The organism is Coleofasciculus sp. G2-EDA-02, from assembly GCF_040226375.1.
GTDB lineage: Bacteria > Cyanobacteriota > Cyanobacteriia > Cyanobacteriales > Coleofasciculaceae > Coleofasciculus.
Genome location: NZ_JAVKEW010000049.1, coordinates 1 through 57,671 on the forward strand (window position 1 = coordinate 1; position 57,671 = coordinate 57,671).

The following is a 57,671-nucleotide window of genomic DNA, read 5'->3' on the forward strand; positions in this document are numbered from 1 at the left end:
ATCGATTGGCGATACTCACGACTTTCGCCTGTGCTAGACTACTTTTATAGATTAACACATTATTTATTACAATACAAGACTAAGAGAAAATAAAAAGTCGTCCTAAAAGGACGAGGCTTGTATCCCTAGTTCTCGGTCAAACATCTGCGGACGGGGGTATCTTGGGCAGATTGGCATACTACCCAAGGAGAAGAATGGTATAGTTGGCTGCTACCTCGACTGGCACGGGAGGTAGAAGTTCTGCCCTGTTTTCACTACACGCCTCCGTCTCTGGGAATCGTTGCCAAAACCTCGGCTCCGCCTCGAAACCCCAAGGATTACGCCGATTTTATTGATGTGATGATTACCCGCTTCGGGAAGTATTTTGAGTGGGTGGAGTTGTGGAATGAGCCGAACAATATTAATGATTGGGACTGGCGGCTCGATCCGGAATGGGGAATCTTCTGCGACATGATGCAGATGGCGGCGTATTGGGCGCAGCATCGGGGAAAAAAAACGGTGCTGGCGGGGATGGCTCCTATTGACCCAAACTGGCTGCGCTTGATGTGCGATCGCGGTGTATTATCGTCTTTTGATGCCATTGGTCTTCACTGCTTTCCTGGCACTTGGGAATTCGACTCTCAAGAATGGTCAGTGAATGTTCAGAACTGCCTGCACGTTCTGAATCAATACGATTTAGAGCCGCAATTGTGGATTACGGAAACAGGATTTTCTACCTGGAGACATGACGAATACGAGCAACTGCGGGCATTTCTTCAAGCGCTCGCCGCCCCTGTGGATCGCCTGTACTGGTACTCTCTTTATGACCTGCACTCGGATCTCCCCTCCCAAGAAGGGTTTCATGTGGATGAGCGACACTACCACATGGGACTGGTGCGCCAAGATCATACACCAAAACTGCTTTACCGTTTGTGGGCGACAGGTGGATTGGAGTCTGTGCAAGATATGGGGCAGCTTAAAGCCAGGGAAACCCAGCAACATCCCGAATTCCCCATCCGACAGTCTTCGGTTTTAATCACGGGCGGGGCTGGGTTTATTGGCACAAATCTGGCACATCGGTTACTCAGTGCGGGTCAACCTGTTGTCCTACTCGATAATCTATCACGACCCGGTGTGGAGAATAATTTGCGCTGGTTGTACCAACAGCACGGGGACAAGGTAAACATTGAAATCGGCGATGTACGCGATCGCTGGTTGTTACGGCGGGTGCTGCAAAATGCCCGGATGGTGTTCCATTTAGCCGGACAAGTGGCAGTAACAACGAGTCTAAAAAACCCCCTCCAAGACTTTCAGGTCAATGCCCTAGGCACACTGAACCTGCTCGAAGAGATGCGATCGCTCCCCAGCCCCCCCCCGATCGTCTTTACCTCCACAAACAAAGTCTACGGGGGCTTAGAGGACATTCACCTACGCCGAAATTGTACCCGCTATGAACCCACAGATAGCTTAATCCGCTTAAATGGCATTAATGAAAAGCGTCCCCTGAGCTTCTACAGTCCCTACGGTTGCTCGAAAGGAACCGCCGACCAATACATTATTGACTATGCTCGCACCTTCGGACTACCTGCTGTTGTCTTTCGCATGAGCTGTATTTATGGACCCCATCAGTGCGGCTGCGAAGATCAAGGATGGGTGGCTCACTTTTTGATTCGCGCTCTCAAAAACCAGTCTGTGACGTTGTATGGGGATGGGCTTCAGGTACGCGACGTGCTATTTGTGGAAGACTTAATTGATGCCTTTTTGCTAGCGCAAGCCAATATCGATACCCTGACCGGTCAAGCCTTTAATATCGGTGGGGGTTCAGAAAATACCACCAGCTTACTGGAATTTATTGAACTCATTGGCAAGGTTCATGGTCAAAAGCCCAGGGTGCTGTTTGACCAGTGGCGTTCAGGAGACCAACGCTATTATGTCTCTGATGTCAGGATGTTTCAAGCGGCAACCGGTTGGAAGCCCCAAGTCAGTATTCGCCAAGGCGTCGAAAAATTATATCACTGGCTGCTACAACGAGAGCCATTAGCTGCTGTGCGTTAAACGGAGAAACTGCGACTTATGAAATATGCACTGGTTAACCCCAACTGGACATTTACCGCCAGCACGTACTTCGGCTGTCGGGAACCTCACCTGCCATTAGAATACGGCTATGCCAAAGTTCTACTGGAGCAAGAGGGTCATCAGGTTATTATTGTAGACGGGCAGTTAGATAATCTTTCCCGTCAAGCTATCCAGCAACAGGTGGCAGAGTTTCAGCCCGACTTTACTGTAATCACAACAGCGCCGAGTTATCTGTTCTGGCGTTGTGCGCCACCGGAACTGCGCGTTCCTCAAGAAACTGCCTTAAACTTAAAAGACTGCGGCGGTATCCTGGTTGCTGTTGGACCTCACGCCTCCACAACTCCCACAGCCACCTTGAAAAAGTTAGGGGTGGATGGTGTTGTTTTGGGAGAATGCGAGGATATTCTGCCTCAATTAAGTCAAGACTGGCAGACGGTATCCTCGATTTGCTACTGGGATGGTGATAAACCCCGCATCCAAGGCAGTCTCAATGCCACCGATATGAATAGATTGCCAGCCTTACACTGGTCTAAGGATACCATCCAGAAGCATCATCACCATCACCACCGTTTTGACGCCCCCCCCATTGGTTTTGGTGCGGAAATGGAAACCTCACGCGGCTGTCCTTTTCACTGTTCATTCTGCGCTAAAGACAATTTCCGCGATCGCTATCGTAAGCGCCCTCTAGAGATAATTTTAGAAGAATTGGATGGTTTAATTGCTCAAGGTGTGGAATACGTCTACTTTATTGATGAGATTTTCTTACCCAATCGCACTTTACTTAAAGCATTAGTTGAGCGAAATGTCAAGTTTGGTGTACAGACCAGAATTGACCTGTGGACACCACCTCTGTTGGAATTATTGGGGCGTGCGGGTTGCGTTTCCTTAGAAGCGGGTGTTGAGAGTATTTCGCCCGCCGGACGAGAACTGCTTGATAAACAGTGTAAGTTGTCTACCGATGAACTGACCGAGTTATTGATTTTTGCTAAGAAACATATTCCATTCGTTCAAGGGAATTTGTTAGATAGCAAAGTTGATGATTTAGAAGCTATAGCCGCTTGGCGTCAGCATTTACAGCAAGCAGGGGTTTGGGCAAATAAACCGGTGCCGCTGTTTCCCTATCCAGGTTCCCCTGACTATACTAAAAAATGGGGTATCCCCGATGAAAAAGCCTGGGAAAGGGCGAATGAATATTACCTGAATGTTTATGCCGAGTTTAGCGATATTCAGGAACAACAGCCGCTGCCTTTATCTGAGTTGGAATTTGAGCCGCTGAGTTCTAAGAAATGAGGTTCGTAGTAGGCACTTTAGTGCCATAAGCGCTAAAGCGCTTACTACAAACAATGAAGGTTACTATATCGACGCTTTAGCTGTCATAATTCATGATTCATGGTAATCAAAAATTAACAATACCAAAACGCATTTTGATGACGGCTGACACTATCGGTGGTGTCTGGACTTATGCGTTAGAATTGGCGGCGGCTTTAAGAAAATATGAGATAGAAATCGCCCTCTGTACCATGGGCGCACCGCTAACCCCACAGCAACGCACCGCCGTAGATGCTATTTCTAATGTGACAGTATTCCAGAGTGATTTTAAGCTGGAGTGGATGGATAATCCGTGGGATGATGTGCAACAAGCCGGGGAATGGTTGCTGCAATTGGTGGAACAAATGAAGCCGGATGTGGTGCATCTGAATGGCTATGCCCATGGTGCATTACCTTGGAGGATACCTGTTTTAGTTGTGGGACATTCCTGTGTTTTGTCGTGGTGGGAAGCGGTAAAAGGAGAAGCGGCACCTGCTAGCTGGGAGAAATACCGTAAGCAAGTCCGGCAAGGTTTACAATCAGCAGATAAAGTGATTGCGCCATCTGCGGCAATGCTGGCGGCGCTTGAGCAGCATTATGGTACATTGGCGGATGGAAAAGTTGTGCCGAATGGTTGTAATCCCGATCAGTTTTATGTAGCCCAAAAACAAGACTTTATTCTCACGGCGGGGCGTTTGTGGGATGAGGCGAAGAATGTAGGAGTATTAGAGGATATTGCGCCTGATTTATCTTGGTGTGTTTGTATTGCTGGGGAACAGCAGCATCCAGAATCCCCCCAACCCCCCTTTGAAAGGGGGGCTATGAATGAAAGGGGGGCTATGAATGAAAGGGGGGCTATGGAGAAGAGGGATAGATTCCAAAAATTCCGCTTAAAAAGGGGGGCTCTGCAAGAATCCCCCCAACCCCCCTTTGAAAGGGGGGCTATGGGTCAAAAGACTGTATGTTGGTTAGGGCGTCTGTCTGCTGAGGAAATGGCGTTTTGGTATGCTCGTGCTTCAATTTATGTATTACCTGCACGATATGAACCCTTTGGGTTATCGGTGCTCGAAGCAGCGCTGTCAAGATGTGCGCTGGTATTGGGAGATATTCCCAGTTTGCGGGAAATTTGGCAGAATGTGGCTGTATTTGTACCACCGGATAATCGAGACGCCCTGAAAGATGCGATTGAGGGTTTAATTACAGATTCAGCCAAACGCCGTCAACTTGCCAGTTTAGCACGCGATCGCGCCCTGACATTCACGCCTGAGCGCATGGCAAATAGCTATTTAAACACCTATCAAGCCTTTCTTGATTGACTAAAAATGACGCAAAACCCCTTACACATTGTTATGTTCTATCATTCCCTGTTATCTGACTGGAATCACGGGAATGCTCACTTTTTACGCGGAATTGTGAGCGAGTTGCGATCGCGCGGTCATCAGGTTAGTGTTTATGAACCCCATGATGCTTGGAGTCTACAAAATCTCTTAGCCGAACATGGGGATGCACCCATTGCCCAATTCAAAACCATTTATCCGGGTTTAGAGAGTATCCGTTATCACCAGGAAGCCCTTGACTTGGATAAGGTACTGGATGGTGCAGATTTAGTCATTGTCCACGAATGGAATAACCAAGAGTGCGTGGCTAGGATTGGTGAACATCGAGATAAGGTGGGTGGCTATCGGCTGTTATTTCACGATACTCATCATCGGTCGGTGAGCGATCGCACGAGTATGGCAGCCTATAATCTTTCTAATTATGATGGAGTCCTAGCATTTGGCAGTATTATCCGCGACATTTATTTAACCGAGGGCTGGACAAAACAGGCTTGGACATGGCACGAAGCCGCCGATACTCGTATTTTCCACCCAATTACAGGGGTTGAATCAGTCGGCGATTTAGTCTGGATTGGGAATTGGGGAGATGAAGAACGAACGGCTGAGTTATACGAGTTTCTGATTGAACCCATCAAGGCGTTAGGGATAAAAGCAAAGGTACATGGAGTACGCTATCCTAAAGACGCGATCGCATCCCTCAAAGCCGCAGGAATTGATTATGGGGGATGGTTGCCCAACTACGAAGTTCCGCAAGTCTTTGCTCGTTTTCGCGTTACCATACACGTTCCCCGACGCTTCTATACCCAAATCCTCCCTGGTATTCCCACCATTCGCGTCTTTGAAGCCCTCGCCTGTGGGATTCCCCTGATTTCAGCACCTTGGGATGATGTAGAGGGTTTATTTACACCCGGACAAGATTTTCTCATCGCTCACACGGGTGAGGAAATGCAGCAACACTTAAAAGACGTACTTCACAACCCAGACATAGCACAAAACCTTGCCCAAAACGGACGCCGTACCATCCTAGAGCGACATACATGCGCTCATCGCGTGGATGAACTCCTGTACATTTACACCACACTGCATTCCATATAGCCTCGTTAGCCTCGTTCCTAGGCAGAGCCTAGGAATGCTCCTCTTGAGGCTCTGCCTCCCGTAGTAAAGGTTCAATCATAAGATGACAAAAAAGATTAACATCGCCTTTTTCGGCTCCAGCTTAGTATCCGCTTACTGGAACGGTGCAGCCACCTACTATCGCGGTATTATCCGAGCCTTACACAAGCGCGGACATCAGATTACCTTCTACGAACCAGACGCTTATGAGCGCCAAAAGCACCGCGATATACCTGACCCAGATTGGGCGAAAGTTATAGTATACTCAGCAAACGGTAATCAGGGGGTAAACAGCGCCCTTGAAGATGCCAGCAGCGCCGACTTAATAGTCAAAGCCAGTGGGATTGGCGTCTTTGACGAACAGTTAGAAGCGGCTGTTTTAGACATCAAAAAACCGGACGCCCTCGTCGCATTCTGGGATGTGGATGCACCAGCCACCCTTGACCGGGTGCAAAACAACTCTGCTGACCCTTTCCGCCCTCTAATTCCCAACTATGACCTCATCCTCACCTACGGTGGCGGCGAACCCGTTGTCAACGCTTATAAAGCCTTGGGAGCGCGTGAATGTATCCCCATTTACAATGCCCTTGATGCCACCACTCACTACCCCGTTTCTCCTGACTCTCGATTTACTGGTGACCTAGGTTTCTTAGGGAACCGAATGCCAGACCGAGAGACTCGTGTTGAGGAATTTTTCTTTCGTGCAGCCGCTCAACTACCCGACTATAAATTCATCTTAGGCGGTAATGGTTGGGGGAGTAAAGAAATGCCAGTCAATGTTAATTATCTGGGACATATTTATACTCGTGACCATAATGCCTTTAACTGTACAGCCAAAGCCGTTTTAAATATCAGTCGTGAAAGCATGGCACGATATGGATTTTCTCCAGCAACGCGGGTGTTTGAAGCAGCGGGGGCGGGGGCTTGTATTATTACCGATTTCTGGAAAGGGATAGAGCTATTTCTGGAACCGGAGCGGGAAATTCTTGTTGCTGAAAATGGTGATGAAGTTGCTGAAATTTTGCGCCAACTGACACCAGAGAAAGCTATAAAAATTGGTGATGCGGCTCGTCAGCGGGTTTTGGCTGAACACACTTACGCACATCGGGCTGAACAACTAGAAGCCATCCTATTTTCCGGCTTTGATTCCCGAAAAACTAATTCTTGATAAGCTTTAGCTACAAAACAAATCATTCAAGGGCAAACCCAGGTACTGAAAATTTGCATTTTTGGATCGCTGAAACTCCTTGTATACGGTAGGGTGGGCAATGCCCACCAGCCTTAAGTCAGCAACATTGATCTTAAGTACAAGAGAGTAGATGTAGGTTAGGATATAGTCTGGCTTTCTCTGCCCTATGCCTTATAATTAAATATGTTGTCATAGTTAAATTGCACGATAAAAATAAATGATAACTAACTTTAAAGTTGACGAAAACCTTCTTAAAGAAGCTCTTGCTTTGTGCGATCATTCAACAGCAGATTTGGTGATTGAAGCAGCTTTACGTGAATATATTCAACGCCGCAAACAACTGAAACTTTTGGAGTTATTTGGAACTATAGATTATGAAGAAAATTATGATTATAAGCAACAAAGACAAATAAGATGAACGTTATTGTTGACACCTCCGTTTGGTCACTTGCATTGCGGCGCAACACACCAGACGATAGGACTTCTATCATTAATGTGCTGCGAGAGTTGATTGCAGATGGACGAGTCGTTTTACTGGGAGCAATTCGTCAAGAAGTGCTTTCTGGAATTCGCTACACGGAACAGTTTGTTAAATTACGAGACTATCTTCGTGCTTTTCCAGACTTGGAGATAACCACGAAAGACTATGAACTAGCCGCAGAATTTTTCAACACCTGTCGCCGTCATGGTATTCAAGGTTCAAATACTGATTTTCTCATCTGTGCAGTCGCTCATCATCGTGGCTACAGTCTTTTCACTACTGATAAAGATTTTGAAAATTTTCGATCACATATTCCGGTTGTATTGCTATAAGTTTCTAATGCTTTGAAGTTTTTCTAGGTTCAGATGACTTATCGGTTGGGTTGAGGTACATAAGCGAAGCCTACAGGATTTGGTTTCGATTGGTTTAGCACAAAATCTATAGGTAAACTAGCAATTGAATTTTACGAGAAAAGACCAGAGTTGATGAAGTCGCTTTCCCTAGAGTTAGATAACTGATTAGCTCATTAACAACTTCAAATAATTACGTGGCACTTTTCCACAACGGTTAAGAAAGTACCGTAAAATTCTGTTCCCAATAGCACTCATCGCGTTTCAAGATTTGTCTGGTGGTGTATTCTCTTCTGATTGCCAGCCCTGAATAACAGCAAGCGCTAAATTTAAATACATGTTGTTTCCTCTTAATTCTTTCACGGCTTCAGATCCAGCAACCTTTAAGGTGTTAATAATTCGTGCTTCCAGAACTTTATTGTTAACAGTGACATTTTCTGCAATTGTTTCTTTTTCCTCTTCTGATATCTCAATTTTATCAAGTTTATCAACGGCAGTTTGTAGTTTTTCCTTTAATTCACTAACAAGAGATTCAATTTTACTAAATTCATCTCTTGTAATTGTATTATTGTGCGCGACTTTACATCTTAATTGATAAAGCTCTTCCCATTTCTTTTGTAACTGACTATCTTCATACTCAACTAAGTCTGAAAAATATCTTTGCCAATTTGATTTAGGAATAAAATTGTTTAGTTCATCAATACTTAAATCTTCAGGGCGTTTAGCTTTTTTAATTTTATTGTAAAGTTCGTCAATAGGTTGATTATGATAAGGTTTAAACAAAAAATCCGATAAATGAATGAAATCAACTTCATATAAAAAATTATTCAATTCTTTCCTAGCTCTAGCTTTAGTAGTTTCAATCACTGATTTTATCTCTTTGGGTAAAGTTTCCTTTTCCCAATTAACTCCTACATTGGTAATCATAAATTTAGTCAGCAACTTTCGCATAAGATTTTCTATCTCATGGATCAGGGGATAGGCTTGGAGCGAATAGTAAGCCGAAATATCATCCCACAGGCAATTACAATTAAGTTGTATAGGCAAAGCATAAATTAGTGTTCTAATACTTTTGAGGAATTGACTGTAATCATTTAAATGATCTTCAAGTTTATTTGCCCAATTATAATTAAACCTCAAATGTAAAAATCTTTCGTTTTTTAATTCCCTGACTTGAATGTCATAATAAACAATTATTTTATATTTAATTTTATTGTTTTCTACACTAAATTCAGAATTAGCTTTTAACAAATTCCTTAAGGCTTCAACACTTTCACAAAAAGCACCTTGTTTCTTGATATAGATTAAATACTCAACTCTCAAAGTATCCATTGTTTATATAATTTTCTAGAGCTTGTTTTGGTTAAAAAAATAATTCATTCGCTTGACTGTTTACCCACACTTTTAGCCTATATTGCCGCTCAATTTAGAGTAATATAGTTTAAATCTAGTATATAGCCTTTTTAAAATCAAGTGAACCTGTATAGCGGACAAACCAATTAAATAATCAATGAAAATCGTCATCCTAGGATTATCCATTACCTCCTCATGGGGAAACGGACACGCAACAACCTACCGGGGACTGGTGCGCGAACTGGTCACAGGAGGTCACGATGTTCTATTTTTAGAGCGGGATGTACCGTGGTATGCAACTAACCGCGACCTTCCCAATCCGCCTCATGGTCAAACTAAACTTTATGCCAATCTTGACGAACTCAAAGATAGCTTTACCCAGACAGTACAAGATGCTGATTTTGTCATGGTGGGGTCTTATGTACCAGAAGGTGTCGCCGTAGGGGAATGGGTAACCGCAACAGCACGGGGGGTTACAGGATTCTACGATATCGATACGCCTGTTACCCTCGCCAAGTTGGAACGGGGAGATACAGAATATCTCTCACCTGACTTAATTCCTGAATACAACCTATACTTATCCTTCACAGGGGGTTCAACCCTACAGCGTCTGGAACAGGAGTACGGGGCGCATAAGGCAAAAGCACTCTATTGTTCAGTTGACCCAAGCTTGTATTATCCACACGAATGTGATCAAACCTGGAATCTGGGGTATATGGGTACTTACAGTGATGATCGACAACCGCCCTTGGAACGCTTACTCTTAGAACCCGCCCGTCAGTGGGGAGAAGGGCGCTTTGTGGTTGCAGGTCCTCAATATCCCGATACCATTCAGTGGTCGAGTAATGTGGAGCGCATTGAACATATCCCACCGGCTGAACATCAACGCTTTTATAATGCCCAGCAGTTTACGTTGAATATTACCAGAGCGGATATGGTGCGGGCGGGATATTCCCCCAGTGTGCGTCTGTTTGAAGCGGCGGCTTGTGGAACGCCGATTATCAGCGATTATTGGCAAGGATTGGAGACGATTTTTGAGATTGACAAGGAAATCCTGGTGGCTTCCTCTCCAGAAGACGTTCTCGACTATTTGCGGGAAATACCTGACTCAGAACGTCGTGCGATTGGTTCTCGCGCCCGTAAGCGCGTCCTAGCAGAACATACGGCTGCTCATCGCGCCTTAGAATTAGAACAGTATATTATGGCGGCGAGATGACCAAATCTTCAGATTTCTCTGACTGATGGCAGATGACAGAACTCTAGATAGGTTTGATAGGGTTATCAGTTATGAAGATAGCCTAGTATTGGATGATAAAGCCCCCTAAATCGGAAAATTTGCCAGACGCGATCGCACAACTCGCTCCTTGGTTCCACAACCTCCATCTCCCCAATGGCACTCAAACAGCACCCAATCATTTCCTGGGTGATTTTCCTTCGTTTAAATGGCAGCAACTTGCTCCCCACCTACCGGAAAATTTAGACGGCTGGCGGGTTTTGGATATTGGCTGTAATGCTGGATTCTATAGTTTTGAACTTGCCCGTCGTGGTGCAATAGTAACCGGTATTGACCATGATGTCCATTATCTGGCACAAGCTCAATGGGCGCTTAAGCAATTTGACTTAGCGGATCGGGTTGAGTTTAAACCCATGCAAGTTTATGACTTAGCTCACATCGAGGAAACCTTTGATCTGGTTTTGTTTATGGGGGTTTTCTATCACCTACGCTATCCCTTACTTGCCTTAGATATTGTGGCACAGAAGGTTAAACGCTTGTTAGTATTCCAAACCCTCAGCTTACCCGGTGAAGATATTTTCCAGGATACAGGCGATCGCCAAATTAATGATCGCGAGGCTTTAAATCAACTAGGGTGGCCCAAAATGGCGTTTATTGAACATCACTTTGCTGGTGATCCTACGAATTGGTGGATTCCTAATCATGCGGGGATTGAGGCGATGTTACGTTCGAGTGGTTTGCAGGTTATCGGATATCCGGGACACGAGATTTATTTATGCCAACCCGATGCGTCTAATCCGGCTTGTGTCATGTCTTGGAATCAAAAAGAATTACTTGCAGCGACGGGAAAACCATGGCATTTGGCTTAGAGTCAGTTAAGGCAAAGTTCAACGCGATCGCGGCTTGATAAAATGGGTTCTTCCGGACTTCAGAATGCTGGCATTACCTCAGACGAAGTCCCAAATCCTTGCTAAGCAAGGATTTGGGACGTTAGGCGTGACACACCTAACACATAATTTGATGGATTAGAGTTACATCCTCCAAACCGTAGGGGCGCACCGACGTGCGCCCGATTCAATCGGCAAATCTATCCCACAATTTTAGCTGTGCCACGCCACTACCTTGGGAAAGGGCGGGTTTTGAACAAACGTTATCATCTAATAGCGAAACGAAAGTCCCTAAACCCGCCCCTACAAACGAAAAAAGTATCTTTATAAGACAACGTGGAATCAGGATGGATCAGATACAAGCAGAAATTGAGGCAATTCGCACCCAAATCGAGGCACTACGTCGCGAACGGGATTCCCTAACCAATCAGGAGGTTCAACCGGAGAATAATTCACCCAAAGCGATCGCGGCGGCTTATCGCCATCAAGCTAGGGTAGCCGCAGAGGTTTGTGCCGAAGTTCAAGGAATTGATAATGCGATCGCGGCGTTGCAGGCGCAGTTAGAGCAAAAACATCAACAGCTACAGCCTTTCGTCAAACCCAAGCAACCCTTGACGTTAGCTGACGAGGTTGAGATAGCCACTCAACAGGCTTATGATCATGCCAATCGGATTAATGAACTCGCCACAGAACTAGTGGAAGAACTTAGGGCTTTAAAATCCATCGCCCATGATATGAGTCCTAGCTATTGGCAGTTGCATCACAAGCCATTTATTACCGGTTTCAAGAGCGCCTCTGTTCCCTATCTGCGATCAGATCAGGGGGTTTTAATGATTGCCAAAGTCATTATTTAGGGGTTGCTGAATAAGAACTGTTGTAGAGACGTTTCGGCGGAACGTCTCTATTAAATGATGTGTCTTAACCGCTATGGCGGTTGCTATATAATTGAGACAAACAGTATCTGAATCCTATCGCAATACTGCTCGGATAAGCCTTGAGCAGAAGGGCAGGTAGGTTGGGTTTCGTTACCTCAACCCAACGTTTTACTGGATTTGTTGGGTAACGCTTGCGCTCTACCCAACCTACAATTTTTCTTAACCGAGCAGTATCTGAGTCCTATCGGATCGTGTAAATGGTGGCAATAATTCCCCCAAAAAGTTGACAATACTCTGATTTAGAGTGTTTCTAATCCTTTAAAGTTTGAGAATTTTTTTGACATCACTTCTAAGTTCTCCATAGAGCTTCAAAAAATTCTCTGGTATATAACTATAGTATTGACACAAACAATGTAACTTTTGTTGATCATAACTAATTTTAAAGAAATTATCCTCTATATTATTAGCCCACTAATTGCAAACCAACGTGTTTAATAAAAGCATACCAATCTTGACTAAAGCCTTTAAATTCAACATCCTTGAGGGTAAATTTTATGTGAGAATCTTCGATTGGCAACGATACCATATTATAGGCATCAGGTTTATTGGTTAATAGCACCAGTTCAGTCCCGGCGGGAATCGGTTGCAGGGCATTTGGACTTAGATACATAGATTGAACCGGGGCACGCTTAACTACGGTATCCACGTTAAAAACAATTTTGATCAACCCCCCTTGAGGTGGCAATGTTTTTCGGTAAACCATCATTTTGACAACATCTTTTTCTATTTGCTTTGAGAGCATCTGTGCCACCGTTTCTGTTGGTCTCAGGGGTTCTTTGGTGATTTGAACATGGTCAATAAACGCATACCAGTTTAAACTTCTGCCCTGAAAGCCAATATCCTGGAAACTGATCCGAATATGTCGGGTTATATCTGGGGGAGTGTAGGATTGTAGGACTAATAGCGTGCTAGCAGGAATCGGCTGAAGTTTATAGCTGGGCAGTAAACTGGATTGAATGGGTTCTTGTTTAAGAATTGTATCTTGGGTAGACAGCATTCGGACTAAGCTAACCATAGTTTGATAGTTCCTTTAGTTGTTATTGGTTATTGGTCATTTGTAAAATTATGCCCGATCTTAACACTTGATCGGGGCGGGTTTAGTTGCATCTGGGTAAGGCAATAAAGGATAATAGTGAAACCCGCCCCTACACAAATTCTATCCCTTCATTCTTAGGAAATACTGCCACGCTTGCGGGCTTCTTTGTAGGATATTCCCACATTTCTTAACCCAGCGCGAATCATCTGCTGTTCTAATAAGCTAAAAAAGCGGGCGCGATCGCCTCCTCGAACCACAGCCTGATTATGGGCTTCTGCTATAGCAATGGGATAGCCGTAGCCTTTGTAAACTTGTGCCAACATTAAACTTAGAGATTGATTGAATAACATAGTATCCTGTGCTACCCATTCTGGGACTTCGATGCGGGCAATTTCTGTACCAACGTGAACATAGCAGAAATAAATCCGGTGATGATCGTATAGATCCAAAATTCGCACCGAACTGCGAAATAAAGGACTACGTTGTCCGGGTTCAAGTAAACTCGACCAGAGCATCGTATCACGTAAGGGTTCAACAACCTGACAAGGCAATTTATCAGTAACAGAGGCGCAATGGTTGATACAGTTGGGGGTGTCATAAGCACAGGCTTGTAACCGGAGAAAATGCAGGGCTTCGTTGCTGCGAGATGCACTCAAATAGCCCATCAGCGGTACATTCACAGATCGCAACTGATCCCAAGCCGCTAGAATCGGGGGAAGGATGCGATCGCGCGCTTCTGTGGGTAAGGATTCCAGAAACCAGTAAATCAGTGATCCATCCACCATCGCCAGATTAGGAATATCAAAGTGAGAACCGGGCGGGTTGACCCAGCGACACGCCATTTCTGCCAATACCGATACCTCAGACACAGTGCGACGATACCCCATCCATTCTTCGGTACGAATCCCCCATTGGCGGGATATATATAAATCTTCCGGTCGGTAAAAGACTTCGGGTAGGCTATCCAAGAGCGGGTGTAAACTTTGTCCATAGTGCAACATCACCCGACCGACGTTAATTAAATAACAATAGGCGATTTCGTGATGGGAGGGAGACATTTGAGACCCATCGGTGGCAAAAACCGTATGGCTTTCGGGAGGGGAATCCAGATCAAGGCGAGTATCCAGGGGTTCGACGGGAACAGCCGCCGTAAAGGTTATGCGATCGCGCCATTGCTGGTGGGATTGAATCAGCTCATCCTGTCGGCGATTAGTCTCCAGCAGCAGCTTTTGCGCCAGTTCCCAGCGTTGGCGACTTGCCAGCGCCTCCCCTTTCAGGTGCTGGCTAATTCCAGGGATTTGTTTCGCGAGTTTCGTGAGATCGAGCATACAATTATAGTCATCCCGGCAGAATAAGTATCATTATTTTATTTTTATTTAGTATTTTCGGTAATAATAATTCAAACTATTGCTTAAACCAGCCAAATACCGACTCTTTAGTTAATTAGTGTATCCAATTTGACAATTATCAACTTCATTTAGGATAAACTTCACGCGGTAAATATTAAGTTATATAAAAAAAACTTGCATTTATCGCGATAGTCATCCTAGAGTCAACACAATCCAGTTAATATTCATGAGAGTATTGTGGAATCCAGATAGAAAAAGCTAGATAACTGCGACTTAATTTAGCTCAAAGTTGTGTAGCGAATAATCTGAAAGCTGTTTCCCATGAATAAGGAGATTTAAATAAAAAATAAATTGATGCCGTTGGCATAAAGTTTGTTAATCAATAATACTGACGAGGTACACTATGGATGTTGCAACCCTTTCCAAACTTGGTGTAAAACATGCTGAAAATGCCGTAGCCGAATCCCTGCGGATTCAAACCGGATTAGATTGGACAAAGCCGGTTACGTTCTACGGGATTATCAATGAACGTTGTAATGTTAAATGTCGCCAGTGTGAGTATTGGCGACTCCCGAAATATAAGGACGAAATGACGGTAGAGGATTGGAAACGCGCCCTCCTCAGCATAAAAGACTTTGTGGGCGAGTATTCCATCAACTTTAGTGGCGGCGAACCTTATATTAAAAAAGGATTTCTCGACATACTGGCGTTTGCCAATAGCAATGGTATTCACTGCGGTGTGACCACAAATGGCTCATGCATGACCCAGGAAAACGCTGCCAAAACTGTAGCAGCGCGTCCCTTTAATGTAAATATGTCAGTGGATGCACCCAATGCAGAACTCCATGATTACCTGCGGGGTCAACCTGGTTTATTTACTAAGCTTTCTAACGGCATTAAGTATCTACGTCAGGAACAGGAAAAACAAGGCATAAGTTTTCCAATTGTTGTCAAACCGACACTTAATCGCCTCAATTTCCGTTTAATGCCCGAACTGGTAGAATGGGCGCAACAGATTGGCGCTACGGCTGTTAATTTCCAGCCCGTCAATCTTTGGACACCAGAAACCTATAATGAACTGTGGCTCAAAACTGAAGACTATGAAGACTTTGCTCAGGTAATTGAGCGCCTGATTGAAATGAAGCAAAACGGTGCGCCGATTATGACGGGTGATGATGTTCTGCGGCTTTTCTTACCTCACTTCCGTGAAGAAAAGGCTCCTGAATCCGTTCGCCCCTGTCGAGTTGGGCTTCGCAATTTCTGGATTGAAACAGATGGGAATGTGAAACTCTGTAATGATTATCCGGTCATTGGTAATGTTAAACACCAGAGTGCTAAAGAAATCTGGTATGGAGAAAAAGCAAAAGAGATTCGTCAGCAGACATTGGACTGCGGTAAACTTTGTTTGATTACCTGTGTGTCGCAAAAGACACTTAAGGATAAGGTTTTGATGGGAATGAAGCTACTGAAGAATTGACTAAAAATTAAGCGTATCCCTCGCCTGGAGATCACAGCGTGACTAGGCTTCCAGGTCGAGGGACTTCATTTGTGTGTAGCTATTTGTGTTCAGGAGATAAGAGATGAATAAAAAACGCTTAAAAGTTTTGTTAATCATAGAACAATGTAATCCTAATGCGAGTTCTGATCCCTTGACAGGATTTAAATTATTTCAAGAAATAAATAAACATGTAGAAGTAACTTTAGTTACTAGAGATTTTGTTAAAAAAGGTCTAGAACGTCATGGGTATAATAACAATGTTGTTTACATATCAGCAAGTTATCATGCCAAAACGTATTTTAATTTTGTCAATAAAACCATTTTATCAAAACTAAAAAATGAAGCGATAAGAAGAGCTTTAGGCACTGCTCTAAATTATCCTTATCATGCAGATTTTAGTCATCAAGTTTACCAAAAATTTAAAATCCCAATTATTCGAGGAGATTATGATATAGCCCATTCAATTACTCCTATGAATACCAGGTATCCCGTTAAAATAGTAAAAGCCTGTAAGCATACACCTTTTATTCTAGGACCAGTCAATGGGGGTGTTCCATTTCCAGAATGGTTTGAGGAAATAGCCATGAAGAAATATTTGAATTTAAGCTTTTTACAAGATCTAGCTAAATTTATCATTCCTGGCTACCTAGAAACTTATCAGCAAGCAGATAAAATCTTGGTGGCTTCCAGCTATACCTTAAATAAATTACAATCTTTTTTTAAATTCAAAGAAAATAAAATGTGTTTACTTGTAGAAAATGGAGTGTCAAATGATTTTTTCATTAATTCTTCAAACCAAAAAAAACCGGAAAAAGTCAAGTTACTTTTTGTGGGGAGATTGATAGCTTTTAAATGTCCTGATATTCTCATTGACTCAATTAGTAGATTGAACGAAACCATTAAAAATAGAATTCAATTAACTATCGTGGGTGATGGACAAGAACGAAGTAATTTAGAAAAAAGAGTGCAGGTTCTTAAACTAAGTAATATGATTCAATTTGTTGGTAAAATACCTCAAAAAGAAACCCTTAATTATTATCGACAAGCTGATCTTTTTTGCTTTCCCTCTATCAGAGAATCTGGTGGAACAGTAGTATTGGAAGCGATGGCTTGCGGACTACCCTGTATTATTGCAAACACTGGTGGTATAAGTGAATATGTAACAGAGGAAGCGGGATTTAAAATTGAACCAATTTCTAGAGAATATCTAACGCAGGAATTAACAAATAAAATAGAAATCCTTGTCGAAAATGAAGAGTTGCGTAAAAGTATGTCAGCCAAAGCCATTGACAGAGCCAGAGAGTTTGAATGGGGACGCAAAGGACAAAAAATAATTGAAATTTATGAAGAGGTACTTGCCTGAGTATTGTATAAGTGCGATTAATTTACCCTTCTCAAATTGACAATATCAAGGTAATCCTTCAAGTCAAATAGTTATAGTAAAATTCCCGATGTTGGCTTAAATTGTTAAGTTATTTAAAATTGCTAATTTTTTCATTTGGTATAAAGACTATATCTTCATATCCTTTTTGATTTTGTATATCAGCAATGTTTTGAAATTGAATAAAGTTTTTTTTGATATTGTTCCACATCAAATAAATGTAGTTCCATGATTGAAACGTCTCGAATATATCTTCTTGTTTTTGACCCATTTTCTTTAGCTTAAAGGGATTAATTTCACAACAAACAATAGGACGAACCTCCTGAAAAAATCTTGAGCCTCCTTTCAGTACTAAAGGTTCAGAACCTTCAACATCTATCTTGCAAAAACCTATATTTGGAAAACCTTGAGATTCCCAAATATCATCTAAGCACTTAATTTCAATATCTTCAGATTGATCATTAATAGATTCTGGTGCAAGAGCTGCTCTACCCGAATCAGTTGGGACATATATTTTACAATTACTCTGTTTGCTTCCTAAACCTACAGGAAGTATTTCAACATTATTTAAACCTGAAAAATAAATATTTTCTTTCAAGAGCTTAATATTTCTTGAAACGGGTTCAAAAGCATATACTCGACCCTCTTCACCGACTAATTCTGACAGTTTAAGGCTCCAAACTCCTATATTGGCTCCAATATCATAGCAAGCCATTCCGGAAGAACAATATTTACGAATGGCATTAAACACCACAGGTTCATATTGTTCTCTGAAAATAAATATTAAGCCATGAAGCCCGCGTCGTTTACCTGGGATTAAACGCATTTTTTTATGGCTATGAATTGTGATTAATGGCTGGTAATGTAATGCTTTGTAAATTTCCCACAACGCTAAACGAAAAAGAATTAGATGAGGCACTCTATGCATTTCAGGATGTTCTAGTAAAAAATTTATACTATAATTAAGTTTTTTGAAAAATGGTTTTAAATCCATATTGATTTTGATTTTTTTACTAATTATCCTTGATTATATCACTTTTTTTCAATCAACTAATTAAGATATATGAAGTATGGAAGATTTAACCTGTTCTATTGAGACCAAGCGGAGAAATCCTGAGCAAACTCGGACAGAGACAATAACCGAATTCTCGGATGATTGCGGACTTCGTTGCGATGCGCGGCTGTATTATAGCCCCAATCCGCTAAATACAGTATCACCTGAGCCAAGTCTGATTGCTGTTCCACTGATAGTAGGGTATTCAACCGATCTTCTACAAACCAAAGACTTGCCGATTCATCTGTAAATTCTTGTATAAGTTGTCGTAGTGTTTGATGTTTGGGACGTTTAATTTCTTTGCCGATAATTCTATCCTCTGATAATTCGATACCTTGTTGTTGTAATAACTGTTTGGCAAAGCGCCCTTCTTTTGTAGTTACAATAAAAACCTGCGTTGGCGTTTCTAATATTTGCTGTAAGCGCTCAATCACCCCAGGATAAAAGCGGTGCAGTGCTAACCAGCTATCTAAATCAGTAGTAATCCATTCATCGCGGATTTTATCTAACTGTTGACCTAAATCCTGTGGTTGCAAGTTTTCCGAGTCAACATATTGCTGCAAAACAGTTGACCAATCTTGCAAAATTTGGGATTCTGAAACGCCTAAAAGTAAAACTCTCACTAAAACAGGCATTTCCCACCCTGTTTCAATAACAGGGCGCAAGCGGTAAAATTTTTCGGCTAAGTCTGGCGGGGGTGTTGTGTTTTTAGGTTGCCAAATTTTGCAGTAGGTACGCCAAGCCGTTTGGAAATATTCCAGAAGTCCATCACAGATAACGCCATCAAAGTCGAGGGCGAGAATAGTGGGAGTATGAGTTAACATAAAGCTATTTGAATGATGAATAATGATCTAGCTGATTTAAGGGCTGGTGGGCAATGCCCACCCTACGGGATATCAAGGGTGTTGGCGCTTCAAGACGGCAAATTTTCAGTGCCATTGACTTAATTGGCAATAACCTTATTGCGCTTGGGATCGCCAAGTTGGGAACGGGATTGAGAGCTTTTCGGGTTGAGACTGGGTTGATTGCCCCATTTTTGGGTAAGCTTGTCTAACAATTGGTCTTGCTGTTGGCGAAATTCCCAGACATTATTACCACCATTAATAATCGCAAACCAAACCCGATCGCGATCGCGCGTTGGCATCACCCCCGCTAAAGCACTCACCTGGCGTAGGGTTCCGGTTTTCATCGCGGTTCCCTCTGGCAGATTGCGAGCATAGATTGTCCCGTTTTTATCCCGCCCAGCTAGGGGGAATATATCAATAACACCTAAGTTATGAGGTATTAATATTTTTTCTAGTGCTATCAGCATCGCAGTAGCCGCACGGGGAGAGATTTTATTTTCTGTTCCTAACCCTGATCCATTGATCAGTTGGATTTCCCCTTGAGGTACATTAGCTAACTTAGCGGCTTCTTTGGCAACTACCTCAGCCCCACCAACAGCATCGGCTAAAATCTGAGCCATGCCATTGTTACTATAGATATTCATTTCTCTGAGGATTTCCATCAAGGGTAGGGATTGGTGACGTAATAGTATCCTAATGTCATCAGGCGGAGTTTTCACCGTTTTGATTTGACCGCTAATCACCAGCTCAGGCTTCGGGGTTCCGGGAGACATTCTGCCATGGTGAGTAATAATAGAACGAGACCAGGTTTTGGCATTCAATCCTGTCTTTAGCAACTCACCGGAGCGCATCTGATTTTCTTCGTAGTTCATGTGAAAATTGCCAGCAATGACTAAATTGCCATTGACGCGGCGAATACCAAGCTGGTTGAGGCTGTTTCCTAGGGCGATCGCTTCTTCCCAAACAAACAACGGATCACCACTGCCTCTAATTACCAAATCTCCCTCTAATACGCCATCACGGATAGCACCTGTAGCACCCACTTGCGTCTCAAATTTATGATCAGGTTTCCATTGACTTAACGTCACCAATGTGGTAGCAATTTTAGTCAATGAAGCAGCAGGGAGGGGAACTTTACCCTGATGTTCTGCCATAACATTCAGCCCTGATTGTATCCAGATTCCTTGATTGTCTGCTAGTGAACCCTGTTTTTTTAGGTCTTGGAGATATTGATTAATCGTCGCTTCGGCGCTAGGGTCAGGCTTGGGCAGAGTAAACAAGGAGGTTTCTTGCCATGGCAAGGGTTGGACAGTTTCCACCTTATCCAAATCCAACGTAGCAGCCTGCATCCCCACAATCTTGACCAATAGCGCGGCTATCGAAGAAGCAATCAATCCAGCACCAATTCGTTGTAACATTCCGTTTCTCCTCCACGGTGATTTATTGTACGAAGTGGATGGCACCGATGAAAAGGTTTCTTCAGAGATTTTTCTGAGAGATCAGCACTTTTAAGTGCGTTGTAGGGTCTAGAATATGGGGCTTCTCGCCAAATAAGCTAAAACAGGATTACTCAATCAACGTCCTAGAGGTGAGGGCTTCTGTTAAAATCTTTAAGGTTTCTATCTCTTTGAGCAATGGCATCTCGCGAACGGATCGCAATCGACGCGATGGGAGGGGATCACGCTCCCTCAGAAATTGTGGCTGGAGCTATCCGAGCCCAAGAAGAGTTGGGCGTAGAGGTTATATTGGTTGGCGATACTCAGGCTATTGAAGCGTCCCTGAAAGAACACAAAAGTCCCTGCCAGCTAGAAATAGTCCAGGCAGAAGACGTAGTTGCCATGGAAGAGGAACCCTTGGTGGCGATAAAACGCAAACCCAAGGCGTCAATCAACGTGGCGATGGATTTAGTCAAAACCAAGCAGGCACAAGCTGTGGTGTCGGCGGGGCATTCTGGCGCAGCTATGGCAGCAGCATTACTGCGTTTGGGACGGCTCAAGGGCATCGATCGCCCAGCGATTGGCGCCATGTTCCCCACCCTCATAGCTGGAAAGCCAGTAATTATACTAGATGTGGGTGCAAATGTAGATTGTCGTCCCAAATATCTGGAGCAATTTGCGGTGATGGGGACGGTATACAGCCAGTATGTGCTGGGAATACCAGAACCCAAAGTCGGGTTGCTCAATATCGGGGAAGAAGACTGTAAGGGGAATGATTTAGCCATTCGGACTCATCAACTGCTACAGAACAATCCCAGAGTTGCCTTTCTGGGTAATGCTGAAGGGAGAGATGTACTCTCAGGTCAGTTCGATGTGATTGTCTGTGATGGCTTTGTCGGCAACATCTTACTCAAGTTTGCTGAAGCGGTGGGAGAAATCGTATTGCAAATTTTGCGGGAGGAATTGCCCCAAGGCTTACATGGTCAACTGGGGACGGCGATTCTCAAGCCGAATCTGAAGCGGATTAAGCAGCGTATCGATCATGCCGAACATGGTGGTGGGTTGCTATTGGGAGTGGATGGAGTCTGTATTATTAGCCATGGTAGTTCTCAAGCGCCCTCAATTTTTAATGCGATTCGCTTGGCAAAAGAAGCGATTGATAATCAGGTGCTGGAGCGAATCCAGTCTACTCAGATCAAAGCGGCGAAACAATCGGTAACCCGGAAGATGGGCACTGAAGCGTTAGAGGTGACCAATGAGCCATCAGAGGAGGCGACAGGTTAGCTTGATGCGATCGCGATGAGAATGCAAGCAGACGCGATAGTGGGGCGGGATGTGAATTGGCGGTTTCTTTGATGGAGAATCATTTTGAATCAACTAGGCACAGGGATTGCGATTACCGGGAGTGGTTCGGCGACACCCGATGTTATTTTGGATAACCATCAACTCAGCCAGATAGTTGAGACATCAGATGAGTGGATTGCCACGCGCACAGGAATTCGTCAACGGTGTCTAGCTGACGCTCAAGCCAGTTTGAGTGGGTTAGCAGCCCAAGCGGCGAAGCGGGCGATCGCGATGGCGGGAATTGAGCCTGAAGCGTTACAGCTCATTATTCTGGCAACGTCTACACCTGATGATCTATTTGGTACGGCGAGTCAAGTGCAGGCGTTACTCGGCGCATCTAATGCTGTTGCGTTTGACCTTACGGCGGCTTGTTCTGGCTTCGTGTTTGGTTTAGTAACCGCCGCTCAGTTTATCCGGACTGGAGTTTATCAAAATATTTTATTAATTGGTGCGGATATGTTGTCGCGCTGGCTGGATTGGTCCGATCGCGGCACCTGTGTGTTATTTGGTGATGGCGCGGGGGCTGTGGTGTTGCAGGCAAATGAGCGCGATCGCTTGTTAGGATTCCAGATTCGCAGTGATGGCACTCAGAATAAATGCTTACAGTTAGCTTACAAACCACAAACCCAGCAACTTGTCAAGGACATCGAAGTCGGTCAAGGAAATTTCGCAGCCATTACCATGAACGGTAAAGAAGTCTATCGATTTGCCGTACAAAAAGTGCCAGAAGTGATTGAAAAAGCGCTATTTCAGGCGAATCTTACCGCAGAGGATGTAGACTGGCTGCTATTGCACCAAGCCAATCAACGGATTCTGGATGCAGTTGCTCAACGGTTGAAGATTCCCAGCCATAAGGTTTTGAGTAATCTGAGTCAGTATGGGAACACATCCGCCGCGTCGATTCCCTTAATGCTCCATGAAGCCGTGCGATCGCAAAAGATTCAACCCGGTGATATTATTGCCAGCTCCGGTTTTGGTGCAGGATTAACCTGGGGAGCAGCTATTTTTAAATGGGGGCGATGAGGGGATAAGGGAACTGCGTAAAAATAAATGTCCGACTACTTATATCAGGGCACGATATTATCGTACCCCTACTGAATCAATTCGCTCTAAGCAATGGTAGGGGCATGGCATTGCCATGCCCTATTATCAATAAAAAGAACCAATCTACTAACATAACACGTTATAAAATTTTAGGTCGAACCACTGCCTTCTGCTATATCACCAAGGACTTCCGACCAATGTAAATGCACTCCAAAAATAAGGATTACTGAGTTCCTTATCCTCAATTCCGGCTAACGCTTCGGGTAAAGTAATCCTCAAATTGGGTGTGACTAATTCTCCATTTTCAATCTTGACTTCCCCTCGAATTAAAGCTAACTGTGCTTGGCGTAAGGCTTCCGCTTTGATTGGTGCTTTTTTCAATTGTTGATACAATTCAGTCATTAATCCCAGAGTGCCTTCATCACTCACATACCAGAGACTTCCTAGGGCGGATTTTACGCCAGCTTGTACCGCTAATCCGGTAAATCCTAACTCTGCTTCTGCATCCCCTAATGCGGTGCGACAAGCACTTAACACTAATAATTCTACGGGAGGATTATGGAATCCTAACTCGCGTAATTGGTCGAGTTGCAGTTTACTATCACCAAATTGGATATAGGAATTACTGGGTTTTCCGGGTTTAAATTCACCGTGAGTGGCTAAATGAACAATACCAAACGGTTGTTCAGCACGAGCGTCTTTCAGATTCTCTAGGGTAAAATCGTCGTTGAGAAAATATTTGCCTTCCCAGATGTTTTCGGTAATCGTGGGTAATTCTACAGGCACAGCAGGTAAGGGGTTTTGGTCAGTAAATTCAGAGGCTCCCATGGCTAAAACTTGCAGGTTTCTGATATCAACGTAGCGGGTGTCGGTGAGAGATAAGCTGGGCATTAAACCAATACTATAGCGTTCGATAATATAGCCATTTTCATCATGTAAGGCAGCTAGCGGTAAGGAACGTAATCCAGTATCGGTGACAAATGCCAGATTATCAATCTCTTGAGCTTGTAATTCGTTTTCCAGTGGCGCAATTAACCATTGATAGAGTTGTTGTGCAGCGGGAAGATGAGGACGAGGAATTCGGATATCTGTGATAGCGCGGCGGAATTGTTGGGTGACATTGAGAACCTTGGCGCGTGTGACGCCTTCGACTCGTTTGCGAATCGGTTGACCTTCGGCGGTGACTAATATTAATTCTAATTGATCATTGTCTTGAGCGGGTTGATTGGGAGATGAGGTGGGTTCTTGGGCTGAGGATAAACCAAAACGATTAAATTGCCACTGGTTGTCTGATGGTTTGGGTTCAGATTTGGTTTGATTGTCTGGAGTTGAGGAAGGTATCGTATTGGGGACAAAAACGACATAGATGATGGCAGGTTTAATTCCTGTCGTTTGTTCAATTGTCCCCAAGGAAGCTTTTGCTTGGGAAAAGGTGATAATAGGAATATCACTTAATCCCAGATACTCTTGGTATTCATGGGTAAAAAATTCCTCTAATTGTGCTACATCGGTATCAATTTCTAGCGCGGGGGGTTCTTGTTCTGGATTTAAAGTAGGTGTTTCTGATGGTTTGAGGAAATCAACAGAATTTATCAAAGGGGTAGTTTCAGGAGTTAATGGTTCAGATGGATTAATTGGTGGTTCAAATGGATTAGTTGGCGGTTCAGGTGGATTAGTTGGCGGTTCAGGTGGATTGATAGGTGAGTCAACACTAATAATCTGAATATTTCCCTCAGTGTGGGTGAAGAGAAAGGATTGGGAAGGAGTAATTCTAAAATTTCCGCTGCTAATGGTCTCGGCTATTCCATTACTGCTAGCATCACCGATGATAAACGGTATTTCTCCATTACCACCATGTCGGATAATAATATCACCGCTACCATTCCCGCCTGCGGTGGAGATACTTGCCTCTACACCATTTTGATCTGTAAATGTTCCTGTGGCGCGGAAAAATTGACCAGCGGTAATATCAACATGACCGCCTATCCCATTACTACCTCCTTGAGCATTAATGGAGGTGACTTGAATATCCCCGATAGAGTCAAGCAAGAGATTACCACCATTGCCGAGACTACCACTGGTATTAATTTGTCCGGTACTAATTTCGGTATTGGCTTGAATACGGATATTCCCACCATCAACTCCCTGTGTGTTCAGGTTCCCCGTGTTAATTGCTCCTGTCGTACTGGTGAGATTGATATCGCTATTCGTGGTAATATCACTGGTGGTGATGTCACCGCTACTGAGTAGATTGACTGTACCGTTAGCGGCAATTGAGCGGTTTAAAGTAATTCTGCCCCCACTAATACCATTATTTTCTACGCGGATATTTCCCCCAATTGGATTTCCCTCTACTGTAATATCACCACTGGCGTTATTGGTTAAACCTGTCCCAGTATTTAGCAGAAGAGTCGTATCACCTGTGCCAGAATTGAGAGTAACATCAGAGGCTATGACAATCTCAGCTATACCTGGGTCGCGGAGGGCATTCACTACGCCATTTGCTGCCGTTTCATTTGCTATCAGGGTTAAATTCCCGTTATCGGTAGTAATATCAGCATTGACGAAAATACTGCGACCTGCTTGATAGTTTAGTCCGCCTCCATTACCACTGGAATTATTGGTTACAATTGGACTGTTAATTATAATATCATTATTCGCTTGTAGAACTACATCTGTACCAGCGTTTAGGGTTTGCTGTAATGTGTTAGGGGTCAATGTCACAGTAACACTGGGGTAACTATCAAACTGGAACTGGACTGGATTTAACAGAGTTGGATTTATCGGTACAACCGTTACCCGACCACTACCTTCTCCTACAAAACTAACTAAAACTGTGCCATTCACTGAGTCTTCAACCACTTCATCTAAATCAGCATTGGCTGTGCGACCGATAAGGCTATTCTGGGGAGTGATAGTATTACTGCCATCGATTGTTTCCCCGGTGCTGCCATCACCCCAAGTGACTGCCCCTGCACTTCTTACTACCTCGTTATTCCAGTTTTCGCTTTTCACCAAGTAATTACCGTTTGTCAGTGCTACTACGCCACCAACGCCCACTTCGTCTGCAATTTGAGTCCCAACCAAACTATTGTCCGGTGTTACTGTACCTGTGATACCTGTGGTTCCATCACCCCAAGTGACTGCCCCCGCACTTGTCAACCCCCCGTTATTCCAGTTTTCGCTACTCACTACATAATTGCCATTAGTCAGCGCAACTACACCCCCATTGCCCACTTGGTCATCAGCTTGAGTACCAACCAAACTATTATTGGGTGTCACTGCCCCAGTAATACCGACGCTATCATCACCCCAAGTGACTGCCCCAGCCTGACTTGCACCCGTGTCCGGGTTGTTCCAAAAGCTGCTGCTTACCACATAATTGCCGTTGGTTAGGACGACTACATTCCCAATGCCCACTTGGTCATCAGTTTGAGTACCAACCAAACTATTGGTGGGTGTCACTTCCCCAGTAATACCCACGCTACCATCACCCCAAGTTACCGCCCCAGCATCAGTTGCCCCCGTGTCTGGGTTGTCCCAATTGGAGCTGCGTACCACATAATTGCCGTTGGTTAGGGCTACTACACCCCTATTGCCCACTGAGTCATCAGCTTGAGTACCAACCAAACTATTGCTGGTTGTCACTTCCCCAGTAATACCCACACTGCCATCACCCCAAGTTACCGCCCCAGCCTGACTTGCACCCGTGTCCGGGTTGTCCCAAAAGCTGCTGCTTACCACATAATTGCCGTTGGTTAGGGCTACTACACCATTAAAACCCACTCGGTCATCATTTTGAGTTCCAACCAAACTGTTGGTGGGTGTCACTGCCCCAGTAATACCCACACTACCATCACCCCAAGTGACTGCTCCAGCCTGACTTGCACCCGTGTCCGGGTTGTCCAAACTGGAGCTGCTAACCACATAATTGCCGTTGGTTAGGGCCACTACACCATCAAAACCCACTCGGTCATCATTTTGAGTACCGACTAAACTGTTGGTGGGTGTCACTGCCCCAGTAATACCCACACTACCATCACCCCAAGTTACCGCCCCAGCCTGACTTGCACCCGTGTCCGGGTTGTTCCATAGATTGCTGTGTACCACATAATTGCCGTTGGTTAGGATCGCTACACGCCCATTGCCCACTTCGTCATTAGCTTGAGTACCAACCAAACTATTGCTGGTTGTCACTTCCCCAGTAATACCGACGCTACCATCACCCCAAGTGACTGCTCCAGCCCGACTTGCACCCGTGTCCGGGTTGTTCCAATTGAGGCTGCGTACCACGTAATTGCCGTTGGTTAGGGCTACTACACCCCCGTTGCCCACTACGTCAAAGTCTTGAGTACCAACCAAACTATTGATGGGTGTCACTATCCCGGTGATACCTGTGCTGCCATTGCCCCAAGTTACCGCTCCAGCGCCAGATATCCCCCCGTTGTTCCAAAGGAAGCTGCCAACAACATAATTGCCGTTGGTTAGGGCTACTACACCAAAATTACCCACTTCGTCATCAACTTGAGAACCTGTTAACGTACTAATCAGCGCCCCTGTCTCGCCGTTATACAGATAAACCGCCCCAGCATTCTCAGCCCCAAAGTTATCCCCAGGCTTAGTCACCACCACATTCCCGGTACTCAAGGGTACAATATCCTCACCAAACCCTGTACCACCCCCTTCATTTGGGTCAATCAGGTCAAACTGCGGCAATCCCCCTTGACTATCATCAATAATGATATTTTTCGGGTCGAGTAACAGCGTTCCTGCTGCCCCATTCACCGCCCTCGCATCCACCACACCAGACATTGCCAAGGTGTCTTTCCCCGACACTTCCACTAACCCGCCATCCCCATAAACTGCACCCCCCCGCGCTTGAATCGTGCCTGCAAATTGGGTGAGTTGGTCTGACCAAACAATGACTTTACCCGCATTGCCCTCAATTACCGCATTTGCCCTGAGACTCGTGGCATGATTAACCAAGGTATTTTGGGCATTGACTATCCCCCCTTGCCCCCCTTCGTAAGGGGGGAAAATCGGACTCCCCCCTTTCAAAGGGGGGTTGGGGGGGATTCCCCCTTGATTCAAAGGAGTTCCCTGAAAATCCCCCCCAACTAAAATCTCTCCACCGCCATGATTCCCACTCCCATCCACATCAGCCGCCAATAACCGCACATCCTGAGCAAATAAATGCACAGAACCGCCCACATCTCCAGTTACATCCAACTTGCCAGAGGTAGTTAATACCGTCTCTTCTCCCCCATAAACCCGAATATTTCCCCCCTGTTCAGTACCCCTCGCCGAAGTAACCGCACTAGCCGTTTGAATCACCGTACCTGTATAATCAATCTGAATTTCCCCACCCTGACCATCACCACCATTGACACTGAGAATCCCACTATCTAACAAATTCTTCGTCTCAATCTGGATATTTCCCCCATTCTCCCCATCCGCCGTAACCTCCCCCTGGTTATACAGAACAGTTCCCACCAGATTCACCTGTCCCGCTTCGGGATTATCCACAGAAACCCGCCCCTGATTGCTAACTTGTCCCTCAGTTCCGGTTAACAACTGCGGTAAATCATTGAGCTGAATTGGCGTATCATTATCCTCTGGTGGGACAAACTCCAAACTTAATAGATGTCCTTTTTTACTCAGCCGGACTCGATTCTCACCCGGTACAGCAGCAATCGTAATCGTTCCTCCAGGTGCAGTGAGTTCTCCCTGATTGGTGACCCTTCCTCCCAGTAAGGTTAAAGCCTGACCCTGATTAACGGCTAAATTCCCTTCATTAACAATACTCCCCGATTGTTCTGAATCAAAAACAAACTCACTGGGAGTCCCGATTAAATCTGTATAGTTATTCTCACCCAAGGCATTAAACCAACCGTTATCACCAAATCCAATCCCAGTAGCCGTCGTCGCGGTAAAGTCACCGGGAACATTTAAACTAGCATTTGCCCCAAACACAAACCCGGCTGGATTCATTAAATATAAATTGGAGTCCCCACCCGTGACTTGAATTAACCCCTGAATAATCGAAACTTCACCCCCAACCACACGCCCTAAAATATTCTGAATCTGGGGATTAGAGATAAAATTAGCAATTTCGTTTGCTGAGAGTCCAAATTCCTCAAAACTATGAAAGAGATTCGCGCCATCTCCAGATAGACTTCCCCCTTGGATATTAAACTGGTTTCCCTCCTCGTCAATACTGGTTCCCGTACCATCATTAGCCGGGATGATGGGTTCTGCAACGGTGGGAGAACTAAGAATCAGGGCGGTGATGAGACAAAGACTGGCTTGAGTGATGGATATAAGTAAAGACAGCCAACTCAAGCGCCAGGGGGTAGATGTCATGGGCTTAATCCCAGATGCGATGCGCCAAAGTATACCCTAGTGTTCCTATGTTTTTACCCTCACGTAATAAAACGATAAAAAAATAAATAGGGTGAAAAATTATCCACTGATAACAGGGTTAACCAACTGTGAGTAGCTGCGTAAGTGATATCAGGGCACGATAATATCGTGCCCCTACTGAATCAATTCGCTCGCTTGCAATGGTAGGGGCATGGCATTGCCATGCCCTATGATCAACAACAAGAACAAATGTACTAACATAACACCAATAATTCTACCGGGGGATTACTGAATCCTAACGTTCCTATGTTTTGACCCTCACGTAATAAAACGATAAAAAAATAAATAGAGTGAAAAATTATCCACCGATAACAGGTTCAACCAACTGTGAGTGAAAAACGAATTCTCCTCTGGTATCGCAATGACTTGCGCCTACATGATCACGAACCCCTACACCAGGCGCTGCAGACAAAGGCGCAAATCGTTCCCCTCTACTGCTTTGACGATCGCGTCTTTGGTAAGACATCCTTTGGATTCCCCAAAACTGGGGCATTCCGCGCCCAATTCCTACTGGAAAGTGTAGCCGATTTGCGAGAGAATGTGCGATCGCGTGGAAGTGATTTGCTAGTGCGTCGGGGTTTACCAGAGACGGTGATTCCCGCTTTGGCAAAACAACTCGGTATTACTGAGGTTTACTTTCATCAGGAAGTTACCGCCGAAGAAGTAGCGGTAGAATCTGCACTCAAAAACGCCTTATCTGAAATTGACATAACTGTACAAACGTTCTGGGGAAGCACCCTCTACCATCCCGACGATTTACCCTTCAGTCTCTCAAAACTTCCTGAACTTTTCACTACCTTTCGCAAGCAGGTGGAGAAAAAATCCACAATTTACCCCCCCTTTCCCACTCCCAAACATTTACCGTCTCTTCCCTCTGTAGATGTTGGAAAATTACCCCAACTTGCTGATTTTGGACTAGAATCCCCTATATTTGACGAACGGGTAGTATTACAATTCAAAGGGGGAGAAACCGCCGGATTAGCCAGACTAAAAGACTATTTCTGGAAAAAAGACTGTCTCAAAGTTTATAAACAAACCCGCAATGGTATGTTGGGGGCAGATTACTCCTCTAAATTTTCTCCCTGGCTAGCATTAGGGTGTTTATCGCCGCGTTTTATTTATGAACAGGTTCAGCACTATGAACAGGAACGAGTCAAAAATGATTCAACCTACTGGTTAGTATTTGAGTTAATTTGGCGAGACTTTTTCCGATTTATTTGTGCTAAACATGGGAATCGAATCTTCCGCCAATCTGGGTTACAGGGTGTACCCATTCCCTGGAAAGAAGACTGGGAGCGTTTTACTCTTTGGCAGCAAGGAAAGACAGGCTTTCCTTTAGTTGATGCCAATATGCGGGAACTTGCCGCAACTGGATTTATGTCCAATCGGGGACGACAAAATGTTGCCAGTTTTCTCACCAAAAACTTAGGAATCAACTGGCAAATCGGTGCTGAATGGTTTGAATCGGTGCTGATTGACTACGATGTTTGTAGCAATTGGGGCAACTGGAATTATACAGCGGGAGTGGGTAATGATGCTCGTGGGTTTCGTTATTTCAATATTCAAAAACAGTCGAAAGATTATGACCCCCAAGGTTACTATGTTAAACATTGGCTACCCGAACTAGATTCCTTACCCGCCGCTAAAGTACACCAACCTTGGACATTAACCTCAGCCGAGCAAAAACAGTTTGGGGTAAGAATTGGCGTAGATTATCCTAATCCAGTTGTGGACTTAATGCAGTCGGTTAAAGCAAACGAGAACGTTTACAACGCCGCATTGAGCCGTTGATAACATTGCCGATTGGAGAGACTGCTTATCAACATTGTAGTGGCGTGGCACGGCTAAAATTGTAGGATAGATTGGGTTTGTAGTCTCAAAACCGGCGAAATCGGGGCGGGTTTAGTTTGGTTAGTGGTTTGAGCCAGAGCGTTATCGGTAAAACCCGCCCCTACACAATCCAAACTATCGGTCATAATTCGTTAGCCTAGAAGAAGGTCAGTTGTTGTCAATGTGAATCAGAGGATTACATATCCTGAGTGCAAATTCTTCTAGGATATATCAGGAGTGATGTAGCGGAGAACTAGATGGCTAATATTAAATTTGTCAAGGAAGACCAGGAAGTCATTGCAGCAGATGGGGCAAACTTACGTGAGAAAGCCCTGCAAAACAAGATTGACCTGTATACCTTCAAAGGAAAGTTGATGAACTGTGGAGGCTATGGTCAATGTGGTACCTGCATTGTTGAGGTTGTCGAAGGGATGGAAAATCTCTCACCTCGAACTGAGGTAGAACAGCGTAAACTAAAGAAAAAACCGGAGAGTTACCGATTAGCCTGCCAAGCCTTGGTCAATGGACCAGTCAGCGTGAAAACTAAGCCCTGAAGCGGCGGGAAGCAATGTTCCAGACGTTCCATGGCACTATGGCGAGCAGGGGGAGACTGTAGCTGATCAGTATTTGGAGTCAAGCTGCACGATTGGCAGAAGCCAATGATATTCTAAGAAGAGCGGTTCAAAACCAATTGTAGAGGCACTAGTTCAATGCAAGTTAATGATTTAGGGTTCGTTGCCAGTCTTTTGTTTGTGCTGGTTCCCACCGTTTTTTTGTTGATTCTGTATATCCAGACAGCTAGCCGAGAAAGTAATAAAAATCCTTAGCCTTAGCTGTCTACCTTCCGCCCATAAGCTCCCCGACTTCTTCAAGAAGTCGGGGAGCTGACACTCAATCTGGTGTGCGGGCTAACAACAGGGGACAATTCCCATACACCCGCACATAGTCCGACAGTGAGTAGTGAGTAGGGTGGGCATTGCCCACCAACCTTACGGAGCGTGCCATTTTACTCAATCCGGTGTGCGGGCTAATAGCACAGGACAATTCGCATACACCCGTACATAGTCCGACAGGGAAGTCCCCAGCAATCGGTCTAAATCAGGGAGAGACATAGCAATGGTGGGACGGCGTTCAGGAGAACCTAGGACTAACAAGTCCACATTCATCTCATCTGCCAAGCGGCAAATCTCTCGCCCCGCCTGACCCTTACTATTAATACATTTATAGGCAACGCCTTGCTTTTTCGCTTCCGCCGCCGCCGATGCCAAAACGGGATCGGTTTCAGGAGTGGTTATCGGTTCACCCGATGGCGTTTTTTGGTCGGGGTTGACGTGAACCAAATACAGTTGACCGCCTTTGACATCCCGAATCAGAGATAGCGCCAAATCTAAGCTTTGCTTAGCACTCTCCGATTTATTCATCGCCACCATGACTCGGTTAATCCGTTTGACGTAGATCTCGTCTTTCACCAATAACATGGGACGGGAGGACAATTGGAAGACATATTGGCTGACAGAGTTTTCCAGGATAGATTCCAACCGTTTGAGTCCTCTGGAACCCATAATGATCAGGTCAGATTGCTCTTCCTGCGCCACTTGTAGCACTACGTCTTTGGGATCTCCCTGTTTGAGCCGGGGCGTGATTTTATTGGGATCGATTTTGAGAGACTTAACCGCGTCTGCCAAAATCTTACCGCCCTCTTCCAGTTTGGCTGACATGGCTTCAGCACTAACTTGGGGTGTGACTACATGGAGAACCGTAACCGATGCTTGTTGCATGATCGGGATTTCGGTCAACATATTAAACATTTCTTCACATAATCCCCGACCGGCAACAGCAAGCAAAATTTTTTCAATCATGGTTTGAATCGTTTTAAGTGGTTAAGATGAGACTTTCGCCATTCCAGGAGAGCCGTAACTATATTAGGGTAAATTCCGCAAGCCCCGTAAGTAGTAGTTGTTTCCCTGACAAGGCATCAGTCCTCAGGGTTATCTGATTTGCTCCTTCTAAAAATAAGGATACTGGGGATCGGGATTTCAAAATTTGACAATTTGTCAACGACTGGAGGGAAGCAGGGTTGTAGGGGTAATACTGTTCGGTTAAGAGGAGCGGGGGGAGCTCTTGAAGCAGGGGAAGCAGGGGGAGAATAAATTAAATTAGAGCTTATCCGAGCAGTATTGGTTGTAGGGGCGGGTTTTACCCATAACGTTCTGAAGAAAACCCTTAACTTATGTAAACCCGCCCTTTCTTAAGCGTGCAGGGGAATTCCAGAGGTAGCAGGCTAGGTTTCTACATTCGTTAAGGTAGAACAGTTATGTATACATAGAGAAGAAATCTCCATGAACCTTTCAAGACTCTGGCAGGTAATTATTACAGTAGTATTAGTGCTGGGACTCTATATGCCCCCAGTGACGGCGGCTGAAACCCTTTCCCCTAGAACTGATAAGTTTAATGCTTTGGTGCAGGAATGTCTGGAACTCCAAGGTGAGACATCTCTCAATGCTTGTGATCAAGCCATTGAACTACATCCGGATGACGTGATTCCTTGGTATGGGCGTTCTCGCGTATTATCGACTTTAGGACAACAAGAACAAGCCAATCAGTCTTATGCCCGGATGCGGGTGATTCAAGCGTACTATAGTACGATCGCGCAACTGCTTGCCCAACGGGAACAGATTGAGTCGTTGATGCAAAATGAGGAGCAATTCTCTCAACTCGAAGCCGCGATTAACAGTGAGGATGTGGAGCAAGGGCAGTTAGAACAACTGCAACAGCTTAAACAACAGATTCTCACACTCCGGGACAATCCTAGCATCCTGGATGAAGAAATTGCTGATGCGATGCTTCAGGTACGCGATCGCTTGGCTGATATTATTGAGCAAATTTCTGCGACTGCATCATAACCGGGTGCAAGCTTTGCGGAATTTATGGGCGCAAGCCTTGCGGAATTTATGGGCGCAAGCTTTGCGGAATTTATGGGCGCAAGCCTTGCGCCCCTACAGGATCAAATACAAAAACGGACGACAAAATGGAGAGTTCGGCGACTTGTTGTTTGAACTCGCCAAGATCAACCGGATTATTCATCTTTATATTCAACTTGAGATAGATGAGGTTACTTTCAGTTTATAGAAAATTAGGGGGTGTATAGAAGTATTAAAGGATAAAGTAGATCTAATGAAATATCCGAAAAAAACTTGGCAACTCCTAGGATTTACGACAATCTATTCACTGGCACTGACCATTTTTCCCAAGGTTGCCAGTGCGAATCAACCACCATCTGTACAGCGTTCTGATGACTATCAGGTTGCCCAAATGACTGATTGCCGAGAGGTTGATGTTAATACAAGGCTGAATATACGACGACAGCCGGATGGGCAGGTTATTGGGACTTTGGAAGATGAACAAACCGTTAATATTATCGGTGAACCTGAAAATGGATGGGTGCAGATTGACGCCCCTGAGGATGGTTATATTGCGGCGAGATATTTAACCTATTGTACGGGTGCAGTACCCCCATCCCAACCTGTTACCCAAACCACGCCGACTACCTCAGGAAGTGGGCAGATTTCCACTGTACCCGGTAGCAACTGCCGTCAGGTGGTTTCGCCAAATCTATCGGTGCGATCGCAGCCGAATGGCGAAGTGATTGGTACATTGGATGAAAATCAGACGGTTTATATTGCCAACGAAGGGTACGATGGCTGGGTGCCCATTGAAAGACCCATCGATGGCTATGTGAATTCGGCAAATCTCGGCTACTGTTATCAGTAACCCCTTTTAACTCATTTAACGGCTTTTGAACTGTGAGTCAACCCTCTCAACAGCGGGACTTTCTCGCCAATACTCAACTCTGGCGAGGTTTGCCGGATGAGCAGTTAGACGCGATCGCGACCATTGCGATCGCTAAATCCTATCATAAAGGTGAGGTTATTTTTGTCGAAGGGGAGGAGGGTAGCGGATTCTTTGTGGTGAAATCCGGTAGAGTGAAAGTATTTAAGCTATCGGCAGAAGGGAAAGAACAGATATTAGAATTTTTTGGGGCGGGAGAACATTTTGCCGAAGTACCCGCCTTTGATGGTGAATGCTTTCCTGCATCGGCTACGGCTTTAGAGAAAACAGAATTATTATTTTTTGAGCGCACCACTTTTTTAGCCTTGCTGGCTCAACAGCCAAAGATAGCGATTAATATGTTAGCCATTTTTGCGCGACATTTGCGACGCTTTGCCCGATTAATTGAAGATTTATCGTTAAAGGAAGTTCCGGGGCGATTGGCGGCTTCTTTGCTCTATTTAAGCGAACGTTCTGAGCATTTAGAGCAAGTCGAATTAGATATTACCAAGACTCAACTAGCATCCTTATTAGGCACAATTCCTGAAACCTTATCACGGGTGTTTGCCAAGTTGAGCCAGGAAGAATTAATTTCGATAAATGGCTCTAGGATTCGCTTATTAAATCCAGAAGGGTTAAAGATTTTAGCCGAACGATAACTGATCGCGTCTGGATTGGTGACTGGGGAAGCAGGGGGAGCAATGTTCCAGACGTGCCATGGCACTATGGCGAGCAGGGGGAGCCATAGTACATTTACCCTGATAGCGGTGCAAGGGTATAAAAGGGTTTAGTTCCCTCGAAGGTGGTGAAGGGTCAAAACGTCCCCTACTCCCTTTCTACACCGTCGTTTCCTGGGGAACTTCACGGTAATAGCGATGATAATAATCATAAGAACTTGTAGTATAACTCTTCACTCTATTCGCCACCATTCCCAATAGTCGGGCATGAGAGGTTTTCAATCCAGATAATACCTGCATCAATACCGTCCGATCTGTTCTCCCCAATCCCACCACCATAACAATTCCATCGGTATGTGCCGCCAATAAGCGCCCATCAGCTAAACCTAACATCGGTGGTGTATCAAAAATAACTAAATCAAACATTTCTTGAAACGACTCAACTAAATGCTGCATCTTTTGAGAACAGAGGAGTCGAGTTGGATCAGGTGGAATTTGTCCAGCAGTTAACACAAACAGATTCTCTTCCAACGGCGATGGCTGAATCACATCTTTTACATTAATATCACTGGAAATAACATGACTTAATCCCCACACATTGGGTAAATCCGTCATCACATGCACCTGGGGACGCCGCAAATCCGCATCCACCAATAATACCCGTTGTCCCATCGCAGCGGCGGCTTGTGCCATAAATGTCGCTGTTGTGGATTTGCCATCAGCCGGAACCGCCGAACTAATCACCACCGAACGAATCGGCACATCGGGACTAATAAACTGAAGATTAGCTTGAAGCGAACGAAATGCCTCTAAAAATGGAGAAGCGTGATAGCGATAAGCGGATTTATTCAGAGGAGATGGCAACAACGAAGCTTCCGGTTGCCTAGCTGTTTTAGTGGGTTTACTCTGTTTCTTCAGAGGCTTATGAAAAGGAATTGTGCCCAAAACCGCTAACCCTGTCTTTTCCTTTAACTCCTCAGCTGAGTGAAACACCTTATCCAACTTTTCGGCTAAAAACCCCGCCCCAGCACCTGCTAACAATCCAGCCACTGCCCCTAACGCTATACCGTGCGGGATGTTGGGTGAAATTGGCACTTGCGGCTGTTGAGGTTCGGCAATAAGTTGCCAAGGTAATGTCTTTTGCGCCGCTTCAATTTGTAGCGTCTCTCGCACTGCCAAAAAGCGGTTTAAACTCTCAGTTGCGACTTTCAACTCCCGTTGTAAATCCGTATACTGGCGGGCAATGACTGCCAACTGCTTGAGCTGCTGACTCATCAACTGTTCAGCTTTCGCGATCGCACCTGAGCGCACTTCTAACATATTAATTTGGTTTGTCGTCTCTACAAGTTGCTGAGTCAGTGTCGAACGCAGGGAACTTGGTGATGCCAGAGATGCCGGATTTTCTGGTACGGCGGCGGTGTTTGTCCCCAAGACGGTTCTCGCTTCCTGACTCAGCAGGGGAAGTAAATTTTGTTGCTTGGACCGCAGCGTTTGAATGGTTGGACTCTCTTCGGTAAACCGCGCCGACTCGCTCGCAATTTGACTTTCAATTTCCGTCAACTGATTCAGCAACTGCTGATAACGGGGGGCTTCTGAGAGGGCAGAAGCCGCGATTGCTTGTTCTGGGGATAGTCCTAATTCTCCTAACTGACTTTGAAGTTGCAGCGCCAAGGTGCGGGCTTCATCCAATTTAGTTTGGGTGTTTTGACGTTCTTGGACAATCGCGCTAACTCGACTGGTCAATAGTTGACCCTGACTATCAGGCTCAACTAAAGTATAATTTTGGCGAAATCGTTGTAGCTTTTGCTGAAGCGTATCCACCCGATCCTGAAGTTTCGGCAGTTGTTCTTCGACAAACTCAATCCCCTGTCGCGTACTCGTCTGCTGTTCAGAGAGCGAGTAGTTCACATACCCTTGAGCAATTTGCTCTAAAATAAACTGAATTTTTTCCGGGTCAGAATCTTGATAGCGTACCTCTAAAATTTTAGTTTCTTGTAACTGATTAATTGCCAATTTTTGGCGAAGCGTATTATATTCAATATCGGGATAGCGAGACTGAATTTGTTCGACAATCGGAGCCATCACTTGAGGACTCCACAGCACCTGAATCTGTGTTTCGTAGTCTACATTGTTAGTTTGAACCCCAGCCGATTGATTCAGGGATTCATTAATCTGTTCTAACTGATTTTCACCGGAAACTGACCCAACTAATAACTGAAACTTGCCTTCGTAGTTGGGCGTCTGCTGCAAGACTTTGGTGACAATTCCCGATGTCACCGCGATCGCCACGCCAGCGATAACAAATGCTCGTCGCCGCGCTACCGCCAGAATCTGACGCAAATCCAGCTTGTCGTCCTCGGTGTCGGCTAACTCATACAGGGAGAGGCTGGACAATTCTGGCGGTAGGTGTCCATTATGATGGGATAATAACGACTGATACTCTCCATTTGAACCCATAATTCAGTTAAACGTTGGTGTTTCTAACACTGACTTACTTGAGTTAGCGATTAGATCCCTTGTCCCAGAGGAGGTGGGGATGCACGACTGTTGAACCTGATTGAAAAGCTAATTAAACTCCTGGCGACAGGAGTAGAACAACTTTTTTCAGGGTTCTGGTGTACGCTGGTCATGATGACTACCTACAAATACAGCGCTAGTGCGCTGAATCAGGATCATCCTTACAAAGGTCAGGGTGTAGGCGCGTTTGGCTGGCTCATCTCATCAACCGCTGCGGTAGAGGGGGAGTTCGATGCCGACAAATCGCTCAAATCTATCCCAGAATACTGGAAATTTTCATCAAGATGTGGTGATGCGGAACGGAGCGCGATCACCTAAATTAGATCAATGATAAGCTATTAATTCTGAACGCAATCTAAATTCAGGCGAAATTATTCATTTTTGTTTTATAATTTTAACACCTAATATATATATACATATATATATGTGTTGATTTTGGGGTAAATAAGACTTTGGATAATTTGTAATATTGAGTTGAGTTAACATCCGGATAGAAGCAAGTGAATGTGTAAAGGTTAGTGAAAATTAACATCTGTCTAAGCACCCCATTCAGTAACACAGTAACATGAGCAATAGCGAGACTCCCCTTCGGCATAGTAAACCTCTCCGGTTATCGATTTTGACTCAATTTTACCCCCCTGATTATGCAGCAACCGGACAGCTTATCGAAGAACTTGCCGTTGAGTTGGGAAAACAAGGTTTGTTTGTGCGAGTATTTACTGGACAGCCCGGTTATGCCTTTCACAGCCACTCAGCACCAGCACGGGAGTATTTCCAGCAGCTTGTGATTCAGCGATCGCGGGCGACTCGGATTTGGTCGAAGCGTATTCGCGGCAAAGCGCTGAATGGACTCATCTTTTGTCTGCGGGCGGGACTTCATTTACTCAAAACCAGTAGTCGCGGGGATGTACTCTTGTTAACCACAGCTCCTCCATTTTTACCGATTCTGGGGTATTTTGCCAACAAGATATTTGGAATTCCCTATGTTTGTTTGATCTACGATTTATATCCGGATGTTGCCGTAGAACTCAACGTTTTTTCCCGTCGCCACTGGTTAGTTAAACTCTGGAATAGGGTGAACTGCCATATATGGAAACAGGCGCAACAAATTGTAGTGTTGAGTCCTTCGATGAAAAATCGCGTCGCCGACAAATGTCCCCAATTGAAAGAGAAAATTACCGTTATTCATAATTGGGCAGATGCCAATTGGATTGTACCGATTGCCAAACAGGATAACTGGTTTGCTCAGACGTTCAATCTGGTCGATCGGTTTACGGTGCTGTATTCTGGGAACATGGGTCGCTGTCATGATGTGGAGACTATTTTAGAAGCGGCTCAACTGTTACAACATGACTCAATTCTGTTTGTTTTCATTGGCAATGGCGCTAAACGGGAAGCCTTTGAAGCCCGAACTCGTCAGCTTGGTTTAACGAATTGCCGCTTTTTACCCTATCAGGATAAACAAAATCTACCCTATTCTCTCACTGCAGGCGATTTATCCTTGGTCAGTATTAGTCCAGGGATGGAAGGTGTCGTCGCCCCTAGCAAACTTTACGCCGCCTTAGCCGCAGGGCGTCCAATCGCCGCGATTTGTGAGTCCCAGTCTTATTTACAGGCGCTGATTGCGGAGGCTGAATGTGGTGCGGCTTTCAGTAATGGTGATGCGATGGGTTTGGCAGACTTTATTCGCCGCTTGTCCACAGATGAATTGTTAGTCAAGCGTATGGGTGAAGCCGGTCGCCGATATTTACAATCTAATTTTACCCCGGATCGGATTGCACGAGAGTATTACAAGTTATTGCACCAGTCTATCGTATCAGATTTTGCACCAAGCCTCAATGGAAGGAATGGGAGAAAAGGGCGTGAAACCAATACATTGCAGGAACAATAGTCTGTCCGGGGTGTAGGCTGTCGGAATAATTGATACTAAATCTAGGTTGACTCCCCCCCTTGATAATCTAGTCCGCCTACGCGGACTTTGTTTGTGTAGCAGCGACTTCCTCCTCGCCATGGTAAAGAGGCGGTTACTAGAGTTTATTCCTTGTGGCTGCGTTATTGAAATTTTTTTCAATGAGACGAATAGAGAGCAGGATTTCTGCCAGGGTTCGCTGGAAAGCATAATACCAGCCATGCCAGCCATCTAGAATGCCTTTGTTGAGGATCAGGCAATAGAATAGGATGACGAAGGGGGCGAGGATTTTTTGCCGCCGGATGCGATCGCCGAAGCTGAGTTCGTTAGGAGGGGTTTCCAGGATTTTCTGGTTTTCAATGACCATGTAGCGATCTTGCGCCCACAACCAGCGGCTTAGAGGTTTGCGATCGTCGTGGTAAATATAGGAGTTGAGTGTACCTGAGTTGCCTCTGACGTGAAGTAGCTGGGTATGTCCGTCATCAAGATAGATAGATTTTTCGCGTCGGAATAGAACTTGTCGAGGCGGAAGCAATGTTCCGCGCAGTGGCTTGCCAAATACGCAATATTTGAACCGGACGAAGTAGCCATCTATGGGAGAATTGTTGGCAAGAGACGCAAGTTCAGCAATCAGTTCGTCGGTGAGGACATAATCGGCATCGAGGGAGAGTATCCATTCCGTTTTCACTTGTGCCAAGCCGTAGTTCCACTGGTTGTGATGGGTGTCAAACTGCCGCTGAAAGACTTGGGTTTGCGGATAGGATTTTACAATGTCCAGGGTTTCATCGGTACTGTAGCTGTCGATAACGACGATTTGCTTTGCCCAAGTGAGTTTTGCCAGAGTGCGATTGATATTAGGGGCTTCATTAAAGGTAAGGATAAGAGGAGTAATTTTTTCTAGCATATCTGTTTATTTACGAACTTCAACCACCATGACGGAGCCTAAAAGTGAGGGAAAATACCGACTCAAAGCCGCAAATGGTTGTCGGCGCTCTGCTCCATGAAAAGCAAAATTTTTATGGAATCCGCAATGGTCTAAAAAGCGTCTAATTTCAGCTTTGTTGAAATATCGAATGTGCTGCCATTCCCAAATGGGAATTTTATGTCCCTCTGTTCTTCTGGGTACACCCATGAGTAAATAGTAGAGGCGGTTGACAATCCAACCATGATTAGGAGTACTCAGAACAAGTCGTCCGCCCGGTTTTAGTATTCTATGAATTTCCCTGGCAACCTTTTCGGGGAAAAATAGATGTTCGATATTATCTCCCCAAAATACTTCATCAAAAAAATTATCTTCGTAATTATAGGGGATATCTTCAATGTCTTTCTGGATGGCGCTGACACCAAGTTTGATGAGTTTGTCTACGCCAGCCTCATTCCATTCCAAGGCATAGACTTCGTAGCCATTTTCCATGAAAAAATTGCTGACTGTACCGCGACCAGCACCTATATCTAATAAGCGTTTACCATAACATTGTTGATAAATTTGCTTCAATAGTTTATTTCTTTCATAGCTCTCAAATTCACCAGATATATCAGATGAGTAGTCGGTGTAAACTTTTTCGTAAAACTCTTGAATCTTATCTTTTTGCATGGTTATCTCAGAGTTATCCTTATTTGAGTAATTCTTCAAATTCAGCCAAATAGAGTTTGGCAATGTTTTCGTAACTAAAACAAGTAGCATTTTGTGAAGCCTGGATAGCCATTTCGCCAGTTGCTTTATGATTAAGTAGTGCTGAAGTCAAAGTGGATGAGAGGGTTTTAGCCGCATTAGGGCTACGGTGATCGAAAAAGTATCCGGTTTTACCTTCTTCAATGAAGTCTCTAAAGCAGTCCAGATTAGAGACTATAGGCACTAAACCCGTAGCCATTGCTTCTAAAGGAGCCACCCCAAACGATTCTCCTTTCTCAGCTAGTGATGGATAACAAAATAGATCGGCAGTGCGGTAGGCTTCAGCTAATTTTTTGCCCTCAAATATCGGTTCGGAGAACTCAACAGGTAATTCTTGAGCTTTGATTTTTAAGCTATGCAGATAATCTTCTCCACCACCACCTTGATTCTGCCTGGACGGACCAAGAATCCGCAATTTTACATCAGGAAACTGTTGGCATAAGATGGCAAAAGCATCTAGCAAGAGGTGAATGCCTTTTTCTGGGTGGATTCTACCTGCATACAGGATAGTTTTATCCTTCCTAGTCGGACGTGGTGAAACAGGTGGATAGAACACGCTAGTGTCGATTGGATTAGGAATAACCCGAAGCCGAGAATTAGCAGTTGGATATTGTTTAGCAATGGCTTCTTGAATGGCTTTAGATGGAGCCACAAATCGGTCGGCGCCAGCGTATAGATGATATTGTCCCTTAGGAAATCGAGCGGCATTAATTACGACTCGACCTGCATCAGGACGTAGTGTAGATGCGAAGACAGGTAACCAAAAATCATTGATGACTAAAATGTCGGCACGAGGTAACACTAGCAAGACTAATAAAGCATAAGCCAAGTCTTTAAGCAAATCCCAAGCAATTGAGCGACTTTGAGGAAATCCACTATACCTGAAATACTTCACACCATTAAGAATCTCTTGTTGAGGCTGACTGGGGTAGGAGCGGCATACTATAGTTACTTGATGACCCATAGCCACAAATTGTTCAGCCAAACCTTGCCAGAGACGCGGTACTGCTCCTCCTTGTAATGTCGGAACCGGAAACCAAGGACCTGTAACGATAGAAATTTTCATCTTAGACCCTCAGCAAGAAACGTCAAACTGAATACAACTAGGAGGAACACCATGACCCAAAATCCAGTGGTAAACGCTTAACATCTCCTTAGATATAGAATCCCAAGAGTATTTAGTTTCCACTAAATTTCGACCTTTTAACCCCATGACTTGGCGTTCTTGAGAAGACAATTGCATTCCTTCAGCTAAGGCACGAGCTAGTGCTTCTTGGTTGTTATCTATCCACCAGCCGCATTCATAGGTGGATAAATCCTGCCAAGGTGCGTTCTTAGTCGTGACTACTGGAATGGCATGAGCTAGTGCTTCTGCTACAGCAATGCCAAAGTTTTCTGAATGAGTTGGTAAAACAAATAGGTCAGCGTTTCCTAGAGCAGCTGCTTTTTTTTCTCCAGAAACCATTCCGGTAAAAGTAACTCGCTTCTCTAGGCTTAACTCTACTGTCATAGACTCTAGTTTCCTTTGATAGCCAATCTGATCTGGACCAGCAATCACAAGATGCCATTCAGGAAAGTTAGCCGCTAAGTTATGCCAAACTTTAAGTAAGTTTTCTAAGCCTTTTTTAGGATGAATACGGGACAAAAAAAGTAGCCATTTTTGAGCAGATAATTCCGGAAATAGTTGTGTCAATATTTCTCGATTTGTTTGTTCGTATAGATCCGGACAATAGACTCCATTGCGAATTAAAGCAATCGGCTGTTCAAATCCAAGCCGACGAATAGAAGTTACTTCTTCCCAGGAAGTGGCATGAAAAGCTGTCGCATTTTTCAAGTTTTCTTGTTCGTACAAAACCCATGCCAACCATTTTTTTGTTCGGCTGCGCTTCAATGACCACGACTCAATCATGCCTCTGGGAGAAATTACCAATGGCAGATGATTTATCACGGCTGCTTTACGGGCATAAAGATTGGGAAACATCCACAAGCCGTGGTTGTGAATTAAATCCAATTGGGTTGAGGCTAATTGACACAGAGCATGGCTAGCCTTAGGCTGAAATCCTCGTAGATACCTGGTGAGTTGAGTGGCAGGATAGCTGTGTAACTTGGCATCTACTGCTGGAATTTGGCGACCTTGTTGTTGATAGTCAAGTGTAAGTAGATGGGAGAATACTCCTTGTCCAGCAAGGGCTTGAGCTAAGCTAGTGACGGATAAAGCTGAACCCCCTGTAGATTCATTGATGCTTGCCACGACATGACAAACTCGCGGTTGGGTTACTGCCGTTTCTGGTGTTGATAGAGGGGTGTGTGGAAGTTGTTTAAAAGTCACGGGAATCCCAGCAGAGGTAAAAAAAGCGATATGCCAGCTCTAGTGGCTAGCTGAACCACTTCTTAATTCAGAATCTCTACGAGGAATCAGGACAAAAATATTCCAATTTAATAATTTATAATTAGAGAAATAATCAAGCAATTCTTATGAATTGCACGAAATAAAAATATCGGAATGACTTTGGATTAATTCGACAAGCTTATGCTTGAAGCGGTCAAATCCAAACCTGTCGATAACCGCCTGACGTAGTGCTTCAGGTTGATACATTAGTGGATTGGGGTAAGTTCCCTGTAATATCTGGATGAGAGTCTGTGCGATCGCGTCCACATCATCGGGATCGACCAAAGCTCCCAACTCACCATGACAGAGAGCATCAATCGCCCCATCCTGATTACCTCCTAACGTAGGTTTGCCGCAGGCTAAAGCTTCTAAGTAGACAATGCCAAATCCTTCACGCTTGCTAGGCATTGCAAAAACGTCAGAAAGATTGTGATAGTCGCTAAGCTGTTCGTCTGGTATAAATCCTGCCAGTGTCACGCAATCTTGCAAATTCAATTGAGCGATTAACTGCTCAATTCTTGGTTGGTCTTTTCCCTTACCAACAATGATGTAGTGAACGTCGGGGAGAGTCTGGCGGATTTGTGGAAGTGCTTCTAAAATACGGTCGTATCCTTTATATCGCTTGGCTTCGGCGAGTCGTGAAACTGTCAGAATAACAGGTTGTTCGGGTTTGAGGTTGTATCGTTTCAGCAAATAAACAGGTTTTGAGGCAATCTGAAAGCGACTGGGATCGAACGTGCAGGGTAACAAAGAAATTTTGCTGGGATCGAGATTTTGTTCTTTGATCAGGCGATCGCGGGTGTAACTGCTGATTGAAAGGATGCGATCAGCATGGTGTAGCGCTCTTCGTAAGTCTGGACGCTGAATATTCCAGGCTTCTATGCCATAGGCAATAGTCCAGTAAGAAATACCTGTGACGCATTTGAGCCAGTAGGCGGCGGGGGTAAAATTCAAATGAGCAGCGATCACTAAATTTGGTCGTTTCCAGAGTCCTTGTCCGATCACTTGGAGAGCAAATGCCTGAGTTCGCAAGGATAAGGGTAGGTTACCCGCAAAGTGAAAGCGGGTGTTAACTGAAAGAGAAAATTCTGAGGAGACGCGAGTATCGTGCTTGAGAAAGATATCGTATCTATGATCTGGACAAACGCACTGTAAGGCATCTAACAAAACTGCTAGGTAGGTTTGAATACCTCCTTTAAACTCAAAAATATTCGGAAACCAAAGGTGTAGGCGAGTCTGATTGGCAAGGGCTGGCATTTTGCACAAAACACAGGATAACGTTTACTGTTGGTGATGAACTAATGGTTTGGGCTAAGTACGTCAAGATAGACTAGGATTATCTAATGATAAGTAATGATCGGCAGTTTTTATGAACATTCCTAATTCAAATCATTCAGAATTTTATTGTCCCGCTTCATATCTATAACATTTTTAATTCTATAAGCTTTCATGAAGACAAAAGTAATCGCCACTAAAACAATACTGGATTGAAAAAGCGCAGCGAAGTAGACGCCAGCACTCCATTCCGTTTTGACAGCACAACTGATCAACACAACAGCAAAAAGGGAACGAGAGGAGATGAGAGGTGTATGCATACTCCAGCTCGTCGCTTTTCCATAAAATGCACCTAAAACAATTGCCAATCCGGTGCAGCCGAAAAGACCGAAATTGGCATAAGCCTCGGCTAGCAAACCCCAGCCAATTGTAGTTGTCAAAGTTGCCTCATGAGTTTGCAGACCGTAATGAATACTTAATATATAAGTGCCTTCGTGGCTGCGAATCTTATTGGGATTTAAAAAACGGGGAATAACTAACTGAGGCAGAATTGTATAAGTTTTTCCTTGTAAATAGGTTACAGTTTCCGGAGTCTTGCTCTGAGCCAATAGTAGCATATGAATTACACTAATTCTTTCTAGGGATGAGGATCTGTCCTCTGATTGAGTCCTTCTTCCTGATTGATTGATTACCCTTTGATTTTTATAATAGTCGAGTGAATAACCTACCCATTCGGCATACCAAGCTGGATACTCCCAGGGTTGTACAAAGTGATTTTGAGAGCCAAACCAGTATTTTGCTCGCATATCGGCTTTGCCAGAGTGCAGCAAAGATAAACAAGTTACAACTATAATTATTGGTAATACAGGCAATCGCTGGCTGCCCAAGATAAAAGCAACTGTCGCTATTATAAAAATTGAAGCAGCGCTGAATAAAAGTAGAGAAGCAGCAGTTGTAATCATATATGCTGCTAACAAAGAAAAGAATATTCGAGTCACTTGCTTTGAAAATTTTCCGGCACCAGCCTGAAAAGACAAAGTGAAAATAGCTAATACGTTAAGTCCTAGTATGACGCTACGAATTAAAGAAAATAGTCCTCCATCAATAAAAAACCATCCCCCCAGTGAGTACATATTAAAGAACACACCAGCCGCAAGAATAAACAAGAAAAATTTATCACTGCTTTGCTCGTTAAAGGCTCGATAAGATTGCGGCAAAGGAGGAGGCGTTTTGACAAAACTAAACCAGATCAAGGTAGCTAATCCCAGACAAACTACTACTGTGATGCTGGCAAATAAATGAGCTTCTGGCGGGTAAACGATAACCTTGGGATGTTTGCTGACTAAAGGAATAGCGTAAGTCCCAATATGAGTCAGTGCGAAAATTGGAAATATTGGTAGTCCTAATGCTTTTCCCGAACACCACAAATAAGCAGGTAATAAGGCAAAAAATAAAATTATAATAGCACATAAAATGCTAACCAGTGATCTGGTTTTTAGGGTGTAAAACTCAAAAATACATATAAGCGTTACGATGATCCAAAATGCTTGAAGTAATCGTCGCCGTTGTTGGCGGACAACTCTCGGATTATTGAACAGCAATTGGGCAACTATGTTTGGGTGGCTAGTCATAATTTATTCACGGTTTTGTTCACCGTCAGACACCGATCAAATATGGTAATGGTGGGTTAATATAGCAATCCTATTTGAGTTGTGACAGGTGATAAGCTTGAAACTTAGGTATAGCAAGGCTCACAGTTTTGAAAATTGCCGCAACCTATTTAGGATTGCTATATTGCCGACTGTATCGGCTTAGAACTCTGACCTGTTGGTTTCAGATTGATACCCTTTCAAAGTAAACAACTTACTTTGAAAGTTGACTTTTTTTGCTTTCATCCACTAATTCCTTTATTTTGAATAGTAATGGTGAAAAAACAGTTTCATAATTAAATTTTTCTTCAAAAGCTTTACGGGCGGCTAAACACATCTTTCTATAATTTTCAAAATCGCTCAGGATATCCTGAACAGCAGATGCAATTGAATGAGAATTATCAGGATCAGCGAAACGAACCCAAGATTCATTCTCAAGATATTTTCTGTGATTCTCAAAATCACTAATTATCACAGGTAATCCACAAGCAGCATATTCATATACCTTATTAGATGCTGTTGCCATAGTTTGATTGTTCAAGCTTATTTTTTTATATAAACACACCCCTACAGAAGCATTCAAAGTATGTGATTGAATTTCAGCATAAGGTACAGGTCTAAAATAATCTACACGATCAGCTACATCTTGTTTAATAGCAAGTTTTCTCATTAATAACAGTTCCTTTTCTCGAAGCACCCCGATCAATTTCAGTGTTATATTTTTGTTTAAATAATTCAAGCTTTTAATTAAATCTAGCATTGAATTTTTCTCAGAAATAGAACCTTGAAGTAAGACTTCTTTTTTTTTAAATCGCTCAGAAATTAAATTTTCAAACATTTTATTAGGCAGTTGTTTAAAAAAGCTTTTCCTGGGAAAATTTGGTACTATGTTAGGATGATTTTTAAAATTGCTAACTTGCTTAAAAAACAAGGCTCTTTCTTGAGAAGGAAATACAACAATAGCTGCTTTATTGGCAATGTTTCGTTCTATTTTTTGTACCCATCCTGATAATGAAATAAGAGGAAATAAATGTTCGTTAATATCGTGATTATGATAGATCATAGGAATTGATGGTGATACCACTACTCGGCTAAGGTAGGCAGCAGCATAGCCAAAAGCATCATAAGCATAAATGAGAGATACATCTTTTAGAATGTGACTTGCGTGGACAACAAAATTAGTATATTCCAAAAACTTCGCCCAAGGTGATGCGCTTTCTTTTTCTTCTACTGATGTATACTGTCCAAGACGATAGACTCTAACATTAGAAGGATATTGCCAATGACTAAGATTTTGATTTCGGCAAATTAAAACTATATCGAAATATTCAGCGAGGAGATGAACTGCGTTAATGGTTGGAGGATAATAGTCAGGATTTGAGTAGAAAACTATTCCAATTTTATTTTTTATCATAGTTATATACTATTAGGACTGTTCCAGTCCAGACATTTGTTGCTTTATAAAAATTCTTGACATACATTACGATTCAGCCTCCATTTTTTCAAATTTTAGTTGTGTATAAAGACGACCAATTTCTGTGACTCGCGCACTGATGGTGTATCTGAGTGCCTTTTTGTAACCCGCCTCAGCGATAGATTGAATTAAATTGGGATTTTGCAAAAGATACTCAACTTTCTGATTCAACTCATCCGGACTAGAGAAATAAATGGCTTCTCGATCTTCTTTAAACAACTTTAGAAGCTCTTGAGATCGTTCACTCAGCATCAGAGTCTCCGTAGCTGGAATTTCAAAGGTTCTAATATTATGACCCATCTCATTTTGAGGTCGCAAAATATTTAACCCAATTCTTGCAGAACCTAAAATCTCTGGTATTTCTGCATAGGCACACATTCCTTTACAGAAACTCTTCAGAGAAGTTTCCTGGCAATGGGTTATCCAATAATCAGAACCCCAAATTCCTAAATGATACTGACAGATAGCTTTTAAATATTGTTCTCTTTTTCGACTAGAATCCCAATTACCAATAAAAGCTACATCATAAATTTGGTTGTATTTTTTTTTGGATAGTGATACTTAATGTCACTACAAAATGAATGAAAAAAAGCTTTTTTACCACTTTTCTCAGTCAGTCTGTTCGCTAATTCTTGACTCCAAATAAAGACAGCATCCCACAAATGTAGCCCTCCTCGTACCCAATAATTACTATGGGTATGATGTTGGTCTAGAGGATTATCGGTAAAAAATACGAAGACTAAACCATATCGTTGTAATGCTTGAATTGTGTTGGGGTCAACTAAAAGAGGGGCAACAACAAAAGTTAATTCAGGCTTAAATTTATTTGCTATATCAATTAATTTTTGATTCGCTATCTGGGCTAACCATTGCCATGCAATTCGCCAAGCTACTTTTTTTACGAAAGGATTTGAGGACAAATTCGGTCTAGCCTCTTGCCAAGTAAAATATTTAACCTCACAGCCAATATTAGAAAACCCTCGACCATAGACTTCTTCGGTTCGTCCTAATTCTAACCTCTCTCCAACAATTAAAATTTTTTGCATTTAAATATCCAGAATAGTACAATAATTTAATGCTTGTTTTAGTCCTTGCAAGTTATCTTTAAAACTCCAATATCTAATGAATTTAAAACTCATCTCTCCAGCTACTTTATAATTCGCGATCGCCCAGCGTATAGCCTCAGCTAAAGCGTCAACATCCTCCACAGGGAAAGACTTTCCATTTTGTCCATCTACAACTAAATCAGCAGCACTACCCACCCGATTGCTAACGACTACGGCTTTTCCTGCATTCATCACCTCATTCACCGCTAATCCCCAAGGTTCAAAGCTCGAAGGTAAAACAAAAACATCACTCAGATCGTATATACTGGGCATCTGAGACTGATTCCGGAACCCTAGAAAGCGAATGGAGTTCCAACCTGTTACCTTAGCTTCTGCTTCGAGTTGCGCTCGCAAAGCTCCATCACCCACAAACAGTAAATACGGATCGGGTTCCCGCACCCCATCAGGTGACAGCAAACGATAAGCCGCTAGTAAATCTTGCGGTCGCTTGACTGGGATAAGTTTTGCAGCATATAAAATAATTAGTCTGCCCGGTTGCAAGCTAAGAGATTGACGTAACTCCTCTCGATGTATCTGAGCCTGCATTGCTCGTTTTTGGAAGTAATCGTTATCAACGGTGTAGGGCATGGAAAATAGTTTCTCATCACTAATTCTGTAGCTTTTATAGAATTGGTAATTGAGTTTTCCTACATAAAGAAAACCTTGTACTTTTTCAAATACCCAGTTTAGAAAAGCTTTTTTAGCCAACTGCTTGAGAGGCGGCATCGGTTCTTGTAATCCATTTGCCTCTCCTCGAATCAACACAGGAATACCTAGTTTGTTTGCGTCCAAAATCGCTTGCAAGCTGCCAATCCACATCCATCCATGCACCCAAATTGCATCAAATTGACCTTGCTTAAGCTGTTTGGTAATATCAGTGGCAATGGGTTGCTGGAGGATACTTTTCCATTGCTTGCTACCCCAGCAATTCAAAAATTGGTGGTCGTAACCTGCCGTTAAAGGAACATCCCATTCAACCCGTAGTCCAAAACCTCGATCTTGATAAGACGTTAACGAAAAATTACTGTAAAAAAATACCTTAAGATCAATATCTGGATCTGCTGCAATCAGACGCAACAAGGGTGCTTGATACTGAATGGGGTGAGAAACAAAATAGGCGAGACTTAACATAAGATCGACTCATTAACAAACACAATATTCAGCACCCCACTACTTCAAGACCTGACATGGCGATAGAGAGTCATCATTTTCTCTGCAACGATTTGCATTGTATCGGGCGGATGAATCCCTGCTTCTAGCCGTAGTCGTAAATCTCTGTCCCGGCAGAGTCTTTGTAATTCTCGATACCATGCTTCAATTGAGTTGGGTTCCACGAGTAAACCATTCACCTTATGCTCTACTCGTTCCGCAATCCCACCGAGGTGGGAACCGATTACGGGAATACCCGCAGCAAAGGCTTCTAAAACAACCATTGGTCCTGTTTCCAACCATTGGGAAGGAACAGCCAGCAGATCGTAGTCTGCTAATATCTTCACAACTTCGTTAGCCGGAACCGGACACTTGAAATGGATTCGTGGGTCTTTTTGGGCTAAATGATGTAATTGTTTGGCATAGGTATTACTGATTCCACCTTGAGAAACACCATAAATATCCAATTGGACTGGAAGTTGAGAGTCAGACAGCAAGGCTTTGATCAGGATGTCTACTCCTTTAATCGGGTCAAGCCGACCGAGAAAGGCGATTTTTAAGATTGTTTCTGAAACGTCTTTACTATTATCCTCTCTCCACTCTGCCTGAGTAAAGGATTGAGCATGACAAAGTCCCTGACGAATGACGGTGATTTTTGCTGGGGGTACATGATTCCGAACCAGGACATCTTTGACCCAGTTGGACACCGCCACAATGGAATCGGCTTCTGACATCAACGTGTCAAACGCGGCATGGCGGTAACGGATTAACTCCGTCATGCGGAGGGCTGTCCAAAATCCACCACTTAGGCTGATCATCCCTGCTAATTGCCCAACTAGGGGAGACAGACTACCAACTAAATTAGCACTGATTGGATTCAAACCCAGACCTTGTAACGTACATCTGGCACAAGTATGCAAATCCAGCTTGCCATCACAAACCTGTGTCCCCCCACGCATCAATGTCCCTCGCTGACAACTCACGGTAGGAGTGTGGTAGGTAAAAACGACGGGGATTCCTCTTTGTTTGGCAGCTCGAACTATCCGCACAGAAGCCCCCGATGTGAAGGCGTGGAGGTGAACCAGATCAGGTTTTTCTTCATCTAAGATGTTACTGAATTCCTTTGCAGCCAGCTCATCCCCTTCGCCATACAATTCCCGCAGATCAGCTAGTTCATGGCACATGGCAAATCGACGCACTGGCAATGGGTGATGAAAGTACGACTGATTTTCCTGCCCTGGTGCTGCAATTAGGACGTTCACTCCTAGCGCCTGCAAGTGCCGAGATAAGGCATCGACATAAATTTCAGTCCCACCTACAGGTTCAGGATAAAAACAGAAGGGAATTTGGATAATTTTCATGAATGAAACCAGAGTCGTTAACTATTAACATACATAAATTGTGTTATCAACGATGCTTACTCTTTCTGCTACACATATAACAATATGCTAAAAAAGAACCGCATCTCTTGCTGCTACTAATTTCCACTCGTACCTCTGCTGATCATAAATTACAGCTTTCCAAGTCTGAGTCTTTGGTGGGAGTCCGTAAGAGATTCCAATACCTAAGAGTGAGTGAAACAGTCGGCTAAATCTTGTTCTCAAAAGACGTAACCAAATCCTACTCCAGAGTGACAGGGTTTTCTCTTGTGGCTCAAGCCAGTTTTTTACCTCGCGTGTTCGATTTTCCAGATGGGCTGTTTTTTGCTGGGGATGTAATCGCATCGCTGATAAACAAGCTGGTGTCAGTAAAGGATTACCAAACTTAAGTAGTTGCCAATGTAGGAGCGTATCAAAGACGTTGGAGAGTTCTGGATGCAGAGAAATACCATGCTGACGCATGAACTCTAAGCGAATAAACGTAGCATCTTGAGGAAAGCTAGAATACCTGAGACCAAGTATATAAGGTTCAGTTCTCCAAGGTACCCAATAATCGACTATAGACCCTTCTTCAGAGAGTAGTAAACTTGTTCCGCTAATCCATCCGGCATCTGCCTGAAACTTAGAGATTGTCGCCAGTATTTTGAGCGCATCACGTAGTAGAATATCATCACTATTGAGCCAATTAAACCATTTGCCTGTAGCGCGTTGTAGACCTTTATTAATGGAATCAACTTGTCCTTGATCCGGTTCACTTACCCAGTACGCTAGCCACGGCTCGTATTTTTTAATAATTTCAACTGAATTATCATTACTTCCCCCATCAACAATGATGTACTCCAAGTTGGGATAGCCTTGAAGTAGCACTGAGCGAATGGTTTCCTCAAGAAACCGACCATAATTGTAGTTTGGTGTAACGATGCTAATTTTAGGCCACTCAGAGCCATCAGGCATTCTATCCGGTAGGGGTTTAGGTGTCTCTGTCCAAGGCCAGCCAGTTTTGCCATGGGGAGGTGGGGGAAGTTCACTTAAGAGTGGAGAATTCATCCGTTAGTCTATTTTTAAGTTAAATAATGCTGATATAGCAGTAGACACATCAATTAGGCTAATTACTTGACGGCTTCTAGGTTAAGACTCACAGGATAGTACTTTCCGTCAATTAAGACTTTACGAGCCGAACAGTCATCAAAAGTAGTCAATTCACAGGAACATGGTTGCCATTCTTTAATTTTCTTAAATCCCGTCTCGATCAGGAGATTTTTTAGGCTAGTCCTATTAAAGGCTGTCATGTGAAAATTGAACTTATAGTCCTGAGCTCCCATGAGCATTCCAAGAATAGTATTAATGTCATTATTATTGTCTTTGTAAATATTCAGCAATAAATCAAAGTCAGGTACAGATAGACGTAACAATCCGCCTTTATTTAATACTCTAAACCACTCATTTAATACTTTTGCAACCTGAGCATGAGGAATATGTTCCAGGCAATGACATGCATATATCAAATTTACGCTATTGTCTCTAAAAGGCGACAGATTATCTATGGCGCGTATGTAGTGTATATGGGGAGCAAATAAGCCATCAATGTTGATAAATTTTGGATGATTAATAGAACCACATCCTAAATGCAAATTAACTACCTCATTTTCCAATTTGGGAAATGGAGGGCGGATAAACTGTCTTTGAAGCTTTCCATAAAAAGTTTTTACTTCAAGTTCAAATGTGCGCCACCGAGAACGATAGCGATCTCGGAATGATTTAGGAATATATTTCATTGCTCGTATCCAAGCTTTTGCATTACTTCTCCGTGGTGTTGCCAAAATAGATATTGTAATTCTTGACTCATCTCCCCTTTCCATCCTTCACTTTTTCCTTTTCTGAAGAATTGTGGCCACTTTTTATGCAGTTCTTCAAATGAAGGTAGTTGGTTATGTTTACGACAAAAAAAATATTTCATGCTCAAATGTTCAATGGCTAATTCAAGTTGGTATAATGGTTCTTTGATCAAATCTTCAAACCTAATTAAAAATGTAAATTCACCTCGTTTATTCCACTTTTCGACATTTTGACTCCAGCTACCATAATCACAATCAGATGAAACAATCAACTTTTTCAAGATAAAATCAAATTCATTCCAACCAACTATCGATTTGATTTTATCTTCCCAGGTTTTCCTTGGAGATTTCTCTTGAAATGAGAGAATATAATGTGCGTATGAAACCAAAGAATCTCGTCCATCTCTCACTAGATAAATTGCTGGACAATCATCAGATGGTAAGTAATGGGTTTTTACCAAAAAAATTTTCTCTGAAGCCATCATTCTTTCATAACTTATTTCCCTTTTCTGATGACCAACTACATCTGCAACTCCCGTAAGCCGATCAAACAGCGGATCGTCATAGATAGAGTATGTTTTAATTCCATAAAATTGATTAATGAGAATACGAAAAAATGTATTTCCGGAGCGGGGATATGAAGCTAACCAAATAATCATTATTATTTTCCTAGTTCGATAAAATTAGAAGCAGATTTTTGAATCCTACATCTTAATGGAAGAGGTACTAAACCATGTATGTGAGATTCAAAATATGTTCCCGTATCGAAAACATCATAGGCTGGAATACTAATCATTAAAGCATCTTCTATTTTTAAGAGATATTCTATCTTAGGTTTTGAAAACCAAATACTGATGTTGTAGTCACCGCCAGCCAAGTATTTTTCTATATTGCTACATTCAAAAATGCATTTATTATTTCCCTTTAGTGAATCAATAATATAATTAGTAATTGAAGGAGCTATCATGGCAACTCTTACACCACTAACAGTGGAAATAGTTAAACCAATACCGATATTTGAGTGAGGGGTTTCTGCGAAAATATCAAGTTCAATCTTCAAATTAAAGCCATTGTCAAAATCGCTGTATTCTATATAATATTTTAAATTTGATAGTCCTATTCCATGTATATCACTAAAACCTAAAACTTCTTTCTGAACCTTTTTTGATAGATTGCTTATTGTATTTTTCTGATATTGTATTGCAACTGTTTTTGCAGAGTCTATTTTTTTTATTTTGCCGTATTCGAGCAGTATGCCCTTAGAACATAAAGCTTCCACTGCTGCCATATTATGGCTAACAAAAAGTACCGTTCTTCCCTCTTTTCCAACTTCCTCCATCTTTCCCAAACACTTCTTCTGAAACTGAGCATCCCCCACCGCCAAAACCTCATCCACCACTAAAATCTCCGGTTCCAAATGCGCCGCCACCGCAAACGCCAACCGCACATACATCCCCGACGAATACCGCTTCACCGGCGTATCCAAAAACTTCTCCACCTCAGCAAAAGCAACAATCTCATCAAACTTCCGCTTAATCTCCGCCTTACCCATCCCCAAAATCGCACCATTGAGATAAATATTTTCCCGTCCCGTCAACTCCGGATGAAACCCTGTCCCCACTTCCAATAAACTCGCCACGCGCCCCTTAATCCGTATGCTTCCTGTTGTCGGTTCTGTAATCCGACTCAAAATCTTCAACAGCGTTGACTTCCCCGCCCCATTACGCCCAATAATCCCAACCCTGTCCCCCTGCTGAATCTCAAACGACACATCCTTAAGCGCCCAAAACTCCTCAACCGTCGGGTCAGACTCTCCCTTCCCCAGAGGCTTCAGCAACCTGCGCCCCACAGACTTCGCCCCATTCGCAATAACATCTCGCAGCGCCGTATACCGTTCCTGCTTCTGGTGACCGATAACGTACTTCTTCCCTAAATTTTCGACCCGAATTATCGTATTAGACATACTGCAACAAAACTGCTATCTATAGATGCAAGGCTTTGCCAATTTATCCGGAAAAATACAAAAATAGACTATTTATTTAAATAACTGAATTCTTTCAATTAAAAGATATCACGCTAATCAAGACTTGACTAAATCACGTCCGCAAACGTGCGTTCCACCTTTCGGAAATACCAAATCCCACTGACAAACAACAGCGCCACTAAACCCAGCGACAACGTAAACCCTGGCAAATACAGCTTTGACTCTCCCCCCAAAATCGCCCAGCGGAAGCCATCAATTACCCCCACCATGGGGTTGAGTGAATAAATAAACCGCCATTCTTCTGGCACTAAACTGCTACTAAACCCTACTGGGGAAATATACAGCCCAAACTGCACGATAAACGGCACAATATAGCGAAAATCCCGATACTTCACATTCAGCGCCGCTAACCACAATCCCACTCCCATCGACGCCATAAACGCAATGGCAATAAACAAGGGTAGCGTCATAATCCGCCAACTCGGTACGAAATCATACCATGCCATCAACCCCAGCAAAATCATCCCCGAAATCATAAAATCCACAAAACTGACAATCACTGCACTTGTCGGCACAATTAAGCGGGGAAAATACACCTTAGAAATTAAATTGGCATTAGTAATCAAACTATTACTGCACTCAGAAAGCGAGTTGGCAAAAAACTGCCAGGGTAACATCGCTGAAAACACCAAAATCGGATAGGGCGCACCTGCTTCAGACGGCAATTTGGCAATTTTGCCAAACACCACGGTAAACACCACCATAGTCAGAAACGGTCGAATCAGCGCCCAAGCAATGCCAATAATCGTCTGCTTATAGCGCACCAGAATATCCCGCCACGCTAAAAAGTAAAACAACTCCCGATAGCGCCACAGATCTTTCCAATACTGCTGTTCCGTTCGCCCCGCTTCAATGACTAATTCTGTTGGTTGAACCATTGCTATCAAAGTGCTGAATGTGTTCCATGGATTACAGCTATCTGTTGCTAAACTCCGTAAACCTATTCATCTCTTGTTGACTCGATCCGGATAAAATTCTCAAATCCTTGCTACCCAGACAATATAGCAGAAGGCAGCAGGCAGAAGGTAAACAGGCAGGTGGCAAGGGAAAAGGATTCAACAGCGATCGCGCCCCGTCAATCTCAGCATCAGTTGCCCCAATCAGAGCGTGTTTAGCTACGTTATTGGGACAGCCAAAACGATAGTAGGGGCACGACATGTCGTGCCCCTACAGATAATGGTTCGACGTCTTCAACCTACAGCGATCGCTCATACCAAATCTGGGTTAACTACCCCCTTTATGAGTAAGGACAAGGAAACAGGCAACAGGCTTTCATCTGCTAAGGG

General features: G+C 43.7%; 50 protein-coding genes. 23 read left to right on the forward strand and 27 right to left on the reverse strand.

The features are described from left to right. Positions 1-339: 339 nt before the first annotated feature. The 7 genes from RLO19_RS04735 (at position 340) to vapC (ending at position 7,815) form a co-directional block, all read left to right on the forward strand. A complete protein-coding gene (locus RLO19_RS04735) occupies positions 340-2,034 on the forward strand; it encodes a GDP-mannose 4,6-dehydratase (protein WP_446354295.1) in 1,695 nt (564 codons plus the stop codon). Between the two features lie 18 nt (positions 2,035-2,052). Continuing rightward, a complete protein-coding gene (locus RLO19_RS04740; RefSeq protein ID WP_446354296.1) occupies positions 2,053-3,345 on the forward strand; it encodes a TIGR04295 family B12-binding domain-containing radical SAM protein in 1,293 nt (430 codons plus the stop codon). Between the two features lie 137 nt (positions 3,346-3,482). Beyond that, the gene (locus RLO19_RS04745; RefSeq protein WP_446354298.1) at positions 3,483-4,679 is read left to right on the forward strand and encodes a glycosyltransferase family 4 protein; all 1,197 of its coding nucleotides are present in this window, start codon (positions 3,483-3,485) and stop codon (positions 4,677-4,679) included. A gap of 6 nt (positions 4,680-4,685) precedes the next feature. Beyond that, the gene (locus tag RLO19_RS04750) at positions 4,686-5,795 is read left to right on the forward strand and encodes a CgeB family protein (protein ID WP_446354299.1); all 1,110 of its coding nucleotides are present in this window, start codon (positions 4,686-4,688) and stop codon (positions 5,793-5,795) included. 82 nt (positions 5,796-5,877) lie between these two features. Next, complete coding sequence (locus RLO19_RS04755; RefSeq protein ID WP_446354301.1) at positions 5,878-6,981, forward strand: CgeB family protein; 1,104 nt, start codon at positions 5,878-5,880, stop codon at positions 6,979-6,981. Positions 6,982-7,219: 238 nt separating this feature from the next. Further along, positions 7,220-7,420, forward strand: coding sequence for a type II toxin-antitoxin system VapB family antitoxin (locus tag RLO19_RS04760; protein ID WP_446354302.1), 201 nt, complete (start codon positions 7,220-7,222; stop codon positions 7,418-7,420). Continuing rightward, the gene (gene vapC / locus RLO19_RS04765; RefSeq protein ID WP_446354303.1) at positions 7,417-7,815 is read left to right on the forward strand and encodes a type II toxin-antitoxin system VapC family toxin; all 399 of its coding nucleotides are present in this window, start codon (positions 7,417-7,419) and stop codon (positions 7,813-7,815) included. The genes RLO19_RS04760 and vapC overlap by 4 nt, the downstream gene beginning before the upstream one ends. A 282-nt stretch (positions 7,816-8,097) precedes the next feature. Here vapC and RLO19_RS04770 read toward each other — a convergent pair whose 3' ends face one another. After that, positions 8,098-9,165: a hypothetical protein gene (locus RLO19_RS04770; protein ID WP_446354305.1), complete on the reverse strand. Its 1,068-nt coding sequence runs from the start codon at positions 9,163-9,165 to the stop codon at positions 8,098-8,100. 178 nt (positions 9,166-9,343) lie between these two features. On the opposite strand from RLO19_RS04770, the gene RLO19_RS04775 reads away from it, so the two are divergent. From RLO19_RS04775 to RLO19_RS04785, 3 genes are all read left to right on the forward strand, one after another. After that, on the forward strand, positions 9,344-10,402 hold the full coding sequence (locus RLO19_RS04775) for a CgeB family protein (RefSeq protein ID WP_446354306.1): 1,059 nt from the start codon (positions 9,344-9,346) through the stop codon (positions 10,400-10,402). A gap of 92 nt (positions 10,403-10,494) precedes the next feature. Continuing rightward, positions 10,495-11,289 (forward strand): TIGR04290 family methyltransferase, encoded by a 795-nt coding sequence (locus RLO19_RS04780; protein ID WP_446354308.1) that lies wholly within the window; start codon positions 10,495-10,497, stop codon positions 11,287-11,289. Between the two features lie 365 nt (positions 11,290-11,654). Then, positions 11,655-12,161 carry a hypothetical protein gene (locus RLO19_RS04785; protein WP_446354310.1) on the forward strand — a complete coding sequence of 169 codons (507 nt, stop codon included), beginning with the start codon at positions 11,655-11,657 and terminating at the stop codon, positions 12,159-12,161. Between the two features lie 484 nt (positions 12,162-12,645). On the opposite strand, the gene RLO19_RS04790 is transcribed toward RLO19_RS04785, so the two are convergent. Continuing rightward, complete coding sequence (locus RLO19_RS04790) at positions 12,646-13,257, reverse strand: hypothetical protein (protein ID WP_446354312.1); 612 nt, start codon at positions 13,255-13,257, stop codon at positions 12,646-12,648. 155 nt (positions 13,258-13,412) lie between these two features. Further along, positions 13,413-14,606: a DNA double-strand break repair nuclease NurA gene (locus RLO19_RS04795; RefSeq protein WP_446354314.1), complete on the reverse strand. Its 1,194-nt coding sequence runs from the start codon at positions 14,604-14,606 to the stop codon at positions 13,413-13,415. A gap of 424 nt (positions 14,607-15,030) precedes the next feature. On the opposite strand from RLO19_RS04795, the gene RLO19_RS04800 reads away from it, so the two are divergent. Together RLO19_RS04800 and RLO19_RS04805 are read left to right on the forward strand one after the other, a co-directional pair. After that, a complete protein-coding gene (locus RLO19_RS04800; protein ID WP_446354316.1) occupies positions 15,031-16,104 on the forward strand; it encodes a radical SAM/SPASM domain-containing protein in 1,074 nt (357 codons plus the stop codon). Positions 16,105-16,207: 103 nt separating this feature from the next. After that, on the forward strand, positions 16,208-17,488 hold the full coding sequence (locus RLO19_RS04805; protein WP_446354318.1) for a glycosyltransferase family 4 protein: 1,281 nt from the start codon (positions 16,208-16,210) through the stop codon (positions 17,486-17,488). 109 nt (positions 17,489-17,597) lie between these two features. Here RLO19_RS04805 and RLO19_RS04810 read toward each other — a convergent pair whose 3' ends face one another. The 3 genes from RLO19_RS04810 to RLO19_RS04820 all read right to left on the reverse strand — a co-directional run bounded on the left by RLO19_RS04810 (position 17,598) and on the right by RLO19_RS04820 (position 20,823). After that, the gene (locus RLO19_RS04810; protein WP_446354320.1) at positions 17,598-18,500 is read right to left on the reverse strand and encodes an FkbM family methyltransferase; all 903 of its coding nucleotides are present in this window, start codon (positions 18,498-18,500) and stop codon (positions 17,598-17,600) included. 95 nt (positions 18,501-18,595) lie between these two features. After that, positions 18,596-19,384: an HAD family hydrolase gene (locus RLO19_RS04815; RefSeq protein WP_446354322.1), complete on the reverse strand. Its 789-nt coding sequence runs from the start codon at positions 19,382-19,384 to the stop codon at positions 18,596-18,598. Positions 19,385-19,503: 119 nt separating this feature from the next. Then, the gene (locus RLO19_RS04820; RefSeq protein WP_446354324.1) at positions 19,504-20,823 is read right to left on the reverse strand and encodes a D-alanyl-D-alanine carboxypeptidase; all 1,320 of its coding nucleotides are present in this window, start codon (positions 20,821-20,823) and stop codon (positions 19,504-19,506) included. 216 nt (positions 20,824-21,039) lie between these two features. Between RLO19_RS04820 and plsX the strand changes: the two genes are divergently transcribed. Both plsX and RLO19_RS04830 read left to right on the forward strand, forming a co-directional pair. After that, a complete protein-coding gene (gene plsX, locus RLO19_RS04825; protein ID WP_446354326.1) occupies positions 21,040-22,125 on the forward strand; it encodes a phosphate acyltransferase PlsX in 1,086 nt (361 codons plus the stop codon). Positions 22,126-22,209: 84 nt separating this feature from the next. After that, entirely contained in the window at positions 22,210-23,208 is a 999-nt protein-coding gene (locus RLO19_RS04830) for a beta-ketoacyl-ACP synthase 3 (RefSeq protein WP_446354328.1), read from the forward strand. Between the two features lie 198 nt (positions 23,209-23,406). On the opposite strand, the gene RLO19_RS04835 is transcribed toward RLO19_RS04830, so the two are convergent. Further along, positions 23,407-29,592 carry a CHAT domain-containing protein gene (locus RLO19_RS04835; RefSeq protein WP_446354330.1) on the reverse strand — a complete coding sequence of 2,062 codons (6,186 nt, stop codon included), beginning with the start codon at positions 29,590-29,592 and terminating at the stop codon, positions 23,407-23,409. Between the two features lie 387 nt (positions 29,593-29,979). On the opposite strand from RLO19_RS04835, the gene RLO19_RS04840 reads away from it, so the two are divergent. Then, a complete protein-coding gene (locus tag RLO19_RS04840) occupies positions 29,980-31,443 on the forward strand; it encodes a DASH family cryptochrome (protein ID WP_446354332.1) in 1,464 nt (487 codons plus the stop codon). A gap of 53 nt (positions 31,444-31,496) precedes the next feature. On the opposite strand, the gene RLO19_RS04845 is transcribed toward RLO19_RS04840, so the two are convergent. Beyond that, complete coding sequence (locus tag RLO19_RS04845) at positions 31,497-31,628, reverse strand: hypothetical protein (RefSeq protein WP_446354333.1); 132 nt, start codon at positions 31,626-31,628, stop codon at positions 31,497-31,499. A gap of 111 nt (positions 31,629-31,739) precedes the next feature. On the opposite strand from RLO19_RS04845, the gene RLO19_RS04850 reads away from it, so the two are divergent. Then, positions 31,740-32,036: a 2Fe-2S iron-sulfur cluster-binding protein gene (locus RLO19_RS04850; protein WP_446334627.1), complete on the forward strand. Its 297-nt coding sequence runs from the start codon at positions 31,740-31,742 to the stop codon at positions 32,034-32,036. A gap of 156 nt (positions 32,037-32,192) precedes the next feature. Next, positions 32,193-32,309: a photosystem II reaction center protein PsbM gene (psbM, locus tag RLO19_RS04855; RefSeq protein WP_446334628.1), complete on the forward strand. Its 117-nt coding sequence runs from the start codon at positions 32,193-32,195 to the stop codon at positions 32,307-32,309. Positions 32,310-32,492: 183 nt separating this feature from the next. On the opposite strand, the gene RLO19_RS04860 is transcribed toward psbM, so the two are convergent. After that, the gene (locus tag RLO19_RS04860; RefSeq protein ID WP_446354335.1) at positions 32,493-33,341 is read right to left on the reverse strand and encodes a universal stress protein; all 849 of its coding nucleotides are present in this window, start codon (positions 33,339-33,341) and stop codon (positions 32,493-32,495) included. Positions 33,342-33,821: 480 nt separating this feature from the next. Here RLO19_RS04860 and RLO19_RS04865 point away from each other — a divergent pair, with 480 nt between their 5' ends. Genes RLO19_RS04865 through RLO19_RS04880 form a run of 4 tightly spaced genes read left to right on the forward strand, consistent with a single transcriptional unit; the run spans position 33,822 to position 35,969 of the window. Continuing rightward, positions 33,822-34,385, forward strand: coding sequence for a hypothetical protein (locus RLO19_RS04865; protein WP_446354337.1), 564 nt, complete (start codon positions 33,822-33,824; stop codon positions 34,383-34,385). Further along, complete coding sequence (locus RLO19_RS04870; protein WP_446354339.1) at positions 34,357-34,611, forward strand: hypothetical protein; 255 nt, start codon at positions 34,357-34,359, stop codon at positions 34,609-34,611. The genes RLO19_RS04865 and RLO19_RS04870 overlap by 29 nt, the downstream gene beginning before the upstream one ends. 45 nt (positions 34,612-34,656) lie before the next feature. Continuing rightward, a complete protein-coding gene (locus RLO19_RS04875; RefSeq protein WP_446354341.1) occupies positions 34,657-35,253 on the forward strand; it encodes an SH3 domain-containing protein in 597 nt (198 codons plus the stop codon). Between the two features lie 32 nt (positions 35,254-35,285). Further along, complete coding sequence (locus tag RLO19_RS04880; RefSeq protein WP_446354343.1) at positions 35,286-35,969, forward strand: Crp/Fnr family transcriptional regulator; 684 nt, start codon at positions 35,286-35,288, stop codon at positions 35,967-35,969. 177 nt (positions 35,970-36,146) lie between these two features. Here the strand turns inward: RLO19_RS04880 and RLO19_RS04885 are convergent, their stop codons facing one another. Beyond that, the gene (locus RLO19_RS04885; RefSeq protein ID WP_446354345.1) at positions 36,147-38,444 is read right to left on the reverse strand and encodes a GumC family protein; all 2,298 of its coding nucleotides are present in this window, start codon (positions 38,442-38,444) and stop codon (positions 36,147-36,149) included. A 90-nt stretch (positions 38,445-38,534) separates the two neighbouring features. On the opposite strand from RLO19_RS04885, the gene RLO19_RS04890 reads away from it, so the two are divergent. Next, positions 38,535-38,822, forward strand: coding sequence for a hypothetical protein (locus tag RLO19_RS04890; protein ID WP_446354347.1), 288 nt, complete (start codon positions 38,535-38,537; stop codon positions 38,820-38,822). Between the two features lie 301 nt (positions 38,823-39,123). After that, positions 39,124-40,395 (forward strand): glycosyltransferase family 4 protein, encoded by a 1,272-nt coding sequence (locus RLO19_RS04895; RefSeq protein ID WP_446354349.1) that lies wholly within the window; start codon positions 39,124-39,126, stop codon positions 40,393-40,395. A 136-nt stretch (positions 40,396-40,531) separates the two neighbouring features. Here RLO19_RS04895 and RLO19_RS04900 read toward each other — a convergent pair whose 3' ends face one another. From RLO19_RS04900 to RLO19_RS04980, 17 genes are all read right to left on the reverse strand, one after another. Then, positions 40,532-41,317, reverse strand: coding sequence for a glycosyltransferase family 2 protein (locus tag RLO19_RS04900; RefSeq protein ID WP_446354351.1), 786 nt, complete (start codon positions 41,315-41,317; stop codon positions 40,532-40,534). 6 nt (positions 41,318-41,323) lie between these two features. Further along, positions 41,324-42,007 carry a class I SAM-dependent methyltransferase gene (locus RLO19_RS04905; RefSeq protein WP_446354353.1) on the reverse strand — a complete coding sequence of 228 codons (684 nt, stop codon included), beginning with the start codon at positions 42,005-42,007 and terminating at the stop codon, positions 41,324-41,326. Positions 42,008-42,026: 19 nt separating this feature from the next. Beyond that, positions 42,027-43,151 carry a glycosyltransferase family 4 protein gene (locus RLO19_RS04910; protein ID WP_446354355.1) on the reverse strand — a complete coding sequence of 375 codons (1,125 nt, stop codon included), beginning with the start codon at positions 43,149-43,151 and terminating at the stop codon, positions 42,027-42,029. Positions 43,152-43,160: 9 nt separating this feature from the next. After that, the gene (locus tag RLO19_RS04915) at positions 43,161-44,414 is read right to left on the reverse strand and encodes a glycosyltransferase (protein ID WP_446354356.1); all 1,254 of its coding nucleotides are present in this window, start codon (positions 44,412-44,414) and stop codon (positions 43,161-43,163) included. Positions 44,415-44,558: 144 nt separating this feature from the next. Next, a complete protein-coding gene (locus tag RLO19_RS04920; RefSeq protein ID WP_446354358.1) occupies positions 44,559-45,731 on the reverse strand; it encodes a glycosyltransferase in 1,173 nt (390 codons plus the stop codon). A gap of 122 nt (positions 45,732-45,853) precedes the next feature. Further along, on the reverse strand, positions 45,854-47,380 hold the full coding sequence (locus RLO19_RS04925; RefSeq protein ID WP_446354360.1) for a hypothetical protein: 1,527 nt from the start codon (positions 47,378-47,380) through the stop codon (positions 45,854-45,856). Between the two features lie 232 nt (positions 47,381-47,612). Then, the gene (locus RLO19_RS04930) at positions 47,613-48,812 is read right to left on the reverse strand and encodes a glycosyltransferase (RefSeq protein WP_446354362.1); all 1,200 of its coding nucleotides are present in this window, start codon (positions 48,810-48,812) and stop codon (positions 47,613-47,615) included. A 66-nt stretch (positions 48,813-48,878) separates the two neighbouring features. Then, positions 48,879-49,403 carry a CgeB family protein gene (locus tag RLO19_RS04935; RefSeq protein ID WP_446354386.1) on the reverse strand — a complete coding sequence of 175 codons (525 nt, stop codon included), beginning with the start codon at positions 49,401-49,403 and terminating at the stop codon, positions 48,879-48,881. Continuing rightward, complete coding sequence (locus tag RLO19_RS04940; protein ID WP_446354363.1) at positions 49,391-49,918, reverse strand: hypothetical protein; 528 nt, start codon at positions 49,916-49,918, stop codon at positions 49,391-49,393. The genes RLO19_RS04935 and RLO19_RS04940 overlap by 13 nt, the downstream gene beginning before the upstream one ends. Then, on the reverse strand, positions 49,919-51,109 hold the full coding sequence (locus RLO19_RS04945; RefSeq protein ID WP_446354365.1) for a glycosyltransferase family 4 protein: 1,191 nt from the start codon (positions 51,107-51,109) through the stop codon (positions 49,919-49,921). A gap of 44 nt (positions 51,110-51,153) precedes the next feature. Beyond that, the gene (locus RLO19_RS04950) at positions 51,154-52,488 is read right to left on the reverse strand and encodes a glycosyltransferase (protein WP_446354367.1); all 1,335 of its coding nucleotides are present in this window, start codon (positions 52,486-52,488) and stop codon (positions 51,154-51,156) included. A gap of 87 nt (positions 52,489-52,575) precedes the next feature. Beyond that, positions 52,576-53,553, reverse strand: a complete 978-nt coding sequence (locus tag RLO19_RS04955; protein ID WP_446354369.1) for a glycosyltransferase family 2 protein — start codon at positions 53,551-53,553, stop codon at positions 52,576-52,578. Positions 53,554-53,615: 62 nt separating this feature from the next. Continuing rightward, positions 53,616-54,281, reverse strand: a complete 666-nt coding sequence (locus tag RLO19_RS04960) for a class I SAM-dependent methyltransferase (RefSeq protein ID WP_446354371.1) — start codon at positions 54,279-54,281, stop codon at positions 53,616-53,618. Beyond that, positions 54,278-55,000 carry a sulfotransferase domain-containing protein gene (locus RLO19_RS04965; RefSeq protein ID WP_446354373.1) on the reverse strand — a complete coding sequence of 241 codons (723 nt, stop codon included), beginning with the start codon at positions 54,998-55,000 and terminating at the stop codon, positions 54,278-54,280. The genes RLO19_RS04960 and RLO19_RS04965 overlap by 4 nt, the downstream gene beginning before the upstream one ends. A gap of 2 nt (positions 55,001-55,002) precedes the next feature. Next, complete coding sequence (locus RLO19_RS04970) at positions 55,003-56,304, reverse strand: ABC transporter ATP-binding protein (protein WP_446354375.1); 1,302 nt, start codon at positions 56,302-56,304, stop codon at positions 55,003-55,005. Positions 56,305-56,432: 128 nt separating this feature from the next. Then, on the reverse strand, positions 56,433-57,263 hold the full coding sequence (locus RLO19_RS04975) for an ABC transporter permease (RefSeq protein ID WP_446354377.1): 831 nt from the start codon (positions 57,261-57,263) through the stop codon (positions 56,433-56,435). 37 nt (positions 57,264-57,300) lie between these two features. Further along, complete coding sequence (locus RLO19_RS04980; protein ID WP_446354379.1) at positions 57,301-57,543, reverse strand: hypothetical protein; 243 nt, start codon at positions 57,541-57,543, stop codon at positions 57,301-57,303. Between the last annotated feature and the right edge of the window lie 128 nt (positions 57,544-57,671).

Excerpts from the sequence above, each read along its gene's own strand:
- RLO19_RS04735 (WP_446354295.1), top strand. The coding sequence starts at position 340 with ATGATTACCCGCTTCGGGAAGTATTTTGAGTGGGTGGAGTTGTGGAAT.
- RLO19_RS04740 (WP_446354296.1), top strand. The coding sequence starts at position 2,053 with ATGAAATATGCACTGGTTAACCCCAACTGGACATTTACCGCCAGCACG.
- RLO19_RS04745 (WP_446354298.1), top strand. The coding sequence starts at position 3,483 with ATGACGGCTGACACTATCGGTGGTGTCTGGACTTATGCGTTAGAATTG.
- RLO19_RS04750 (WP_446354299.1), top strand. The coding sequence starts at position 4,686 with ATGACGCAAAACCCCTTACACATTGTTATGTTCTATCATTCCCTGTTA.
- RLO19_RS04755 (WP_446354301.1), top strand. The coding sequence starts at position 5,878 with ATGACAAAAAAGATTAACATCGCCTTTTTCGGCTCCAGCTTAGTATCC.
- RLO19_RS04760 (WP_446354302.1), top strand. The coding sequence starts at position 7,220 with ATGATAACTAACTTTAAAGTTGACGAAAACCTTCTTAAAGAAGCTCTT.
- vapC (WP_446354303.1), top strand. The coding sequence starts at position 7,417 with ATGAACGTTATTGTTGACACCTCCGTTTGGTCACTTGCATTGCGGCGC.
- RLO19_RS04770 (WP_446354305.1), bottom strand. The coding sequence starts at position 9,165 with ATGGATACTTTGAGAGTTGAGTATTTAATCTATATCAAGAAACAAGGT.
- RLO19_RS04775 (WP_446354306.1), top strand. The coding sequence starts at position 9,344 with ATGAAAATCGTCATCCTAGGATTATCCATTACCTCCTCATGGGGAAAC.
- RLO19_RS04780 (WP_446354308.1), top strand. The coding sequence starts at position 10,495 with ATGATAAAGCCCCCTAAATCGGAAAATTTGCCAGACGCGATCGCACAA.
- RLO19_RS04785 (WP_446354310.1), top strand. The coding sequence starts at position 11,655 with ATGGATCAGATACAAGCAGAAATTGAGGCAATTCGCACCCAAATCGAG.
- RLO19_RS04790 (WP_446354312.1), bottom strand. The coding sequence starts at position 13,257 with ATGGTTAGCTTAGTCCGAATGCTGTCTACCCAAGATACAATTCTTAAA.
- RLO19_RS04795 (WP_446354314.1), bottom strand. The coding sequence starts at position 14,606 with ATGCTCGATCTCACGAAACTCGCGAAACAAATCCCTGGAATTAGCCAG.
- RLO19_RS04800 (WP_446354316.1), top strand. The coding sequence starts at position 15,031 with ATGGATGTTGCAACCCTTTCCAAACTTGGTGTAAAACATGCTGAAAAT.
- RLO19_RS04805 (WP_446354318.1), top strand. The coding sequence starts at position 16,208 with ATGAATAAAAAACGCTTAAAAGTTTTGTTAATCATAGAACAATGTAAT.
- RLO19_RS04810 (WP_446354320.1), bottom strand. The coding sequence starts at position 18,500 with ATGGATTTAAAACCATTTTTCAAAAAACTTAATTATAGTATAAATTTT.
- RLO19_RS04815 (WP_446354322.1), bottom strand. The coding sequence starts at position 19,384 with ATGTTAACTCATACTCCCACTATTCTCGCCCTCGACTTTGATGGCGTT.
- RLO19_RS04820 (WP_446354324.1), bottom strand. The coding sequence starts at position 20,823 with ATGTTACAACGAATTGGTGCTGGATTGATTGCTTCTTCGATAGCCGCG.
- plsX (WP_446354326.1), top strand. The coding sequence starts at position 21,040 with ATGGCATCTCGCGAACGGATCGCAATCGACGCGATGGGAGGGGATCAC.
- RLO19_RS04835 (WP_446354330.1), bottom strand. The coding sequence starts at position 29,592 with ATGACATCTACCCCCTGGCGCTTGAGTTGGCTGTCTTTACTTATATCC.
- RLO19_RS04845 (WP_446354333.1), bottom strand. The coding sequence starts at position 31,628 with ATGACCGATAGTTTGGATTGTGTAGGGGCGGGTTTTACCGATAACGCT.
- RLO19_RS04850 (WP_446334627.1), top strand. The coding sequence starts at position 31,740 with ATGGCTAATATTAAATTTGTCAAGGAAGACCAGGAAGTCATTGCAGCA.
- psbM (WP_446334628.1), top strand. The coding sequence starts at position 32,193 with ATGCAAGTTAATGATTTAGGGTTCGTTGCCAGTCTTTTGTTTGTGCTG.
- RLO19_RS04860 (WP_446354335.1), bottom strand. The coding sequence starts at position 33,341 with ATGATTGAAAAAATTTTGCTTGCTGTTGCCGGTCGGGGATTATGTGAA.
- RLO19_RS04865 (WP_446354337.1), top strand. The coding sequence starts at position 33,822 with ATGAACCTTTCAAGACTCTGGCAGGTAATTATTACAGTAGTATTAGTG.
- RLO19_RS04875 (WP_446354341.1), top strand. The coding sequence starts at position 34,657 with ATGAAATATCCGAAAAAAACTTGGCAACTCCTAGGATTTACGACAATC.
- RLO19_RS04885 (WP_446354345.1), bottom strand. The coding sequence starts at position 38,444 with ATGGGTTCAAATGGAGAGTATCAGTCGTTATTATCCCATCATAATGGA.
- RLO19_RS04900 (WP_446354351.1), bottom strand. The coding sequence starts at position 41,317 with ATGCTAGAAAAAATTACTCCTCTTATCCTTACCTTTAATGAAGCCCCT.
- RLO19_RS04905 (WP_446354353.1), bottom strand. The coding sequence starts at position 42,007 with ATGCAAAAAGATAAGATTCAAGAGTTTTACGAAAAAGTTTACACCGAC.
- RLO19_RS04910 (WP_446354355.1), bottom strand. The coding sequence starts at position 43,151 with ATGAAAATTTCTATCGTTACAGGTCCTTGGTTTCCGGTTCCGACATTA.
- RLO19_RS04920 (WP_446354358.1), bottom strand. The coding sequence starts at position 45,731 with ATGCCAGCCCTTGCCAATCAGACTCGCCTACACCTTTGGTTTCCGAAT.
- RLO19_RS04925 (WP_446354360.1), bottom strand. The coding sequence starts at position 47,380 with ATGACTAGCCACCCAAACATAGTTGCCCAATTGCTGTTCAATAATCCG.
- RLO19_RS04930 (WP_446354362.1), bottom strand. The coding sequence starts at position 48,812 with ATGATAAAAAATAAAATTGGAATAGTTTTCTACTCAAATCCTGACTAT.
- RLO19_RS04940 (WP_446354363.1), bottom strand. The coding sequence starts at position 49,918 with ATGCAAAAAATTTTAATTGTTGGAGAGAGGTTAGAATTAGGACGAACC.
- RLO19_RS04945 (WP_446354365.1), bottom strand. The coding sequence starts at position 51,109 with ATGTTAAGTCTCGCCTATTTTGTTTCTCACCCCATTCAGTATCAAGCA.
- RLO19_RS04950 (WP_446354367.1), bottom strand. The coding sequence starts at position 52,488 with ATGAAAATTATCCAAATTCCCTTCTGTTTTTATCCTGAACCTGTAGGT.
- RLO19_RS04955 (WP_446354369.1), bottom strand. The coding sequence starts at position 53,553 with ATGAATTCTCCACTCTTAAGTGAACTTCCCCCACCTCCCCATGGCAAA.
- RLO19_RS04960 (WP_446354371.1), bottom strand. The coding sequence starts at position 54,281 with ATGAAATATATTCCTAAATCATTCCGAGATCGCTATCGTTCTCGGTGG.
- RLO19_RS04965 (WP_446354373.1), bottom strand. The coding sequence starts at position 55,000 with ATGATTATTTGGTTAGCTTCATATCCCCGCTCCGGAAATACATTTTTT.
- RLO19_RS04970 (WP_446354375.1), bottom strand. The coding sequence starts at position 56,304 with ATGTCTAATACGATAATTCGGGTCGAAAATTTAGGGAAGAAGTACGTT.
- RLO19_RS04975 (WP_446354377.1), bottom strand. The coding sequence starts at position 57,263 with ATGGTTCAACCAACAGAATTAGTCATTGAAGCGGGGCGAACGGAACAG.
- RLO19_RS04980 (WP_446354379.1), bottom strand. The coding sequence starts at position 57,543 with ATGTCGTGCCCCTACTATCGTTTTGGCTGTCCCAATAACGTAGCTAAA.